This window comes from Arhodomonas aquaeolei DSM 8974, assembly GCF_000374645.1.
Taxonomy (GTDB): domain Bacteria; phylum Pseudomonadota; class Gammaproteobacteria; order Nitrococcales; family Nitrococcaceae; genus Arhodomonas; species Arhodomonas aquaeolei.
Window position 1 is genome coordinate 55,603 of record NZ_KB894801.1, and the last position, 54,170, is coordinate 109,772.

Sequence of the window (54,170 nt, forward strand, 5' to 3'; positions counted from 1 at the left end):
GAGCACCGCTTCGGCGTGCGCCAGAAGGAGCAGCTCAAGGGCCTGCGCGCCAGCGTCGACGTTCTCACCCTCACCGCGACGCCGATCCCGCGCACCCTGAACATGGCCCTGTCGGGCATGCGCGACCTGTCCATTATCGCCACGCCACCGGCACGGCGGCTGGCGGTAAAGACCTTCGTCAGCGAGTGGAACGACGCCCTGATCCAGGAGGCCTGCCTGCGTGAGCTCCACCGCGGCGGCCAGGTCTACTTCCTGCACAACGACGTGGACAGCATCGAGCGCGTGGCACGGGAGCTCACGGAGCTGCTGCCGGATGCGCGGGTGCGCATCGCCCACGGCCAGATGCCGGAGCGCGAGCTCGAGCGCGTGATGCTCGACTTCTATCACCAGCGCTTCAACATCCTGGTGTGCACCACCATCATCGAGAGCGGTATCGACGTACCCTCGGCGAACACCATCGTCATCAACCGCGCCGACCGCCTCGGCCTTGCCCAGCTCCATCAGCTCCGCGGCCGCGTCGGGCGTTCCCACCACCGGGCCTATGCCTACCTGCTCGCACCGCCGCGCCGGAGCATGACGGCGGATGCGTCCAAGCGCCTGGAGGCCATCGCGGCCCACGAGGACCTGGGTATCGGATTCACCCTGGCGAGCCACGACCTCGAGATCCGCGGCGCCGGCGAGCTCCTCGGCGAGGATCAGAGCGGGCAGATGCAGGAGGTCGGGTTCTCGCTGTACACGGAGCTGCTCGAGCGCGCGGTGCGCGACATCCGCGCCGGCCGCGAGCCGGCGCTGGACCGGCCGCTGAACCAGGGTACGGAGGTTGACCTGCGTATTGCTGCCCTGCTGCCGGAGGACTATCTGCCGGACGTGCACACCCGGCTGGTGCAGTACAAGCGCATCGCCAACGCCTCGGATACGGAACAGCTCCGCGAGCTGCAGGTGGAGATGATCGACCGCTTCGGCCTGCTGCCGCAGCCGGCGAAGAACCTCTTCCGGGTGACCGAGCTCAAGCTTGCTGCCGAGGGGCTGGGCATCCAGCGCATCGAGGCCGGTCCGGGCGGTGGCAAGATCGAGTTCGGCGACCGGCCGGCAGTCGACCCGGCGGCACTGGTGCGTCTGGTCCAGGAGCAGCCCGCCGTGTATCGTCTGGAGGGTCAGGAGCGGCTGCGCTTCAACCGCGAGACCGAGGACGCGGACAGCCGCATCCGCGAGGTGGAGGCGCTGCTTCAGACCCTCGGTGCCGGGAAGCCGTCCCCGTCGGACGACAGGGGCGCGGTGGAGCGCCCCGCCCGCGTGGAGTCGTAATGATCGTGGAGAACGCCATGCCGCGCCGGATCGCCGTCGCCGCGACCGCCGTCGTCCTCGCCCTCAGCGGGCTGGCCGTCAGCGGCGCCGCCCTCGCCCGGGACTATGCCGTGGAGGTCGTGGTCTTCCGCCAGTGGGAGGCGAGCGGCGCCGACGGCGAGAGCTGGCCGGACGTGCCGCCCGCGCTGCCGCAGGACGTGCGCGTCTCCCGCCCCGGCGGCGGCCCGTTCCGGCGCCTCGCGGCCAGCGCCTATCAGCTCTCGGGCATCCGTCAGCGCCTGGCGTCCGCGGACCAGTACGTGGTGCTCGGTCATTTCGGCTGGATCCAGCCGGATCTCGCCAAGGGGCGGAACCAGTGGGTGGCCGTCGGCGACGGTGTCCCGGCCGGCGAACGCATTCCGGAGACACCCGGGCTCTACGGGATGATGCGTGTCTACGTCAGCCGCTACCTCCATGCCCAGGTCGATCTGCGCTACCGCCGCGAGACCGGCGGTACCGTCTATCCCATGACCCAGAGCCGGCGCATGCGCAGCGACGAGATTCACTACCTCGACCATCCCTTGCTGGGTGTGATCGTCCAGGCGCGGCCCCTGGGGGACGGTGACGGCTAGCGCCGATGCGGCGGCACCCCTACCCGAACCGGTCCCGGTCGGGGGATGCCCGCCGGCGTGAGCCGCGCGTCATCCGACGATGAAGCCCGCCGCCCGCAGCCGGCTCTACGTGCCCGACTGGCGTCCCGGGGTTCACCTGCTCGACGCGACGGTCAGCGGTCAGCCCTTCGGCCGACACAGTCACGATGCCTTCGCTATCGGCGTGATCGAGCACGGTGTCGGCGGCTATCGCAGCCGGGGCACGCGCTACGTCTTCCCCCGGCGGACGCTGTCGCTGATGAATCCCGGTCAGCCGCATGACGGCTACGCTGTCGATGGTCGCATGGCATACCGCACGCTGTACGTGGGCGAGCAGGCGCTGGCGGAGATGCTGCCGTCGCGGCCGCGACGCGGTTTCCCCTCGCCGTATGCCCTGGATACCGGCCGATTCGTCAGCCGGCGTTTCGCGGCGCTCGCGCGGCGTATGGCGCTGCGGGGGCATGCGGGCTGGCGGCTGGCCGTCGATTCGCTGCTTCTGGACACCCTCGACGGCGTCTTCGTGCGACATGGGCGTGAGACGCCCACGACTCCCGGGCGGGAACCGGCGGCGGTGCGCCGCGTGCGGGACTACCTGGATACCCTCGCGCGTGATTACGCGGCGGCCGGACGAGCGCGGGAGCCGGAACGGTTGAGCCTGGGCGACCTCGCCACGCTCGTGGACCTGCATCCCCACTACCTCCTCGACGTCTTCCGCGAGGCGGTGGGTGTCCCGCCCTACGCCTACTGGCTGCAACGCCGCATCGGCGAGGCTGTGCCGCTGCTTGCCCGCGGTGATCAGCCCAGCGACGTCGCGCTCCGTCTCGGCTTCTACGATCAGCCGCACTTCGCGCGTTGCTTCCGACGCATCACCGGCGTGACGCCGGGCAGCGTCGAACCGGTCCGGCAGGTGTCCTGACCTCACTCCTGCGACCGGGGTGACCGGTAGCCCGTATATCGTGCAATCCATTCGCCCCGCGACGGGATACGCTCGCCCCGGAATGGTCACGGCCGCCGCCCGTGCCCTGCGCAGGCGTGTCGGTGGCTCGTGTCAACGGCGTGTTCCGAATAGCGAGGGCAAACAGTCATGAGCACGAAGAGCGTCATTATCGTGGACGGTTCGCTGCCGACCGGACTGAAAGCCAACACCGCGGCAGTGCTGGCCTTCAGTCTGGGCAAGGCTTGTCCGGAGCTCGTCGGTCCGCCCGTGCGCTGCGTGGACGGCACCGAGCTCCCCGGGATCACGACGACGCCCCTGCCGATCCTCGAGTCGGCGTCACCGGCGCTGGCGGCCCTCCATGGCGAGGCGGCCGCGGGCGGTCTGACGGTGTTCTGTTTCACGGACTCGGCACTGAATAGCCGGCATTACGACGACTACATCGCGACCTGTGCGGAGACGGCGAGCGCGGAAATGACGTTCCACGGCGTCCTCGTTCACGGCCCGAGGAAGGCGGTCAACCGCCTGTGCGGCGGCTTCCCTCTCCTGCGCTGACAAACCGGACGTCGGCGTGCCGCCCCGGATCCGCGTCAGGCGAGCGCGGCCGGCGGGTGTCCGGCGACGCGCTACGCGACGGTGCGGTCCGGGCTTCTAGGGCATGGCGGGGCGCTCAACGGGCATCAGGCGGTCCACGGCCTCCTGGACGAAGACGAAGGCGGCACGGGCGCCGGTGACGGCGCGATCCGCCTCCAGCGGTGTCAGTGCGATCGCGTCCAGGGTGGTCTTGAAGTCCCGCCAGTGCGGGGCGCGGCCGTCGGTGTGGGCGGCCATGTGCCGGGCGCCGTAGGTCTCGGAAAGCGCCAGCCCCTGACGTGCCTCCCGGAGCAGGACCGCGGCCCCCATGCGCGAGCCCTCGTGGGTGTAGATCCAGCCCAGGGCCTCGGGGCGGCCGGGGATGGTGACCGCCGCTGCCGCGCGGCGATCCCGCTCCAGGGCGTCCTCCGGGATGCCGAGGTCGATGCAGTCGGCCTTCACCGCCTCAAGGCGGTCGAGCGCCGCCAGCCCGGGCAGATCGGCCTGCAGCCGTGGATCGCGGTACAGCGGCGCGGTGACGTGGTGCAGCCGGAGCTGAACGCGCAGGAACCGGCTGTAACGTTGCCGGTCCGCGAACGGGGCGGCGCCGGTGATGCGCCGGTCGAGTGCCTCGTGGACGGCCTGGGTCCCGACCTTGAGCCGCCGGGACAGCAGGGATTCCGGATAGGCAGCCTCGGGCATGGGTCGGCTTCTCCCCGTCATTGCCGTGGTAGGCATGAACGCCGGCGTGGCGTAACCTGCCGCGTCACCCTGACGCAGCACTGGGGTCCCGGACGTACCGTGACCGGCACAGCATGCCACATGTGCCGGGGCTGCCCGTCGATCCGTCCCGGTGGATGCGGGCGCGACGGCGACCTGCCCCACCGCCGCGGGCACGACAGGGGGCCTTCCGCCGCAGGGCGGTGCCGTTGCACCGGGATCGGCGTCCGGCCCTAGCGCGTCGCCAGCCAGGCGCCCAGGAGGACGACGGGGATGGCGCAGAGGGTGGCGACGGAGAGGGTCTCGCCGATGATCAGCCAGGCGAGGACCGCAGTGGTCACGGGGATGAGGTAGTAAAGGCCCGCCGCCCGGCCCGCGCCGAGGGTGCTGATGGCCTTGTTCCAGCAGAAAAAGGCGACGATCGAGGCACCGACCCCCACGTACAGCAGTACCGCGTAACCCTGCCAGTCCAGACCGTAGAGATGAGCGGGGTCGGAGAGGGTCAGCCAAGCGGGGGCGAGCACGAATGCGCCGAGGATGATGGTGATGGCGAGATTGGCCTGCACCGGGATCTCCCGCGTGAGCAGCCGGACCGTCACCGCGTAGCCGGAGAAGCAGACGACGGCGCCGGCCATGAGCAGCAGGGCCGGGACGATGCGTGTCTCCCCGCCGCCCCCCTCACCGGCGTGTCCGAGCGTGATGACGGCGACGCCCGCGAGCGCGATCAGCCCGCCGGTACCGGCGTGCCTGGGCAGACGCTCACGCAGGAAGACAGCGGCGAGAAAGGCGATTACCAGGGGCGAGAGGGTGTTGAGCAGCGCCAGTACGGCGGCGCCCGCGTAATGGCCGGCGCCGTAGACGAGCGTGTTGAACGACGCGATGCCCAGCACCGCGCTCAGCACGACCATGGCGAAGCGGCGCCGGATCGCGGGCAGCTCGGCGACGATGGTGCGTCCGAACACCAGGGCCGCGATGACGGCGGCGATGCTCCAGCGGGCGAAGGACAGGTCGAGCGGCGTAAGGGTCGCCCCCATGCCGCGCGCGACCACGAAATTGCCAGACCACAGGGTGATCGCCAGCAACGCCCAGGCCGCCCCGGCCAGGAGGCTGCGGGTATCGTTTTCCGTGTTCACTGACAGCCGCTCTCGTCTCCGGTCCACCAGGTCCGGAGGTTACGGCAGCACCGCTGCCGTAACGTCTCTCAGAAGCCGTTGATCATCGATCCGAGCACGCAGCGGACATTGGCCATGCCCGTCTTGAGGATGCGCTCGATCTCGCTCATGGCGATCGGCGTGTCGCCGTGCACGCCGGCGGCCCAGTTGGCGACCACAGCGCAGGTCGTGTAGGGCAGCTCGAGCTCGCGGGCGAGTACCGCCTCGGGCATGCCGGTCATGCCAACCATGTCGCAGCCGTCGCGCTGCAGGCGCCGGATTTCCGCGGCGGTCTCCAGCCGTGGTCCCTGGGTGGCGCCGTAGCAGCCGCCGTCGACCATCGCCACGTCGCACTCGCCTGCCGCCGAGAGCAGCCGGCCCCGGAGGGTGGCATCGTAGGGCTGCGTGAAGTCCACGTGCGTGACGCGGTCGAGATCCTGCTCGAAGAAGGTATTCGCCCGTCCCCACGTGTAGTCGATGATCTGGTCCGGTGCTGCCAGCGTGCCGGGCGCGAGCTCGGCGCTGATGCCGCCCACCGCGGCCACCGCCAGCACGCAGGTTGCACCGGCCTGCTGCATCGCCCAGATGTTGGCGCGGTAATTGATGCCGTGGGGCGGGATGGTGTGCCCGTAGCCGTGGCGCGCGAGGAAGATCACGCGCTGCTCATTGAGGTGGCCGTGGGTCAGCGGCCCGGAGGGCTCGCCGAACGGCGTGTGCACCATCTCGCGGCGGTCGATCTCAAGGCCCGGCAGCGATGTCAGGCCGGTGCCGCCGATAATCGCCAGTGTCATACCCCTCCCCCTGGTTGATGGTCGGGAAGCGCCGTGTGTGGGGCGGCGGTTACTCGCCCTCGTGATCCGGGTGGACCGCGTAGACGCCGCCGAGGTTGCGGAAGTAGCCCTTGTAGTCCATGCCGGAGCCGAACACGTAGCGGTCGGTCACGGAGAGCCCGGTGAAGTCGGCCTGGAGGCCGTGGTAGCGCCGGTCGTGCTGTTTGTCGAACAGCATCGCCGTGTACACGGCCTTGGCGCCCTCGTCACGGCACTCGTCGATGATGCCCGCGAGGGTGTGGCCCTCGTCGAGGATGTCGTCGACGATGAGCACGGTGCGTCCCTTGAGCGGGGTCTGCGGGCGCGCGAGCCAGATCACGTCGCGGCCGACGGTGGAACCGTGGTAGCGCGTGGCATGGATGTAGTCGACCTCCAGGGGGAACTGCAGCCGCGGCAGCAGCCGGCCCAGGGGGACGATGGCCCCCGTCATGACGCCCAAGACGACGGGCATGGTACCGCCGAGGCGGGTCTCGATGCGCCGGGCCATGTCGTCCAGCGCGCTCTCCACGGCGGCCTCCGTGTGCAGGATCTCCGCGGTGCTCAGGATCTCGTCCAGCTGCTGTGGCGTCACCGGGTTGTAATCACTCATCGGCGGTCCCTTCTGTCTCCACCGGGTATTGGGGCGTCGAGGCGCGCGATTATAGGCGCCTCGGCGCTACGGGGCCACTCGGGGGCTCACCGCTCGAGCAGCGCGGCCGCCTCGCGGGCGCGGCGCCAGTCACGGCTGGCGTGCAGGTCCTTCAGCGCGGGGGCGTGCCGGCCGTGTAGCCGGGCACGGCGCAGTGCGGCAGCGGCATCGGCACCGCCGTGCCAGTCCGGGAGCACGGCGTCCACCGCCCTGCCCTCGTTACCGATGATGACCATGTCGCTGCCGGCGCCGAGGGCGGTGCGGACGCGCTCGCGCAGGCCGCCGGCGACCGCGGCGCCCGCCATGGAGAGGTCGTCGCTGATCACGGCGCCCTGAAAGCCGAGCCGGCCGCGCAGGATGGTGCCGATCCAGTGGCGCGAGAGGCTGGCGGGCAGGCGGTCCTCCGCGGGGAAGACGATGTGCGCCATCATCACCGCCTCCAGCCCGTTCATGATCAGCCGCCGGAACGGCACGAGGTCCGCGTCGTGCAGATCCCGGCTATCCCGCGGATCCTCCGGCAGGGCCTCGTGGGAGTCCAGGCGCACGCCGCCGTGACCGGGAAAGTGCTTTGCCACCGCGGCCATGCCGGCGCGGCGCATGCCCCGGACGAGTGCCGCGGACAGAGCGGTGACGGCCCGGGGGGTGTCCGCCAGGGCGCGATCGCCGATCACCGTGCTCATGCCGTGATCGATGTCGACCACCGGTCCGAGGCCGAGGTCCACGCCCACGCCGAGCAGCTCTGCCGCGCCGAGCCAGCCAAGCTGCTCGGCGATGGCCTCCGCCTCCGCGGGTTCGCGCTGCCATAGCCGGCCGAGGCCGCGCTGGGCCGGAAGCCGGGTGAAGCCGTCGGTGAAACGCTGCACCCGCCCGCCCTCGTGGTCCGTGGCGACGAGCAGCGGCGGCGCGCGCAGCGAGCGGATATCGGCGGTGAGCGCGGCGAGCTGGTCGGCGTCGGCGAAGTTGCGACGGAACAGGATCACACCGCCCACGGCGGGATCGCGCAGGCGGCGGCGCTCCTCGCCGGTGAGCGTGAGTCCCTCGATGCCGATCATCAGCGGTCCGAGCGACATGGGCTTACTCGATCACCACCGGCGTGCCCGCGGGCACGCGGTCGAACAGCTCCACCACCGCGTCCGGGTGCATGCGGATGCAGCCGTGGGAGACCGGTTGCCCGAGCGGGGACTCCGGCGGGCCGCCGTGGATGTAGATGAACCGGCGCATTGTGTCGCACCGGCCGAGGCGGTTGTGGCCCGGCTCGGTGCCGCTCAGCCAGAGGATGCGCCCGAGGATCCAGTCCCGCCCGGGATGGGCGTCGGCGAGCGCCCGGGTATAGCGCTCCCCCGTCGGACGCCGGCCCACGAATACCGCGTCCGCCGGCTCGCCGGCGCCGATGCGCGCACGCACGATGTGCCGGCCCCGCGGCGTGCAGCCGCTGCCGTCCAGCTCGCCGGCACCATTGGCGCCGGTAGCCACCGGCCAGTCCGCGAGGACGGCGCCGTCGCTGCCGTACAGGCGGAGCCGCTGCGCCGCGAGGTTCACATGGATCCAGGGGGTGTGCTCAGTCACCGGTGCGCTCCGCGGCGGTCCACTCGCTGTAGGGGTAACGCACCAGCGAGACGTTGTAGTAGCGCGGCAGGTGGGAGACTTCCCGTCCCGCCCATTCGGGCCTCGTGAAGGCCTCTTCGGCGCTCGCGAGCTCGACCTCCGCGACCACCAGCCCGGCGTTGTCGCCCTCGAAGACGTCCACCTCCCAGGTGTGACCGTCCACCGGGACGTGGTAGCGGGTCTTCTCGATCAGTGGCCGGTGGCAGAGGTGGTCGAGCATCTCCTGTGCCTCATCGGCGGGGATCGCGTACTCGTACTCGCGGCGCTGCACGCCGAGGGTTGCGCCCTTGATGTTGAGCCACGCGCGGGCACCGGCGAGGCGCACGCGCACGCTGGCGTGGATGTCGCGGCCGAGGTAGCCCTGGCGCATGGGCTGGCCGGCGTCCGCGGCGTCGCGCCAGGCGTCGCCGGTCACCAGGAATTTGCGTTCGATCTCTTCGGCCATGGCTGTATCCGGTCCGTCGTGCGGGCAATGGTATCCTACAGCGGTGTCTCACCCCAGGGAGATCCGCATGCTTACCGCCTCGGCGCTGCAGGCGCGGTTCAATAACCTGATCCCGCTGAGCCGGGCCATGGAGGTGCTGGTCACCCGGCTCGACGAGGCGGGACTCGAGCTCACCGCGCCGCTCTACGCCAACCACAACCATACGGGAACGGGCTTCGCGGGAAGCCTCTACAGTCTGGCCTGCCTAGCGGGCTGGGGGTGGCTCTACGCGCTCACCCGCGGCGCCGGCATCGAGCCGCAGCTGGTACTCGCGGACGGGCAGATTCACTACCACCGGCCCTGCGACGACGAGCTCCACGCCGTCCTCGACGTGCCGGCGGATCTGGCCGATACGGTGATGGCTACCCTGGGGCGGCGTCGTCGGGCCCGTGCGGAGCTCACGGTATACCTGCCCGGTGCCGAACGTCCGGCGGCGACCTTCAGCGGCCGGTTCGTCGCCCTGCCCTGATCGCGACCCCGGCTCTGGTACACTGCGCGGTCCCGGCGGCCGCGTTCCGCTGATCCGCGGTCGTCCGCCCAATCAGCCATGACACAGGGGGGAAAGCATGAAGCGTCTCGTGCTGCTGCGCCACGGGCAGAGCGTCTGGAACCTGGAGAACCGCTTTACCGGCTGGAAGGACGTCGACCTCAGCGAGCGCGGCCGCGATGAGGCGGCCGGCGCCGGCCGTCTGCTTCGCGAGCACGGCTACTCGTTCGACTACGCCTTCACCTCGGTGCTTACCCGGGCGATCCGCACGGGCTGGATGGTCCTCGACGAGCTCGACGAGCTCTGGATCCCGATGACCAAGGACTGGCGCCTCAACGAGCGCCACTACGGTGCGCTTACCGGCCTGAACAAGGCCGAGACCGCCGAGGAGTACGGCGACGAGCAGGTCCACGTGTGGCGGCGCAGCTACGCAACCCCGCCGCCGGCGCTGGCGGAGGACGACGAGCGTCATCCACGCTTCGATCCGCGCTACCGGCACCTGTCCGCGGGTACCCTGCCGGCGACGGAATCCCTGAAGAGCACCCTGGAGCGGGTGCTACCCTACTGGGAGAGCGACATCCTGCCGGTACTCCGCGAGGTGGAGACCATGCTGATCGCCGCCCACGGCAACAGCCTTAGGGCCCTGATCAAGCACCTCGACGGTGTCTCCGACGAGGCGATTACCGGCGTCGAGGTGCCCACCGGCAAACCGCTGGTCTACGAACTCGAGGACGACTGCAGCGTGCGCCGGAGCTTCTACCTGCACGAGCAGTGACCCTGGAGGGGCCATGAGCGAGCCCGAACGCGTAGCGTTAATCACCGGCGGCAACCGCGGTATCGGCTTCGAGACCGCACGGCAGCTCGCCCGCGCCGGGATCAAACCGGTGCTCACCAGCCGCGACGGCCTGCTGGGCAAGGCGGCGGCGGACAAGCTCCAGAGCGAGGGACTGGACGTCGCCTATCATCCCCTGGACGTGACTCGCGAGACGAGCATTCAGGGGCTGATGGACTTCATCGCCAATGCCTTCGACCGGGTCGACGTGCTGGTCAACAACGCCGGGATCTTCCCCGAGCATGCGCCCTCGGACGGCACCCCTGCGCCGGGGATCCTGGAGGTGGATCGCGCCACCCTGGACGAACACCTCGCCGTTAACGCGTACGGGCCGCTGCGTCTCGCCCAGGCCATCGTACCGATCATGCGCCGGCACGGTTACGGTCGCATCGTGAACGTCACCAGCGGCTACGCCCAGTTTTCGCGCATGGGCCGGGGCTACCCTGCATACCGCTTCTCGAAGTCCGGGCTCAACGCCATCACCCGGCTTCTTGCCGCCGAGACCGACGGCGAGAACATCCTCGTCAACGCCGTGGACCCGGGCTGGGTGCGTACGCGGATGGGCGGCGGCCAGGCCAACACCTCGCCCCAGGAGGCGGCGGCCCGGGTCGTCGAGGCGGCCTGCCTGCCGGACGGCTCGCCCACCGGCGCCCTGTTGCGTCACGGCGAGGCGGTGGCGTGGTAGCAGGCCATCACCCCGGTGCGTCCGCGCCGCGACGACGCGAAACGCGCCGTGTGACCGGCCTGTGCCGCGTTGCGCGGCACAGGCCCGGGGCCGGTGTGTCATGACCCGTTTTCTCGGAAAGGCGCTGCTGGTCCTGGTGGTGCTGGCGGTAATCGCCCCGGCGGCGGCGATCGTCTACAGCGGCGCACCGCTCACCGCCCCGCCAGGCATCGTCACGCGCGTGGTGTTCTACCTCACGGACAACCGCGTGAGCACCGTGTCCGGCTCCGCCTGGCCGGAGCGACAGCCCATGGAGGTGTCATCGCCGCCGGACCAGACGTTTGCCGCGGCGCGCCGGACCGTGCGTGCCCTCGGATGGCAGGTCATCTCGATGAGTCACGGCGGGCACCGACTGTCCGCCGTGGACCGCACACCGCTGCTCGGTTTCGAGGACGACGTGAGCCTCCGTGTGGAGGCGGAAGACGAATCCGGCCGGAGCGTCGTGCACCTGCGCTCGGCCTCGCGCGTCGGCCAGGCCGATTTCGGCCGCAATACCGCACGGATCGTCGCTTTTCGTCAGGCCCTCCGGAAGCGGCTGGACACCGGCGGCTGACCGTCACCAATGATGCGGGAACGCGCGGAACGTGCATGGAGCCGGCGTTTTAGTCGGGCACGATCGACGCGGAAGCCATTTCAGCAGCAGGTACCGCCCTGGCCCTGAACCTGCCAGAGGCAGATCGGGCGCCGCCGTCAGACCGTAAGTGGCATCCCGCGGGACCACGGGGACGTCGCGCACCGCACGGTGCACGACCTGCACGGGATCACGGAGTTCAGGGGCAGGTCGGCTGCTCCCGGCAGCCGACGTTGCCGGCACCGCAGGACGGGATGTTGGCTGCCAGGAGGGGCCAACCTTGGGGTGGCTCCATCCTGGATGACGGTTCCACAGGACCCGCCGGTCCCGGGAGCACCCCTCTCCCCCGGCCCCTCTCCCGCAAGGGGAGAGGGGGGCGCGGCCGCAGGTCGGCTGCTCTGGGCAGCCGACATCCTCGCCACACCGGAAATGGACCGGTCGCCCGACCGCAGCCGACATTCGCCGGACGTGGGGGTGCTTCCGCACCGTGGGACAGGCGCCGCAGTCGTGTGACCTCTCGCGCCATCTGCGACGGCATGTCGCACACGGGCCCACGACCGTGCACGACCGACCGGATGGTGTCGCGTCCGCTACTGTGCGGTCCAGCCGCCGTCCACCGGCATGGACGCGCCGGTGATCTGGGACGCCGCGTCGGTGCACAGGAACGCCGCCAGCGCCCCGATCTGCTCGGGCTGGACGAACTGCTTGGACGGCTGCTTGTGGCGGACAAGCTCGATCTTGGCGTCGTCGATGGACAGGCCCTGCTCGTCGGCGATCTTCTGGATCTGCGCCTGGATGAGCGGGGTCTCCACCCACCCGGGGCAGATCGCGTTGCAGGTGATGCCGCGGTCGGCGTTTTCCAGGGCGATGACCTTGGTCAGGCCGACGATGCCGTGCTTGGCGGAGACGTAGGCGGCCTTGTTGACCGAGGCCACCAGGCCGTGGGCGGAGGCGGTGTTGATGATGCGGCCCCAGCCCTGGCGCTGCATGTGCGGCAGCGCGGCGTGGGCGGCGTGAAAGGCCGAGGAAAGGTTGATCGCGATGATAGCGTCCCATTTCTCCCGGGGGAATTCCTCGGTGGGGGCGGTGAACTGGATGCCGGCGTTGTTGACCAGGACGTCGATGCGGCCGAAGGCCTCGACACAGTCGGCGATCAGCGCCTCGACCTCCTCCGGCCTGCTCATGTCCGCGGGGTTGTAGCGCACGGTCACGCCGTGCTCCGAGGCGATGGCATCGGCGATCGCCCCGCCCTCCTCCCGCGGTTCGATACCGTTGATGACGACGTTCGCCCCGGCACCCGCCAGGCTTTCTGCGACCGCGCGGCCGATGCCGCTGGTGGAACCGGTGACCACTGCTGCCTTGTCTTTCAGAGTCATGATCCAGATGCTCCCGTCGTCTGATGAGGTGGGGACCGGCGCCCGATCCGGTGCTCATTATCGCAGTCTCCGCGCGCGCACTTGCAAGCGCCGCCGCTCGCCGGCTCCGCAGGCCGGCCCCTCCACTCGCATCGCCCGATCGGTTACGATCCCGGGTCGAGGCAGGAGCCGCCGCGAGCGCGGCGGGAAGACAGACAGATCAAGGATCACAAGCAATGAGCGCCGACTTCCCCATCGTACGAGAGCCCTCCGACTACGAGCTCCATAACAGCAGCATGGCGCATTACATTCGCTGGCTGGAGGAGCGTGGTTACGGGCCGTTCCCGGACTATCACGCACTGCACCGCTGGTCGGTGGCGGACATCGAGGCCTTCTGGGCGACGATCTGGGAGTACACCGGGGTGATCGCCTCGGCACCGTACGAGCAGGTGCTCGGCGCCCGGGAGATGCCCGGCGCGGAGTGGTTCCCCGGGGCGCGGCTGAACTTCGCAGAGAACCTGCTCCGCGAGGCGTTGCACGGTGACCCGTCGAAGGTCGCGATCACGGAGATCTCGGAGACCCGGCCGCGCCAGCAGCTCACCTACGGCGAGCTCCTCGGCGAGGTCGCGGGCCTGCAGCGCTTCCTCCGCGAGCAGGGCGTCGGCCCCGGCGATCGGGTCGCGGGCATCGTCGCCAATACCTCCGAGGCGGTGATCGGGATGCTGGCCACCACCGCGCTCGGCGCGATCTGGTCCTCCGCCTCGCCGGACTTCGGCGCCAACGGCATCCACGACCGCTTCGGCCAGATCGAGCCCAAGGTACTGATCGCCGTCAACGGCTACGGCTATAACGGCAAGACCTTCTCGCGTCTGGAGCAGATCGCGGAGCTGCGCGAGCGTATCCCCTCGATCCAGTGCGCGGTGGTGATCTCCAACCTGCCAGAGGAGCCGATCCCGGATGACGCCGGCGTGGTCTCCTGGGACGCGGCGCTCAGCGAGGGCCGCGGCGGCGAGGTGCACTTCGAGCAGGTGCCTTTCGATCACCCCATCGTGATCGTCTATTCCTCCGGGACCACCGGCGCGCCGAAGTGCATCGTCCACGGCGGCGGTGGCGTGCTGCTCCAGCACAGCAAGGAGCTGATGCTCCACGGCGACGTCAAGCGTGACGACACGTTCTTCTACTTCACCACCACCGGCTGGATGATGTGGAACTGGCTGGTCTCCGGCCTGATCACCGGTGCCGAGGTGGTGTTCTTCGACGGCTCGCCGGGCTATCCCAACCTGGACGTCCTCTGGGAGATGGCCGAGCGCGAGGGGCTGACCCACTTCGGTACCAGCGCCAAGTTCCTCGGTGGCTGCCGCAACAAGGGCCTGCACCCGGGTGAGGACCACGACCTCTCCAACCTGCGGGTCGTCTTCTCCACGGGCTCGCCGCTGCTGCCGGAGGACTACGACTACGTCTACGAGCACATCAGCCCGGACGTCCTCCTCGGTTCCATCTCCGGCGGCACGGACATCCTTTCCTGCTTCGTCGGCGCCTGCCCGATCCTCCCGGTCCGCCGCGGCGAGATCCAGTGCGCGATGCTCGGCATGGACGTCAAGGCGTTCAACGAGGACGGCGAGGAGGTCATCGACGAGCGCGGCGAGCTGGTCTGCACCCAGCCGGCACCGAGTATGCCGGTACAGTTCTGGAACGACCCGGACTTCGCCCGCTACCGCGGTGCGTACTTCGAGACGTTCCCCGGTGTCTGGGCTCACGGTGACTTCATCAGCTTCAGCGAGACCGGCGGCTGCGTCATCCACGGCCGCTCGGACGCCACGCTCAACCCGGGCGGCGTGCGCATCGGCACCGCGGAGATCTACCGCCAGGTGGAGACCATCGACGAGATCGCGGACAGCATCGTCGTCGGCCAGCCGTGGAACGGCGATGTCCGCGTGGTGCTCATGGTGGTCATGAACGAGGGCGAGGCGCTCACCGACGAGCTCCGGCGCAAGATCCGCAGCCGTGTCCGCGAGGGGGCGAGCCCGCGTCATGTGCCGGCGAAGATCGTCGCCGTCGACCAGATCCCCTACACCCGCAGCGGCAAGAAGGTGGAGCTGGCGGTGACCAAGATCCTCCGCGGCGACACCGTCAACAACCGCGAGGCGCTGGCGAATCCGGAGTCCCTGGACGAGATCGCCGCGATCGACGAGCTCTTCGGCTGACGCCCGGACCACGGCAGACCGGGCGGCGCATCCCCCGCGCCGCCCGGCCCTTTTCCCCTTTCTCTCCCCGAACGTTTCACCGGCGAGGCGACCGCCGACCTCCCTCGCCGCCCCGCCTGACTTCCGCGTGGTCTAGGGCAGCGCGAAGTAGAGAGCGGCGGGGATGATGCCCAGCGACATCAGGTTGCCCAGCGCGACGATGGATGCCACCGCCTGCGGTTCCTGGTCGTAGTGCTCCGAGAGCATGTAGTTGAGCACCGCCGGCGGCAGCGCCCCGAAGACCAGCAACAGCCCGGCCACCGGCTGCGGGGGCTGGAAGATCAGCACCCACGGCACCGCGATGATCAGCCCGGTGACGGGGGCCATCAGCGCGCCACCGATGCCGATCCGCCAGTACGAGAGATCCACCTCCGTGAGGCGGATTCCCAGCGCGACCAGCATCAGCGGGATCGCCACGTTGCCGAGCATCTCCACGCCGGGCAGGACCAGTCCCGGCAGATGCCAGCCGAACGCCATGCACACGAGCCCGGCGGCGGTGGCCACCACCATCGGGTTGCCCGCGAGTTCGCGTGCGCCGATTCGCCGGGTGAGCAGCCACAGCCCGACGGTGAAGTGCAGTGAGTTCTCCACCACGAACATCACCACGGCAACGGGCAGTGCCTTCTCGCCGAAGCCGAAGACCGCCAGCGGCAGTCCGAAGTTGCCCGCGTTGTTGAACATCGCCGGCGGCACGACAGTGCGTACGTCCCAGCCGGTGCGCCGGGCAATGAGCCAGGCGATCGGTCCGGAGCCGAGGATCACCGCGGCGGCGCCGAGCGCCGCGCCGCCCAGAGACAGGTCGGCACTCATGCGCTCGGAGAGCACGTAGAAGATCAGCGCCGGCACGAAGACGTTGACGTTCAACCGGTTGGCGCTGGACATGTCCGCCGGGCGCAGTCGGCCGTAGACGTAGCCCACCAGCACCAGGCCGAAGACCGGGACGATGATCTCCAGGATACGGAGCAGCACCGCTTACGCCCCCGGTTCCGCCGTCATCTCCTCGAGCACCCGCCGGGCGTGGCGGAAACCCTCCATCCCCGCCGGCATGCCCGCGTAGACCGCCACCTGGAAGAGTACCTCGCGGATCTCCTCCACACTGCACCCCTGATTGACCGCACCGCGCACGTGCACGCGGAACTCGTCCATGCGGCCGAGGGCGGCCAGCATGCCCAGGTTGATCAGGCTGCGGGTCGGCGTGGCGAGGCCCTCGCGATTCCAGATATCACCCCAGGCCGTGCGCATCACGAACTCCTGGAACTCGCGGTCGAAGTCGCTGGCATTCGCCAGCGAGCGGTCGACGTGCGCATCGCCGAGCACACGGCGGCGCATCGCCTCGCCGCGCTGAAGGCGGTCGTCGGACATGGTGGGTTCCTCCGTCGGTGTTGCCCCGCCGGGGACGGCGGGTTAGCGTGCCGCAATACTACTAACCCGGTCATTGCCAATGCCAGCTCGCCGGGCATCGCCGTGCGTCACCGGGCGCAGGGCGGCCTTGCCGGCATGTCCGGCGATCGGGCGCAATACGGGTCGACGACAGACACGCATCCGCCTGGAAGGCGCCGGAACCAGTCATGAGCGAACTGACCCATATCAACGAGCGCGGCGAGGCCCACATGGTCGACGTCGGCGAGAAGGACCGCAGCCACCGGGTTGCCGTGGCCGAGGGGCGGATCCGAATGGACGCGGCGACCCTCGAGGCGCTGGTCGCCGGTGATCTGAAAAAGGGCGACGCCCTGGCCACCGCCCGCATCGCCGGGATCATGGCCGCGAAGCGCACCGCCGACGTGGTGCCGCTGTGTCATCCCCTCGCGCTGACCCATGTCGAGGTCAAGCTGACCCCCGAACCGGAGGCAGGGGCCGTGCACTGCAGCGTGCGGGCGGAGACCCGCGAGCGCACCGGCGTGGAGATGGAGGCGCTGAACGCGGTCCAGGCGGCGCTGCTCACGGTCTACGACATGTGCAAGGCGCTTGACCGCGGCATGACCATCGACGGCGTCGGGCTCGTCTACAAGGCCGGCGGGCGCTCCGGGGAGTGGCGCCGGCAATAGGCGAGCGGCGCCGGTCTCAGCCGCCGGCGCGCTCGCGGATGCGGTCACCGTCCGCCAGTGTGGCGTCCGGGTGGATCACCACGCGTTCGCCGGCCTCTAGCCCCGAGCGGATCTGCACCTGCAGCCCGCTGCGCCGGCCGGTCCCGACCTCGCGCAGATGCGCCCTGCCCCCGCTGGCGACGAACACGGCCTCACCGCCACCGTGGGGGAATACGGCGCTGTCGGGTACCTGGAGGACGCCCTCGCCGGACCAGAGCACGAACGCGCAGTCGACCCGGTAGCCGTCCCCCAGGCGGTTCCACTGCGCATGTGGCGAGGCCAGCTGCGAGGTGACCCAGACGCGCTGTTCGTCCACGCCCAGGGCCGAGACCTTGGTGAACGCCGCGGGCTCCACGCGGCTCACACGGGCTTCGAGCGTGGTGTCCCCGCCCCACCCCGTCAGGTCCACGCGCATGCCGGGATGGATGCGCACGGCGTCCACGGACAGCACATCGGTGCGCACCTCCAGCGAGGCCGGGTCGCCAATTTCCACCAGCGGCGCGCCCCGCTCCACCGGACCGGCGCTCTCGCGGGGCAGCGCGAGCACCCGGCCCGCCACCGGTGCGCGCACGGCGATGCCCTCGCTGCTTCTGTCGCCCTCGCCATAGTGCAGTACCGCGCGCGCCGAGGCGAGCTCGGCGGCGGCGACCTGGACGCGGAAGCGTGCCGAGCGCAGCGTGGCTTTGGCGCGGCGATCGGTGGCCCGGACGATATCCAGGTTCTGCGCCGGAGCGTAGCCCTGCTCGTGCAGCCGGCTCACCCGGGCCAGCTCGGTGGCGGCCCGCTCTGCCTCCGCCTCCGCCGCACCGACGTCGGCGGCGGCCGCGTGCAGGGCCGCCTCCGCGCTCGCCACGTCGGCCCGAGCCCGGGCCTCGTAGCGCGGATCGAGCAGCTCCGGCTCCTGGGGGTCGATCCGGGTGAGTACCGTGCCCGGGCCCACTGCGTCCCCCACGTCCAGGTCGATGCGGCGCAGGGCGCCGGATACCGGCGCGGCCACGACATAGCGGTCGCGCACCCGGGTCTGGCCTTCACGTTCGACGGTCACCGCCAGCGGTCCCCGGGCCACCACAGCCAGGCTGACCGGCGCCGGGGCCGGCAGGAACGCGTATACGAGGCCGCCGAGGACAGCCACCGCGAGCACGGCGCCGGCGATGCGTCTGGACCAGGTCACGTGTCTTACTCCCTTGTCTTGAGTGCGGCCACCAGGCTCAACCGGTTGAGGCGGAACAGGATGAGCACCGCCGACAGGGCCGCGGCGGCGAGTACCGTTGCCGCCGCGAGGCCGTACGTGACCGGCCCGATGACCAGCGGGATACGGTAGAGGTCCGAATTGAAGCCCCGCGCGAGCAGCCAGCACAGGCCCGCCCCCATCAGGAACCCCGGCGGGATGGCGGCGAGCGTCAGGACGATCAGCTCGGCGAGTATGATATAGGCCACTTCGCCGCGGCTGTAGCCGAGCACCCGCAGGCTCGCAAGCTCCCGGGACCGCTCGGACAGCGCGATCCGGGCGCTGTTGTAGACCACCCCGAAGGCAATGCTGCCGGCCAGTGCGGAGCTGATCAGGGTGAACACGGCCATGATCCGGCCCATGCTCTCGTCGAAGCTCTCGATACTGCGACGTCGGAGTCCGACACCGGCGACCCTCGGCATGAGCTGAAGTCTGCGGGCGAGTGCCGTCGCCGTCTCCGGACCGGTGGCCAGGTAGGCGCCGGAGACTGCCCGGCCCTCGTCGAGACGGCGGTTGAGCGCGTCCAGGCGCATGTAGCCCTGTGCACCTAGGTACTCGCGGGCGAATTCGGCCACTGGGATATCCAGTACCGGCCGGGCCCCTTCGAGCACCCGCACGCGCACGCTCCCACCGGTGCTCAGTGCGAGGTGCTCGCGCAGGTAGTCGGTGAGGATCACGCCGTCCCGGGGCAGCCGCAGGGGATGGAGCGTGTCGTCCAGCACGCGGTGCAGCCGGCTTCCCGGTGTCAGGCCCAGGATGCTGGTGCGATAACGGTGCCGGCCGTTGACCAGCTCCACGGATATCGCACGGAACGGCTCCACGAAGCCCACCGCCGGGTCCGCGGCGAGGCTGTAGAGGGCGTCGTGATCGGTGGGCTCGGTGAAGGTGGCGGTGACGTCCTCCCGCTGGGCGAGGCCGAACTGGATATCCAGCATGTAATCGATGGCGTCCGTGCCGAACCGGGAGAGCATCATGATGCCCACCGCCGCGGCGATACCGAGCACGGACAGCGCCGATTTGCCGCCGTTGCGCGCGAGGTGGCGCACCACCATGCGCGTGGGCTGATCAAGCAGCCGGCGCAGGCCGCTGCGCTCCAGCAGGCTTGCCCGATAGGTGGGGGGCGGTTCGGGACGCATCGCCTCGGCGGGCGGCAGGCGCGCGGCGGCGCGCACCGCGCCGAGGGCCCCCGCGAGCGCCGCACCCGCGGTGGCGGCAACGGCGATCACCGCGGTAGCCGGGTCGAGGCGGTGGATGAAGAACGGGAAGCGGAAGATACCCTGGTAGGCCGTGCTCATCCCGTGGCTCATCCAGCCGCCCAGGGCGATGCCGAGGGCCGCGGCCACCATCGCCACGGCCAGGATCATCGAGGCGTAGTGCATAGCGATGGTGACGTCGCGATAGCCGAAGGCCTTGAGGATGCCGATCTGCTCGCGCTGGTTCCGTACCAGCCGGTGAACGACGACGTTGAGCAGGAATGCCGCCACGGCGAGGAACACCAGCGGTATCGTGCGGGTGAGGACGCCGAGCTCGTGCATCTCGTTGGCGAGGTAGCGGTTGGAGATCTGGTCCGCACGGGGGTGGGCGCCCAGACCGCCGTATCGGTCCACAACGGCGTCGACCCGGTCCACCACGGCCGCGGCTTCGGCGCCGGCGGTCAGGGTGAACACGGCGCTGTTGAAGGCGCCGTCCATGTCGTAGGCGGTCGCGAGCGGTGTGCGGTTCATCCACATCACCGCGTAGCGCTCGAAGTCCGGGAGGATGTCGCCGGGGCGGATCTGGTAGATGTGCTCCGGCGAGAGACCGATGCCCACCACCCGGAGGCTCTGCCGGCGTCCATTGATGATGGCGCCGAGCGCCGCCCCCGGGGACAGGCCGTGCGCCTCGGCGAATGACTGCGAGACCACCACCTCGTCGGTGGCCGCGGTCCGCGGCAGCCGCCCCTGGCTCAGGTAGAGACGGTTCAGCCCGGGCCGGCGGCCGTCGGGGATGCTCACCAGCTGTGCGGTGGCCGGCTCCGGGAAACCGGGCACGTCCAGGTTGGCCCGGGCGACGACCCGTGTGCGTGCCGAGGCGACGCCGGGAATGGCGGCAAGGCGCGAGGTGGCCGTCTCCGGGGCCCGCTTGAGGGAGACGAACACGTCAGCGAACCGGTAGTCCCGGTAGAAGGCGTCCCGGGTGCGCTCCAGCCCGGTGTGGGTGGTGTTGAGCCCCACGTAGGCGGCAACCCCGCTGGCGAGGACGAGGGCGATCGCAAGCATCGGCCCGCGCAGGTTCCAGAGATCGCGCAGGGCCTTGCGCCGGAGTGCGGACGCCCCTCTCACCAGCTCAGGCTCTCCAGTGGCCGGCGCTCCGCGTTCACCTCCACGCCCGTGATGCGGCCGTCGCTCATGTGCACGACGCGGTCGGCGATCCCGGCGATGACCGCGTTATGGGTGATCACCGCGGTGGTGGCGCCGACCTCCTCGTTGGCGCGCAGCAGCACCTCCAGTACCCGGATCCCCGTCTGCGAGTCGAGCGCACCGGTAGGCTCGTCACACAGCAGCACCGCCGGGCGCTTCGCCACCGCCCGTGCGATGGCCACCCGTTGCTGCTCACCGCCGGAGAGCTGCGCGGGGAAATGATGGAGCCGGGCACTCAGGCCGACCAGTGCCAGCGCGTCCTCCGCGGGCATGGGGTCGTCGGCGATTTCGGTGACGACCTGGACGTTCTCGCGTGCCGTCAGGCTCGGGATGAGGTTGTAGAACTGAAAGACGAAGCCGACGTGATGGCGGCGGTAGGCGGTGAGCTCACGTTCACCGGCGTGGGTAATGTCGCGGCCGCGATACAGGACCCGGCCGCCGGAGGGGACGTCGAGGCCACCGAGGATATTGAGCAGCGTGGATTTGCCGCTGCCCGAGGCGCCGAGTATCACCGCGAACTCGCCGGCGTACAGCTGCGTTGTGACGCCGCGCAGGGCGACGACGTCGATCTCGCCCACCCGATAGGTCTTGGTGACCGATTCCGTGCGGAATACGGCCTCGCCCTGCTCCGTCGGCGCGTTGTTTCCGCCCTGCGGCATCGTCCCTGCTCCCCGCCGCGCCCCCGGCCGGCACGGCTGCAGAAAGTATACCGCAGTGTACGGGATCGCCAGCGCGTCTCCCGGGTCAGGACACTAAATCAGCCGATCGATCTTGGCGGCGAGGATGAAGTCGTTCTCATGCAGACCCTGGATCTTGTGCGTCCAGATCTCGACCTCCACGTGCCCCCAGCCGAAGTGGATCTCCGGGTGGTGCTGCTCCCCCTCGGCAAGCTCGCTGACCTGGTTGACGAACGCCAGCGCGGAGGCGAAGTCGCCGAACCGGAACGCGCGGATGATCCGCATGGGATCCTCTTCCAGCCGCCATTCCGGGAGCTGGCCGAGATGGCGTTCCGCCTCGTCGCGGGACATCGGCGGGGTGCCGCCGCGGCACGGGGTGCAGCTCTGCTCGCTGAGTGCCATGGTGCGTCCTCCCTGGTCACGGATGGAAAGCGGTAACCTGCGTTACCGTCGTCATGGACGACGTGGGGTGTTGGTGGCGTTTTTCAAACCGCCGCCGGCCGGTTGAGCTTTCGGGCCCCCGCGGGTAACGTGGTCAGACCAATAACGAAGGCCCCGGTTGTGACAACATGACTGAAGCGACGACAAGCGGCCAGCCCCGGGTCGGGCTGTTCGTCACCTGCCTCGTGGACCTGTTCCGCCCCCGCGTCGGTTTCGCCTCGGTCCGGCTGCTCGAGCAGGCCGGCTGCACCGTGGAGGTGCCCGAGGGCCAGACCTGCTGCGGCCAGCCGGCCTACAATAGCGGCGATCTCCCCGATACCCGGGCCCTTGCGCGCCAGACCATCGAGGCATTCGAAGAGTGCGACTACGTGGTTGGCCCCTCGGGCTCGTGCATCGGCCAGCTCCGCAAGTATCCCGAGCTCTTCGAGGACGGCGACCCATGGCGCGAGCGCGCGGAGGCGCTGGCGGCGCGCAGCTGGGAGCTGTTCGCGTTCCTCGTCGACGTGCGCGGCATGAGCCGGGTGACGGCGCGCTTTCCGGCGAACGCCACCTATCACGACAGCTGCTCCGGGCTGCGCCAGCTCGGTGTGAAGGCCCAGCCGCGGACGCTGCTCGGCAGCGTGGAGGGACTCACGATCACCGAGATGACGGACACCGAGGTCTGCTGCGGCTTCGGCGGGACGTTCTGCGTGAAATACCCGGAGATCTCCGAGCGCCTGGTGGACGACAAGAGCACGCGGATCGAGGAGAGCGGCGCGGAGACAGTGCTCGCCGGCGATCTCGGCTGCCTGATGAACATCGCCGGCCGGCTACGGCGGCGCGGTTCCGGCGTGCGCGCCTACCACGCCGCCGAGGTCCTCGCGGACATGGGCGACGCGCCGGCGATCGGCGAGGAGGACGCCTGATGGAGGCCCGGACCCACACGTTCAAGGCGAATGCGCGCGCGGCCCTCGCCGATGACAACCTGCGCACGGCGCTGGCCTCGGCCAAGGGCGGATTCGTCGCCAAGCGTGCCGGGGCGGTGGAGGCCTTCCCGGACTTCGAGGCGCTGCGCGAGCGCGGGGCGGCGATCAAGGACCACACCCTGGCCAACCTGGACCACTACCTCGCCCGCTTCACCGCGAACGTCAGCGAGCGCGGCGGCCAGGTGCACTACGCCGGCGACGACGCGGCGGCCCGTGAGATCATCCTCGGCATCTGCCGTGATGCCGGGGCGCGGCGGGTGATCAAGTCCAAGACCATGGCCGGCGAGGAGATCTCGCTCAACGAGGCCCTGGAGCGCGAGCACGAGCTGGTGGAGACGGACCTCGGCGAGTACATCATCCAGCTTGCCAAGGAGCCGCCGAGTCACATCATCGCACCGGCGGTGCACAAGACCCGCGCGGACATCACACGGCTGTTCGACGAGCATCACCACCACCGCATCGACGGTCCGCTGCGCCCTGCCCCGGAGCTGGTGGCCGAGGCGCGGCAGGTGCTGCGCGAACGTTTCCTGGAGGCGGACGTCGACATCAGCGGCGCAAACTTCCTGATCGCCGACACCGGCACGGTCACGCTGGTCACCAACGAGGGCAACGCCGATCTCGGCACCACCCTGCCCCGGGTGCACATTGTCATCGCGGGCATCGAGAAGCTCGTGCCCGGTACCGAGGAGGCATCGACGATGCTGCGCCTGCTCGGGCGCAGCGCCACCGGGCAGGACATGAGCGCGTATACCACCTTCCTCACGGGCGCACGACGCCCGGACGACCCCGACGGCCCGGACGAGTACCACGTGGTGCTGCTCGATAACGGCCGTACGGGCATGCTGGGTAACGAGTTCCGCTCCATGCTCCGCTGCATCCGCTGCGGCGCGTGCATGAACCACTGCCCGGTGTACGGCGCCGTGGGCGGGCACACCTACGGCTGGGTCTACCCCGGCCCCATGGGCCAGGTGCTCACGCCGATGTTCCGCGGCCTGGACGGCACTGTGGATCTGCCCAACGCCTGTACCCTGAACGGGCGCTGCGGCAGCGTCTGTCCGGTGAAGATCCCCCTGCCCGACCTCATCCGCCACCTGCGGGACTGGCAGTTCGACGCCCACCTGGGGCATCGCACGACCCGCTGGGCGCTGCATGCCTGGGGCTGGGTGGCCCGGCGTCCGCGCCTGTATCACCCCCTCGCGCGGATCGGCACCCGGGTGCTGCGCTGGATCGGCGGCCGCCGCGGCGGCGCGGCGCGGCGCATGCCCCTGGCCGGCGGCTGGACGGACGCGCGTGACCTGCCCCTGCCCTCGGGCACAACGTTCCAGGCGGCCTGGCGGGCGAAGCGCAAGGAGGACGCATGAGCGACACGGCACAGCGCTTCTTCAGCACCATCCGCCGCGCCCTCGGTCGCGAGGCCGCGCCAGACCCCGAGGCCATCGAGGCGGAGCGCCGGGCGCTGATGGCGGCGCCCGCGCCGCGCCCGAAATGGAGCGGCGACGACGTCACGCGGCTGCTCACGCGCCTGGAGGCCGCGGCTGCCACCTCGGAGCGGATCGCCTCCCGCGCAGATATCCCCGCGGCGGTGGCCCGGGTGCTGCTCGATGCCGGGGCCCCCGGCGGGCCGGTGCAGATCGGTGCCGATCCGCTCCTCGCCGGGCTGGAATGGACGCAGGAAGTGACCGTGGCCAAGGGGATCGATGGCGTGCGCACGGCACCGGCGTCGGTGACGGTGGCCGTGGCGGGCATCGCGGAGACCGGAACGCTGGTGCTCCGCTCCGGGCCGGATAACCCCACCAGCCTGAATTTCCTGCCCGAACACCACGTCGTGGTGCTACGGGCCGGCGACGTCGTGGACTACATGGAGACTGCCTGGGCGCGGCTGCACGCCGACGGCGATCTGCCCCGGACGGTGAACTTCATCACCGGGCCGTCGCGCACCGGGGATGTGGAGCAGACCATTGAGCTCGGGGCGCATGGACCACGGCGGCTGCACGTGCTGCTGCTGGAAGATCACGACCAGCTGTGACCTTCCGGCAGGTTGTTCACTCGCCACCTCCCCGGGAGAGCGGAGGGACAACCCGGACGACGCTGCCAGCAGGTCCGTGTGAACAACCCTGGACGTTGATCCTGGTCCGGGGGGCGGATGGACGTTCGGGCAGGTCGTGCACCGCAGGCGTGTGACATCCCGGACGGGTCCCGACAGCGTCGCACACGGCCCGCGGCCGTGTGCGACCTACCCGAGCTACTCCGGGATAGAGGATGGACGTTCGGGTAGCTCGTGCGCCATAAGGCGTGCGACATTCCGGGCCGGTCCCAGCGGCGTCGCACACGGCCTGCGGTCGTGCACGACCTACCCCCCCCCCGGTGCCCGTCCGCGACGATCTCGTCTGCCGGGCGCAGCCGATCTCGTATGTCTCGGGGTTGCACGGCCAGGCGACAGATCCCGTAGGTTGGCTGCTCCTGGCAGCCAACATCCCCTCCTGCGGTGCCGGCAATGTCGACTACCCCGGGCAGCGGCCGACCTTGCATTTCCCGGTGTTGAGGGGGTGAACGGCCAGACGGCTGCACCGCGGTTACGGCGTCGGCCGGATCAATCCCCGCCGGCGGCCGTCTTGTCCCGCGCCTTGGCCTGCTGGTAGGCGGCCTCCAGGGTGTCGAAATCGCACTCCCCCGGCTGCCGGCCCGTCTCGGCGAGCACGGTCTCCAGGCCCCGGAAACGGCGCTCGAACTTTCCGTTGGCGGCCCGCAGCGCCTGCTCAGGGTCGCTGCCGAGGTGGCGGCCGAGATTGGCGCAGGCGAACAGCAGATCACCGTATTCCTCGTGGATGTGGTCACCGTCGCCGCTCGCCATAGCGTCCTCCAGCTCCGCGAGCTCCTCGCGGAGCTTGGCAATCACCGGCCGTGGCTCGTTCCAGTCGAAGCCGACCCGCGCGGCACGTTTCTGGAGCTTGACGCTTCGACTGAGCGCCGGGAGCGTGCGCGGGACGTCGTCCAGCAGCCCCGGTTTACGGCCCTCGCCGTCGGCGCGCTGCGCGCGCTCCGCCGCCTTGATCGACTCCCAGGCGCGGGTCTGGCTTTCCGCGTCGCGTTCCTCCGCCTCGCCGAAGACGTGGGGGTGGCGGCGCACGATCTTGTCCGCGATGGCGTTGGCGACGTCGTGGAAATCGAAACGCCCCTCCTCCGCGGCGAAGCGGGCGTAGTAGACCACCTGGAAGAGCAGATCCCCGAGCTCGTCGCGGAGGTGATCGTAGTCGCCCCGCTCGATGGTGTCGGCCACCTCGTAGGCCTCCTCGAGGGTGTGCGGCACGATGCTCCGCCAGTCCTGTTCCAGATCCCACGGACAGCCGCCATCGGGGTTGCGCAGGGCGGCCATGATCTCGATCAAACGGTCTACGGGGTGTTGAGGCATTCTGATCTTCCTGCTCTGCGAGGGGCGAGTATGGACGCCCCCGGCCGCCAGCGCCAGAATACGGCCGGGGATGCCGGCTACGGATCATCCACGCGATGGACCGGCCGCCGGGGATATGACGCTACCGGCGCCGGCACCGAGGCAGGGCCGCCGCGCCCTGTCGGGGCGCGGGACGCCGCCCGACGGGCATCCCGCAGTCGGCCAGTGAGGCACAAGAAGGAGAGGCAGTTCGTGGCAAAACCGGTTACACCCGCCACCGCCCGAGGGGAGCGCACCCGCCAGAAGCTGCTCGATGCAGCGGAGGAGGAATTCGGCGAGAAGGGGTTTCACAGCGCCTCTATCAGCAATATCACCCGCCGCGCCGGTGTCGCCCAGGGCACGTTCTATATCTACTTCTCATCCAAGGAGGCCATCCTCCGGGCCCTGGTGGAGCACATGAGCCGCGAGCTCCGTCGCTCCCAGAGCGAGGCGGTGCGCGGCTGCAACGACCGTATCGAGGTCGAGCGCACCGGCTTCCGGCAGTTCCTGCGCTTCGCGCTTGCGCACAAGAACCTCTACCGCATCGTCATGCAGTCCCAGTTCGTGGACCCGGACGTGCATCAGCGCTACTACGAGACGCTGCTTGCCGGCTACGAGCGCGGCATCGCCGAGGCACAGGCACGCGGCGAGGTCCGCCAGGGCGACCCCCGCGCCCTCGCCTGGGCGCTGATCGGCATGACCTACTTCTTCGGTAAGCGCTACGCCACCTGGGAGGGCGAGATGCCGGAGGAGCCGGCGATCGAGACCGTCCTCGACTTCATCGAGGCAGGTCTGCGACCGCCGTCATCCGGCAGTGCCCCCTGAGGTGACCCGGCTCAGCGGCGCTGGTACTGCCCGGCACCGAAGAGCAGCCGTTTGGCCTCCTCGTCGAAACCGTTCTGGCGGGAATCGGCGAGCACGGACACGCCGCGCTGCACGGCCGGGCGGGCCTCTATGGTGTCGTACCAGCGCTTGAGATTCGGGTAGTCGGCGAGGTCCTGGCCCTGGTTCGCGTGAGGGCGGATCCAGGGGTAGGCGGCGATGTCGGCGATACTGTAGTCCCCGCCGGCCAGCCACTCGCACTCGCCCAGACGACGGTCCATGACCCGGTACAGCCGGGACGTCTCGTTGGTATAGCGGTCGTAGGCGTACTGGATGTGCTTGGGCGCGTAATTGCGGAAGTGGTGCGCCTGGCCGAGCATCGGGCCGAGCCCGCCCATCTGGAACATCAGCCACTCCATGACGCGGTAGCGGGCCTCGCCGTTCGCCGGCAGGAAGCGCCCGGTCTTCTCGGCGAGGTAGAACAGGATCGCGCCGGACTCGAAGACGCTGATCGGCCGGCCTTCCGGGCCGTCCTCGTCCACGATGGCCGGGATCTTGTTGTTCGGGCTGATGCGCAGGAACTCCGGCTCGAACTGGTCGCCCTTGCCGATGTTCACGCCGTGGACGCGATAGTCCAGGCCCATTTCCTCCAGTGCGATATGCACCTTGTGGCCGTTGGGCGTCGGCCAGCTGTAGCAGTCGATCATGGCTTGTCCTCGGTCTCAGTGCGTTGCGGACAGTGCCCGGCCCCCTGCCAGGTCTGCAGCCCCCGAAGGAGGCAGGCGGCGAGTGCCGTGGTTCGCTCGTCCCGTGCGGCATCCGCGGGCAGACCTGAATGCGCCTCGACGAGGGAGCGCCACGCGAGCCGGAGCTGCACCAGTCCCAGGTTGTGGCGGGCCCGGGCCATTGCCGGGTCGGCATCAAGCGCTTGGTAGAAGGCGGCCTCCGCCGCCCGGAGCCGGTCGAGCTCCACCCGCGCGTTACCGAGCCGGTACCAGGCATGCGGGTCTCTGGGTGCTGTTTCAAGGTAGCGCTCGTAACGCGTGGCGGCGAGCCGGTAGTGACCGGCCTCGTAGGCACGATCCGCCGCGGCCTTGTCGTCGCCCTGCCCCATGGGAAACGCCGCGCACCCGCTTGTCACGGCCGCGATGAGCACGAGGAGAACACCGAGTCGGTGTCCCGGCAGCGATTGCATGACGGAGGCGGACATAGCTAACGCCACTCTTCAGCTCCGGATGGTGTGCCCGTGGACACGAGGCGTGCAGTGTAGCAGCGCAGGCATGCCCGCCGTGCACCGACGGGCCCCGGTATCGCAGCCCCCTCGCCGTGTGGGCCGGCACCCCGCGCGCATCGCGTATCCGTTCGGGGAGAGGTGGTATTACCCGTAAGCGGGTTAGTATCATGAGCGGACTACACCCGCTGCATGCGTGAACACCCAGGTCCATGTCCGAATCCGTGATTAACCGGCGCCACAGCGTGCCCGTCGACGTCGGCGGCGTCACCGTCGGCGGCGATGCCCCCGTCGTCGTGCAGTCCATGACCAACACCGATACCGCCGACGAGGTCGGCACGGCGGTCCAGGTCGCGGACCTGGCGCGGGCCGGCTCGGAGCTGGTGCGCATCACCGTCAACAACGAGGCCGCGGCCGCGGCGGTGCCGGCGATCCGCCGCCGGCTCGACGACATGGGCGTGGACGTGCCCCTGGTCGGGGACTTCCACTTCAACGGTCACCGTCTGCTCACCGCCTACCCGGACTGCGCGGCGGCACTGGCGAAGCTGCGCATAAACCCCGGCAATGTGGGCAAGGGCCGCCGGCGCGACCCGCAGTTCGCGACCATGATCGACATCGCCCGGGACTTCGACAAACCGGTGCGTATCGGCGTGAACTGGGGCAGCCTGGACCAGGACCTGCTGGCCCGGATGATGGACGAGAACGCCCGCCTGTCCGAGCCCGCCCCACCGGCGAGCGTGATGAAGCAGGCAGTGGTGCGCTCGGCGCTGGACTCCGCCGAGAAGGCCGAGGCCCTGGGGCTGCCCCACGACCGCATCATCCTCTCCTGCAAGATGAGCGTGGTGCAGGACCTCATCACGGTCTACCGCGATCTCGCCACGCGCTGCGACTACCCGCTGCATCTCGGCCTGACCGAGGCGGGCATGGGCTCCAAGGGCATCGTGGCCTCGTCGGCGGCGCTGGCGGTGCTCCTGCAGGAGGGTATCGGCGACACCATCCGCATCTCGCTCACCCCGGAGCCCGGCGAGTCCCGGACCCGGGAGGTGGTGGTCGCCCAGGAGCTGCTCCAGACCATGGGCATGCGGGCATTCACGCCGCTGGTCACCGCCTGCCCCGGTTGCGGGCGGACCACGAGCACCTTCTTCCAGGAGCTCGCCGAGCAGATCCAGAATCACGTCCGCGAGCGCATGCCGGAGTGGCGGAACCACTACCCCGGTGTCGAGAATATGACCCTCGCGGTGATGGGCTGCGTGGTCAATGGCCCCGGCGAGAGCCGCAATGCCAATCTCGGTATCAGCCTGCCGGGCACCGGCGAGAAGCCCGTGGCCCCGGTCTACGAGGACGGCGAGAAGACCGTCACGCTCAAGGGCGAGCGCATCGGCGAGGAGTTCGTGGAGCTGGTCGAGGACTACGTCGCCCGGCGCTACGGGCGCGGTGCTCACTCCTCGAGCTGATCGAGCTTGGCGGTGACCGCCGCCCAGTCGTCGGCGTCCGCCGGCGGCGCCTTCATCGACGTGATCACCGGCCACTGTCCGGCGAGCCGGGCGTTGATCTCCAGGAAGTATTCCTGGCCTGCCGGCACGCGGTCGTCCGCATGGATCGCGTCCACCGGGCACTCGAACTCGCATAACGCGCAGTCGATGCACTCCTGCGGGTCGATCACGAGGAAGTTCGGCCCCTCGTGGAAGCAGTCCACGGGGCAGACCTCGACGCAGTCCGTGTACTTGCAGCGGATGCAGGGCTCGGTGACGACGTAGGTCACGCCCGGTGGCCCTCCGCCGCCGGCGCGCTGCGGTGCGCCAGCGCGCCGCAGACGTCGCAGCGCCAGTGCCCGCCGGCGTACTGCCGGGCCAGGGCCTCGCGGATCTGCGGGCGCTGGACGAAGTCGGCGAGGCGGATGTCGTCCAGGTAGGCGTCCAGGCGTCGGGAGAGGTTGTCCCACAGCGCGCGGGTGAGCGCACTGCCGCCGCGGGGGCCGCCGCGGCCGTCCGCCTCCATCACCCGGATGATCTCGCCGACGCCGAGCTCCGCCGGGTCGCGGGTCAGGCGGTAGCCGCCCCCGGGCCCGGGCACGCCCTGCACCAGGCCGGCGTGACGCAGGCGAGTGAAGATCTGGTCCACGTAGGACACGGAGATCCCCTGGCACACCGAGATCTCCGCCAGCGGCACCGGCGTGTCGCCGCCGTGGATCGCCAGGTGCATCAGCGCGCTCACCGCATAGCGGCTCTTGGTGGACAGCCGGATCATGCGCTCTTCCCGTCGAACTCCGAAACCGTGTGGATGTGGTTCACCGGCCCGTGCCCGCCGCCCAGAGGCGTCGCCGTGGCCAGCGCGCGCTGCAGGTAGCATCGCGCGCGCTCGGTGGCGCCCGCGAGCTCCATGCCCCGGGCGATCCCGGCGGCGATTGCGGAGGCCAGCGTGCAGCCGGTGCCGTGGGTGCACTCCGTCGCTATCCGCGGCTGGCGCAGGCACTCGGTGCCTGCCGGCGTCGCGAGGACGTCGGTGATGGTCTCGCCGGCGGCGTGGCCCCCCTTCACGAGCACGGCGCCGCAGCCGAGCGCCAGCAGGGCCTCGGCGGCGGCGATCTGGTCGGCTTCGTCGTGTATCCGCCGCTCGAGCAGCACCTCGGCCTCCGGGATGTTGGGCGTGACGAGGCTCGCTCGCGGTACCAGTCGCGTGCGCAGTGCCTCCACCGCCGCGGTCCGCAGCAGGCGGTCCCCGCTCTGGGCGACCATCACCGGGTCGACCACCAGGGGCACCGTCGGTGCCATCAATTCTAGCATCTCCGCTACTGTTTCTATTACCGGGGCGTCGTGGAGCATGCCCGTCTTGACGCAGTCGGCACCGATGTCGCCGAGCACGGAGCGCATCTGCTCGGCGATGAACGCCGGCGGTACCGGGAAGACGTCCTGGACGCCGAGAGTGTTCTGCGCCGTCAGTGCGGTGATCGCCGTCATGGCATACCCGCGCAGGGCGGTGACGGCCTTGATGTCGGCCTGGATGCCGGCGCCGCCGCCGGAGTCGGAACCGGCGACGATGAGTACGCGTGCGTGAGTCATGGTCCATCCGTCGGTTGTCGGCCCGCCATGGCGGGCGGTGAGGCGATCAGGCACCGCCGGTGCGGGCCAGGGCGTCGCGGTCGACTTTGCCCGCACCGGTGCGCGGCAGCGACTGTGCGCGGATATAGCGTCTCGGGTGCTTGAACCGGGCGAGCCTCGTGGACAGCCACTCCCCTAGTGACTCGGCGTCCGGCAGGTTCGCCCCTGCCGCGGGCACGAGCACCGCCACCGGTACCGCCCCCCAGTGCGGATCCGCGGCCGGAAAGACCCCCGCCTCCGCGATGGCCTCGTGGCCAAGGAGCACGGTCTCGATCTCCTCCGGGGCGATATTCTCGCCGCCGCTCACGAACACATTATCCACGCGGCCGACGATGCTGACACGCCCGCTCTCGTCCTCGCGGGCGAGATCGCCGGTGTGGACCCAGCCGTCGGCGTCGAGGACGGCGGCGGTACGCTCCGGATCGTCGACGTAGCCGTCGAAGGCATGGGGGCTGCGCAGCCACAGCTCCCCCGCCCCGCCCCGCGGCGCCGGGGCGCCGTCGTCGGCGACGATGCGGTAGTCGCAGTGCGGGAAGGCGGTGCCCACGCTCCCCGAGTGACGGACCAGCGCCGCCGGGTCGTCGCCGCGGCCGAGGTGGATGAAGTTCGACGGCCCGGCCTCGGTCTGGCCGTAGCTCTGGCCCACCGCAATCCCGCGCTCGCGGAACGGCACCATCGCCGCGTCGCTGCAGGGTGCCCCCGCGGTGGTGATTCCGGCCAGCGACGACAGATCGGTATCGGCGAACCCCGGTGCCGCGCTGATCGCGCGGAGCATCGCCTCCACGGCGCCGAAGTGGTTCACGCGGTGCGCCGCGACCGCGCCGAGCACCGCCACCGGATCGAAGCCAGGCAGCAGCACCACGCAGCCGCCGGCATGGAGGATCGGTGTCACCGTGTTCCAGCCGCCGATGTGATAGAGCGGGAACAGCAGGAGCTCGCGGCGCTCGCCCAGGCCGGCCGGGCTGGCGGCGATGAGCTCCAGGGTGTTCCAGGTCATCTGCCGGTGGGAGACGATGCAGAGCTTGGGCACGCCGGTGCTGCCCCCGGTGTGCACGTAGAGGAACGGCTCGTTGAGCGCGAGGGCGGTATTCCCGGAGGGCGACGCGGGCATGGCGTCCTGGGCCGCAATGGCGTCCGCGTCCAGCCGGTGCCAGTCGCCGGCGTCCGTGCCGACCCCGGCGACGGCGTCCTCCAGGGCCGGATCGACGAGCACTGTTCGGGCACCGCTGCGGTGGACGAGCGCCGCCATCTCAGCCGCGGCAAGGCGGTGGCTCAGGGGCACGAGCACGATGCCGGTGCGTCCGCAGGCGAGATAGACCCGCACGGCCTCCACCGTATTGCGGGTCACCAGCCCCAGGCGGTCGCCACGGCCGATACCGAGGGTATCCGTGAGCCAGTGCGCGGTGCGGGCCACGGCGGCGTCGAGCTCGTCGTAGCGCCAGTGCCGGCCGGTCTCCGCCTCAATCAGCGCGCACCGGTCCGGGGTGAGCGCGGCCCGCCGGCCGACATAGTCGCCGACCCAGTCCATGGGAATCGCGTTCCAGTCCAGCGGCTCGTTCATCGCTCCCTCCACAGGGGTGACACGGGCCGCGGCGACACCGCCGGTGCCGCCGCGTTACCATCCGGGCCATCATTTGAAACGGGAGCGCGCCATGGATCAACTCCGCCCCCTGGTGGACATCGGGGTCAACCTTACCCACCGACGCTTCGCCGCGGACCGCGATGCGGTGATGGAACGGGCCCGCGCCGCCGGGGTGGAGACCATGGTGCTGACCGGTGTCGACGTGGCGGGCTCGCAGTCCGCCGCGGCGCTGGCCGCGGACGCGGCGGACTGCGTGAATACCGCCGGCGTCCATCCCCATCACGCCTCGGACTGGGACGCGGACACCGCGGCAGCGGTCCGCGCCCTCGCCGGCCGGGCGAAGACCGTGGCCATCGGCGAGACCGGGCTCGACTTCAACCGGGACTTCTCGCCACGCCGGGCGCAGGAAAATGCCTTCGCCGCGCAGCTGGAGCTCGCCGCCGAGCTCGGGCTTCCGGTCTTCCTCCATCAGCGCGACGCGGCCGAGCGTTTCACTGCGATCCTTGCGGACTATCGTGACGCCCTCCCCGGGGCGGTGGTGCACTGCTTTACCGACGGCCGCGACGTGCTCCATCCCCTGCTCGACCTGGACTGCCACATCGGGGTCACCGGCTGGGTCTGCGACGAACGTCGCGGAAGCGCGCTGCGGGAATGCCTCGGCGATATCCCGGGGGACCGGCTGATGGTGGAGACGGATGCCCCTTTTCTGCCGCCCCGGGACATGCGGCCGAAACCGCCCCACGGACGCAACGAGCCGGCGTTTCTCGTCCACGTCGCCCGGCGCGTCGCCGATCTGCGCGGCGAGAGCGCGGAGGCGCTGGCCGAGGCGACGACGCGCAACGCCCGCGCGTTCTTCCGCCTCGAGGGCTGAATCAGGCAGCGGCGCCGGCGACGTGCTCCAGGGCGTCGGCGATCACGGCGGCGTCGGCGTCGCGCCGCGGCCCGTGTTCGCTGAGGTGGCGACGCCAGGCGCGGGCACCGGGCAGGCCCTGGAACAGCCCGACCAGGTGGCGGGTCATCCGCGAGAGGCGCTCACCCGCGGCGATCTCGCGGGCGACGTAGTCCATGTAGGCCTCGGCCACGGCGACCCGGTCCGGAACCGGCGTCGTCGCGCCGAAGACCCGGCGGTCCGCCTCGGCGAGCACGAAGGGGGTCTGGTAGGCGGCTCGGCCGATCATCACCCCGTCGAAGCGCGCCAGCAGTGCCTCGGCCTCGTCCAGGTCCATGACCCCGCCGTTCAGCACGACCTCCAGCCCCGGAAAGGCCGCGCGCAGCCGCTCGACCCGGTCATAGTCCAGCGGCGGGATATTGCGGTTTTCCTTGGGGCTGAGTCCGTTCAGCCAGGCCTTTCGGGCGTGGATCGTGAATGAGGTGCAGCCGGCGCCCGCAACGGTCTCGACGAAACGGGCCAGGAAGGCCTCGCTGTCCTGGTGGTCGATACCGATGCGTGTCTTCACCGTCACCGGCAGCCGCGTGGCCGCACGCATGGCCGCGACCATCTCGGCGACCAGTGCCGGCTCGGCCATCAGGCAGGCCCCGAAGCGCCCGGACTGGACGCGGTCGCTGGGGCAGCCGCAGTTGAGGTCGACCTGGTCGTAGCCCCACCGTTCGGCAAGCGCTGCGGCATGGGCGAGCTGCTCCGGGTCGGCACCGCCCACCTGCAGGGCGACCGGGTGCTCGCATGCGTCGAAGTGCAGGAAGCGCCCGGCGCGGCCGTGCCATAACGCCTGCGCCGGCACCATCTCGGTGTACAGGAGGGTCCGGCCGGTGATCAGCCGCATGAGGTAACGGTAATGCCGGTCAGTCCAGTCCATCATCGGCGCCACGGACAGGCGCCGGTCGGGATCCGGCCGGCGGCCCGTCGCCGCTGCGCTGCGGTGGGTATCGGTCTCGTGCTCGTTCGCCATCGGCTCCTGCGGGCTTCGCGGCTGGCGTGGCGGGCGATTGTACACCGGCCGGGCCTGTCGCTTCAGTAGGTGGCCTCCGTCGACGGCGCCGACGCAGTCCCGATCCCGTGGGCGCGGTTGCCGCGGTTATCGGCAGACGATGGTCCCCGCAGGCCGCCGGCTGTGGCAGACTGCGCCGCTAATCCGGCAAGAACCAGATCCATCATGTCCTTTACCGGTCCAGTCGAGTTCTATACCACCGAGGGATGCGGTCTCTGCGAGGAGGCCATGGAGATGCTGCATCCGATCGCGCAACGGCTCGCCATCGATATCCAGGTCCGTGAGATCCTCGACGATGACGACTGGGAGGCACGCTACGGTATCCGCATCCCGGTGTTGCGCCGTGGCGACACCGGCGCCGAGCTCGGCTGGCCGTTCGACGAGGCGGCGCTGTACCGGTTCCTCCTGTGAGCCCGCGCGGTGTGCTGCTCGCGCTGCTGTTCCTGGTGCTGGCGCCCGCGGCAGCGGCGGCCCCGTGGGTCCTCGTCGATACGGACCGTGACCTCGTGGAGGTGCGCGACGGCGGGCGTGTCGTCGATGTCTTCGAGGACATCTCCTGGGGCCGCGGCGGCGTCGCCGACCTCCACCTGAACGGTGACGACACCACGCCGACCGGGGATTACCGGGTCACGCGGATCGACCGTTCCAGCCGTTTCCACGTCTTCATCGGTCTTGATTATCCAACCCTGGAACACCTCTCGCGCGCCTATCAGCGCGGTGTGATTGATAATGCGCGCTACCGCGAGCTGCGCGAGATCGCCTACGATGGCCGTCCACTGCCCCAGGACACGGTGCTCGGCGGCTACATCGGGCTGCACGGTCTTGGCCGCGCCGACCCCGAGTGGCATGAGCGCTTCCACTGGACCGAAGGGTGCATTGCGCTTACCGACGCACAGATCGACCGCCTTCTGGGCTATATTCACGAAGGCAGCCGTGTCGTCATTCGCTGACGGTAGCGCCGACACGACTGCCGGCCGCGGACAGGCTTGCAACGGCCGCGGTGAACAGTGATGATTGGGCCACATAAACCGTCCGTCGGGCGGTTGAGCGACATTCGACCAAACCCTATGCACGACAAGGCAAGGAGTTGCTCCATGACTACCACGCTCAGCACTGCGCTCAAGATTTCCGCCGCTGCGGCCTCCATGGCCCTGCTCGTCGGCTGTGCCTCCCAGGCGCGTGAGGACATGAACGCGCGCATCGACGAGGCGATGATGACCGCCGAGGACGCCCAGTCCACCGCCAACGAGGCCCAGTCCACGGCCAACGCCGCCATGGCCGCCGCCGAGGATGCACAGGCGACCGCCGACGATGCCATGAGCGCAGCCCAGGCCGCGCAGTCGACGGCGGACCAGAACGCCCAGAAGATCGATCGCATGTTCAAGAAGGCGATGTACAAGTAAACACGCCTTCCCGGCCGATCCAGGACCCGCGCCCCTCTGGGCGCGGGTTTTTTCGTCCGGGCCGACGGTCTCGACGCACAGGAACGCCCCATGTCGCTGTTTCAACGCCTTCGCAACCGCTCCACCACGCGCCGCGCCGGTGGTACCGGATATCGCCGGGGGATCGGGCTGGTCGGCGCGCTGATCGTCGTCGCCATCCTGGCGGTGGCCGGCCTCGGCTGGTACTGGAGCCAGTCGCCGGCGGCCTTTGACGTGGTCGCGGCCACGGCGCAGCGCATGCCCGAGGGGCGCGATCCCCAGTCGGTACCCGGCAGCGTTACCACCGCCACGCTCATGAACGTCGCCGGCCGGCTGCTCGACAAGCCGGGCGGCTATATCGGCAACGACGTCATGCCCCCGGGCGTGATCATGGACAACATGCCGAACTGGGAATTCGGTGTAATCGTGCAGGTCCGCGATCTGGCCCAGGCCCTGCGCAACGACATGAGCCGTTCACGCTCGCAGTCCACCGAGGACACGGACCTCGCCATCGCCGAGCCGCAGTTCAATTTTCCCTCGGACTCCTGGTGGTTCCCCGCCTCGGAGAAGGAGTACCGCAAGGGCATCGACGCGGTGGACCGGTACTTCACGCGCCTCATCGACAAGGACAATGCGGACACCCAGTTCTACGCCCGTGCCGACAATCTCAACGCATGGCTGGGACTGGTCAACAAGCGTCTGGGCAGCCTCGCGCAGCGCCTGAGTGCCAGCGTCGGGGAATACCGCTACAACACCGATCTCGCCGGAGACCGGGCCGCCCGCCAGGCGACCCCGGGTCGCGGCGCTTCGGTGGTGGCGGAGACACCATGGCTGCAGATCGACGATGTCTTCTACGAGGCGCGGGGCAGCACCTGGGCGCTGATGCACTTTCTGCGCGCGGTACGCGTCGATTTCGCCGGGGTGCTCGAGGACAAGAACGCGGAGGCGAGCATGGATCAGATCATCCGCTCGCTGGAGCAGTCGCAGCGCCCGGTCTGGAGCCCGGTAGTGCTCAACGGCGATGGCTTCGGGCTGCTTGCCAACCATTCTCTCACTATGGCCTCCTACATCGCCCGGGCCAATGCAGCCATTATCGAGCTGCGCCGGCTCCTGAGCGAGGGCTGACGACAGGCCCTACCGGGTCACGCCACCGTGGCGGGGATGATGCAGCGGCAGCGGGGTGATCGCCCCGCGCGCCCCCGGCTCCACCCGCCGCGGCCGTCCTCCCTCGAAGACGATCATCTCCCCGGCCCGGATCGGGCTCCAGACCTCGTTGTCCGTGAGTGGCTGGGTCGCGATGACCGTCACCACATCGTCCGGCGTGGTGACCTCGGCGAAATCCACGCACACCTCGGCGTCCCGCAGCCGCGCCTCGCCGAACGGCGCGCAGCGCGTCAGCCAATGCAGATGTGTCGAGCAGTAGGTGTGGAGCACCTGGCCGTCCGAGAGCAGCATATTGAATGTGCCCTGCTCCTGCAGGCGTGCACACAGCTGGCGCAGGTAGCGCCAGGCCGTCTCCCGCCGCCGCGGCGGCCGCGGGAACCGCTCCCTGAGCTCGCCGAGCAGCCAGCAGAAGGCGTACTCGCTGTCCGTGTTGCCAATGGGCCGGTAGTGACGCATGGGCCAGCGACGCACGCCCCGCAGGCGCCCGTTGTGGGCGAATGCCCAGGGCCGGCCCCAGAGCTCACGCTGGAATGGATGGGTGTTCTCCAGCGTGACCGGGCCATGGGTGCCCTGGCGGATGTGGCAGATGACGTTGCGGCTCTTGATGGAGTAACGCTGGATCAGCCTCGCCACCTCGGAGTCCGCGCTCGGTGCCGGGTCGTGGAAGATGCGGCAGCCGCGATCCTCGTAAAAGGCGATCCCCCAGCCGTCCCGGTGGGGCCCGGTGAGGCCGCCACGCTGCATCAGTCCGGTGAAGCTGAAGCAGATATCGGTGGGGACGTTCGCGCTCATGCCCAGCAGCTCGCACATGGTATCGCGGCGCCTCAGGGGGTCTCGGGGGCTTCGGGGCAATCGGCAAGCAGGCGGTACAGGTCGCGGAGGATCGCCGCGGTCGCGCCCCAGATGTAGTAGTCCCGGTACGGGATCGCGCACAGGCGGTAGCGACGTCCGCCGTGGCTGACCGGGTGTGGGCGGTGGTTGGTCACGTCGAGCACATACTGGAGCGGCACCTCGAAGATCTCGTCCACCTCCACCGGGTCCGGTACCAGGTGCGCCTGCGGATCCACCAGTCCTACCCAGGGCTGGATGCGGAAACCGGTGCCGGTGGGATACTCGGGCAGCGATCCGAGCAGCTCGACCGACGTCTGCGACAGACCGATCTCTTCCTCCGCCTCGCGCAGGGCGGCGGCCAGACTGGACGGGTCGTGCGGTTCGATGCGTCCGCCCGGAAAACTGATCTGCCCCGCATGGGCACGGAGGTGGGGCGTGCGGCGTGTGAGGATCAGGTGCAGGCCCTCGGGGCGCTCGACCAGTGGCACGAGCACGGCGGCGGGATGCAGCGGGGCGTCCTCCGGGATCGCGGCGCGGACCGGCATGCGAGCCGCGGCGAAGCGCTCTCTCACCCAGCAGGACTGAACCGGAACGGTCATGGGTACCTTCATGCAAACGTAATACGAGGATTATAAGGCTTCGTCGCGCCGACGACAGGACCGTTCGCTCCCGTGGGGAGGACGTGCCTCGGGGGACAAATTCAGTCATAATGGGGTCGGATTCCGAGGACTAACGGCCCGGCCATGCGTTATCTCAACGGTATACTGGGGACATTGGCGATTCTGGCGGCTACCACCGGGCCGGCGGCGGCCGGTGACGTGTGGCACAGCCCCATGCGCCCGCAGCTCGAGCTCACCACCGAGCTGAGCGAGGCGCTGGATGTCCGTTTCGGAATCAGCACGGACACGGATCCAACGGTGGGCAGCGGCTGGCGGGGCTATGTCCCCACCGGGCGGCAGGGGCTCGGGGCATCGGCGATGGTGGACTGGGAATTCCCCGCCGCCTCCGGCGTACGCCTCACTGGCGGCGCCTTCTACGGCAATTCCGACTGGGGCTGGCAGGAGAGCCGCGCGCGCATGGACGACGGTCATGACGCGACCAGCTACGGATTCGACAGCAGCGGTGACTGGACGCCCTACCTCGGTCTGGGCTGGGACCAGCACTTCGGCGAGGACAGCCGGCTGGGGCTGCAGCTCGACATGGGCGTGAAGTTCGAGGGCGTCACGGACCTCGACCGCAACGATCAGCTCGATCGTATGCGCGAGGAGGCGGCACTGAGCACGCAGTTCGAAAGCTTCCGCTACGTCCCGATGTTCTCCGCCGGGGTCGAGTACCGGTTCTGATCGCGGGCGTCGTCAGCCGGCGACGCCCTCGCCCTCCTCCAGCATCGCGTTCACGTAACGGCCCAGCTCGCTGGCGTCGAACTTCGCCAGGAAGTCGTCCGCACCAACCTTCTCGACCATCGCCCGGTTGAATACGCCGGACAGCGAGCTGTGGAGCAGGATCTTCAGACCGCGCAGGCGTTCGTCGGATCGGATCCGGCTGGTCAGGGTGTAACCGTCCATGCGGGGCATCTCGATATCGGAGATCACGAGCGCGACCGAGGCCAGTGTTTCCTCGTCCGTGTCGTGCAGCCACTCCAGGGCCTCCTCGCCGTTCTTGGCCACGGTCACGTCCCAGCCCGAGGGCTCGAGCGTGCGCCGGATCTGGTTGCGGGCGACGCTGGAGTCGTCCACCACCAGCAAGCGGTTGCGCTGGGCGGGCGCGGTGCTGTGCTGGAAGTCCACATCCAGGGGCACCGGATCGCCCATGACCTCCGCCAGGACCTTTTCCACGTCGAGGATCTGCACGAGGACACCGTCGACGCGGGTTACCGCGGTAACGTAGCCGCGGTCGGCAATGTGCTGGGGAGGCGGGAGGACATCCTCCCAGCTGACGTTGACGATGCGGTCCACCTCGTCGACGAGGAAGCCCTGTACCGCCCGGTTGTACTCCGTGATCACCACCGAGCTGGCGTCCCCGTGCTCCGTGGAGCGGATCGCCTGGGCGAGATCGATGATCGGGATGGTCTGCCCCCGCAGGTGCGCGATACCGCGCACGCCTGGGCGGGAGTCCGGCATGACCGTCACGCGGGGTGAGCGTATCACCTCGCGGATCTTGAACACGTTGATCCCGAAGTGTCGCCGCCCGATCTTGAACAGCAGCATCTCGAAGCGGTTGTGTCCCGCCAGCTGAGTGCGCTGATCGATGCTGCCCATAGCCTTGGCCATATGATTGCCCCCGTCCCGTCCAGTTGATCCCCGACGACCATTATATCGGCCGTGGATCGATGGGCTATAGCCCTTCCGGCTCACGGAAGGCCGTATCCGGAAAGCCGCCCCCGCGGTGGCCGTCCACGAACGGACATAACCCGTGCCGCACACGCCGGGCGGTGTCACATGCCGTTTGCGTTCTCCAGCCGGGACCGGTACATGTGCAGTGAAGGGGGGTGGCGCACGGATATTCGCCACTCTGTGATACGCGCTGACGAAGCGCTTCGCTCCAGGGGTGCGAGTCCGTGAGCCTGAAGACCCGTTTCCTGCTCCTTGCCGCGACGCTGATCGCGCTGGCCTCCGTTGCCGCCTGGGTCGCCTTCCAGCGCATCGCCGAGGGCATTATCGAGCAGTGGGGACAGCGGACCGCCGAGCTCCAGGTTCAATACGACAGCGCCCGGCTCCTGCAGCCGCTGGAGCGTGAGATAGCCCTCGCCCGCCAGCTGGCCGACTCGCTGGTGCTGAGGCGCTGGGCGCTCCAGCCGGACGAGCCCGCACTCAAGGAACAGGCCCTCCAGGAGATGGAGAGCTTTCGCCGTAACTTCCGCAGCAACAGCTACTTCGTCGCGCTGCGGGACTCCGGGGCCTACTATCACAACAACGCCGCGAACGAATTCGAGGGGCGGGAGCTGCGCTACCACCTGGATCCGGACGATCCGTCGGACGCCTGGTTCTACCGGCTCATCAAGGAGGGGCGGGACTTCCACCTCAACGTCAATCCGGACGAGGAGCTCGGCGTCACCAAACTCTGGATCGACGTCCTGCTGCGCGCCGACGACGGGCGCATCCTCGGAATCGTGGGCACGGGCATGGAGCTCGAGGGCTTCCTGCGGGACATCGTGGATCTCAGTCAGCCGGGTATCACGACCCTGTTTGTCGACTACAACGGCGCGATCCAGCTCTATCGTGATCAACGTCTTATCGATTTCGCGAGCATCGTCAAGTCGGAGGGCCAGAAGAACACGATCGACCTGCTCCTCGACACCCCGGCGGACGAGGCACGCTTCGAGGACATGATGGCCTCCCTGCGTGAAGGGGACGGCGGGCCGACCGCGATCCGTACCGACTTCGTCTCGGTCAGCGGTGAGCGTCACCTCGCCGGGATCGCCTATCTGCCCTCCATAGGCTGGTACGAGGTCACGCTGCTGGACCTGGACACGCTGATGCCGGTGAGCCGATTCGCGCCCGTGGCGGTGGTGTTTGCCGTCGCCCTGCTGCTGAGCCTGCTCGTCTTCCACTTCGCCGTTCAGAAACAGATCCTGGGACCGATCGGCGCCCTGGAGAGCGCGATGAAGCGTGTGCGTCAGGGGGACCTGGCCCCGGGCCCGCTACCCTCCGGGCCGGGTGAGATCGGCCGGCTCATCCAGCACTTCGACGGCATGGCCGGGGCCATCCGGTCCCAGACCGAAGAGCTGGAGCGCAAGGTCGCGGCGCGCACGGAGGCCCTGCATAACCTCGCGCGCATCGACCCGCTCACCGATCTCATCAACCGCCGGGGCATGACGGAGCTCCTCATCGAGGAGGTCGCACGTAGTGCGCGCCAGCACAGTCATTTCGGGTTGATCTGGCTCGACCTCGACCATTTCAAGACCCTCAACGACAGCCTCGGTCACTCCGCCGGCGATCACGCGCTCACCGAGGTCGCGCGACTGCTGCGGGCGAGCCTGCGTGACTACGATCACGCCGCGCGCTGGGGCGGCGACGAGTTCCTCGTTCTACTCTCGCCCTGTGACGCCCGGGTGCTCGGTCAGATCGCGGAACGCATCCGCGCGAGCATCGAGTCGGATGCCCGCGCCATCGGGCAGCCGCTGACCGTCAGTGTCGGCGCCTATCTGGCCCGTCCGGGCGAGGACATGGAGCGAGTGCTCCGGCGTGCCGACGAGGCCCTGTACGCCGCCAAGGCCGCCGGCCGCAACGGCCTGCGTATCGCCGGTCGCGGAGGAACCGCAAGACCATCGGTGTAGTGGCCCTCCCGAACGGCGGCGCCCGGCGCGCCGCCGTTTGCGCTTCGCTACATCGCATCCCCGATGTCGTCTCCAGCCGGCGTCCCCTGGTGAAAGATCATTCGCCAGCATCCGGATTCCCTGAGCCAGACAGAGGAACGAAACGCGTGCCGGCTCAGACGGCCATCCGGCGATACGTGAGCCGCGCGGTAGGTCACCAGTACGGCGTCCGGCGCGATCCTCTGGTAACGGAAACCCTCGGCATGAACACCGGGCGGTTCCCGGTCGCTCAGGTTTGCAAGGATGGAGTCGCGGCTATGCTCCCGTCCGGAGTAGCCGATCTCGCGGAATTCCGGATGCAACAGCACAAGCAGCCGGTCGCGGAACTGCCGCCGTACGCACCGGTGCAGCTCCCGCTCCAGTGCCTCCAGCTCCTCCATCACCCCGCGGAACGCGTCGCGCCGAGATGCAGCGCGAGCTCGTCGAGGTGATCGACGATAAGGTCGGCCTCGAGCGCGAAACGGCCGTTGCGCTCGTTGCGCAGCAGGCAGGCATGGGCGCCGGCGGCGCGGGCGGTCTGCAGATCGTAGACGAAATCGCCGACGTAGATCATGCGCGCCGTGGGCACGCCCAGTTGCGCGGCAATCCGGTGCAGGCCGTCGGGATCGGGCTTGGGCTGGCAGTCCTCCCGGGTTAGCACCAGGTTCACCGGGATATCCAGCGCCCGGTGCATGTGCTCGGTGGTGATGCGGGCATTGCGGGTGAGAATGGCCGTCGGCACACCGGCCGAATGCAGGCCGGCGAGCAACTCGCGGGCACCGGGGATCCAGGTCGCGGCCTCGGCACCGGCCATTTCATGCCGCTCGATCACTGCCCACGCCCGTTCCACCGCGGCCGCGTCGCCCAGCGTCTCCATGTGCTCGATAAGGCCGATTCCCTCAGGGAAGCCGAGCTCCCGGCGCATGGCCGTGAAGTCGAGGCGGGAATCGACCAGGGTGCCGTCCAGGTCGAATGCCACGGCGTCGATGCCCGTGCGGTAGTCCATACGTCCTCCCGACGGTCCGGCACCGTCGCGTCGTGGTAAAGGCCCGAGGGTGACTCAGTCTACGCGAATGCCGCCCGTGCCACATACCGGCCGCAGCGGTGGACCGACGGTCATTGCCCGTGCGGGGATGCCGCGCGCTCCGGATCGACCCCCAGATACCGTTTCAGCGCCTGTCGTCCCGCCGGTGTGACCTGTATGACCCGCGGCTCGCGGGAACGCCGGAGCCATCCGCGGTCACACAGTGACTCGAGCAGCCGTCGGCCTAGAGGCCCCGCCAGGTGATGCTCGCGTTCGGTGGAGTCCAGACACTGACGGGCGATCCCGCGGCGCGTGGGCCGGAGCGTGTCGACGTCAATTCCAAGCGCAGAGAACCAGGTCGCTCCGCTCCGGCTCACCTCGAAACGCTTGTCCGCCACCGCGACGAGGAAGCCCTGGTACACCAGGGCACGTGTGACGAGCACGCCGACCCGGCCGGCCAGATGGTCGTAGCAGGTGCGGCAGTGGCGCAGCAGCCGGCCCTTCCGACCCACGACAGTGCGTGCCGGTTGCGGCAGCGGACGTATCGCGGCGAGCTGCTCGACCGCCTGGGCGACGTGATCCCCCGCCATGCGGTAGTAGCGGTGTCGTCCCTGTGTTTCCATCGCCAGGAGTCCGCCGGCATGCAGCCGTGCCAGATGGACGCTCGCGGTCTGCGGCGTAATACCCGCGGCGCGGGCAAGCTCTCCCGCGGGACGGGCACGGCCATCGGTCAGGGCCATGAGCATCATGGCCCGGGCCGGGTCGGCCATCAGCCAGGCGGCGTGGGCGAAGCCGGGTGACTCGGGCATCGGTGTTCCTCCCTCTGCAGGGGACAGCGTACCGCGTCACCGGAATCGATGCTTCGTCCCGCGGCGAACCATCACCGGCACCATCACCGCGACACTGTCCGCCTCCGTTCAACCGAGGTCAGCTGTTTATGGTGGACTCCATCGAAGCCCCGGGGCCGGGTGCTCATCCCGCCGTGCCGGTCCGGCGCCGGCGGGTGCTCGTCACACTCTGTCTGGCTGTGCTCGCGGCACAGGTCGACACGGCGGTGGTCAACCTGGCCGTCCGCCCTATCGGCGTGTATTTCTCGGCCGGGGTAGATACGTTGCAGTGGGTCGTCGACAGCTACAATGTCGTCTATGCGGCGCTACTGCTCTCCGGCGGTCTGCTCGGCGATCTCAAGGGGCGCCGGCGTATCTTCCTCGCGGGTGCCGTGGTTCTGACTGCGGCGTCTCTCGCCTGTGCCCTCGCCCCGTCCCTGGGCATCCTGATCGCCGCGCGCGCCACCGCCGGACTGGGGGCGGCGTTGCTCGTCCCGGCATCACTGGCGATCATCCGGGTGGTTTGGCCGGAGCCCGCCGGTCGGGCCCGTGCGCTCGGCATCTGGGCTGCCTGCAACGGGCTCGCCATGGCCCTGGGCCCCACCGCCGGCGGTGTCGTCATAGATAGCCTGGGCTGGCCGGCGGTCTTCATGGTGGTCGTACCGCTTACGGCGGCGTCTGTGCTCCTCGCCCTGCCCTCGCTGCCGGAGTTCGCCGATGCCGCCGGCCGGTCGCTCGACACCGCCGCCCAGGTTGCCGGCGCGTGTGGTCTGGCCGCACTGGTCTTCGCGACCGTCGAGGCGCAGGGGCGGCCCGCAGCCGCCGCCGTGTCGGCCGTCGGGGCCGTCGCCGCCCTGGCGATCTTCGTGCGCATCGAGCGCTCGCGCGGTCATGCCGCCATGGTGCCGCTGGACCTGTTCAGCAACGGAACCTTTAGCGGCGCCATGACGGCAACGGCCGGCATGACGTTCGGGATGTACGGTGTGCTCTTCCTGCTGCCGTTGACCTGGCAGAGCACCGGACGTCTGGATGCCGCCGCCGCGGGCATAGCGCTGATGCCGATGGCGCTGTTGTTCGTTCTGGTCTCACCACTGTCCGCGCGGGTGGTGCGGCGTATGGGGACGCGGCTTGCCATCAGCTCCGGGATCGCTCTCATCGCCGGGGCACTGCCCGGCATCGGATACGGTGCGCCCCTCGGCAACCTCGTTCCGGCCGAACTCGCCCTGGCCCTGACCGGCGTCGGCATGGGCCTTGCGACCGGACCACTGATGGGCGTCGCGGTCGGCGCGGTGACGTCGGCCCGCGCCGGTACGGCCGCCTCCCTGATCAACGTTGCACGAATGGTGGGTGCAACCACTGGCGTCGCTGTGCTGGGGGCGGTGTATGCCGCGGCCGGCGGCGGCAGCTACGGACTGGCCGCCGCCATGCTCGCGGGCGGCGTGGTCCAGGCGGGGTGCGCGGGCATCGCCTGGTTTTCACTCCCCGCTTTATGAGCCCCTTGATCCACACGCGCGCCAAGCCGCCGCGTACTCACGGGACGGCGGGTGCGGTGGCACGGACAGCGGACCATCGCGGCCAGTGACGCCCGGGACTGCGGCGCGGGCGTCTCCGGGCACCGCCGGTGCATGAAGCCGTCTCCGCCCTCTGCTACCGTTGCGTTCATCCATGGATCGTTCCGTGACCACCGCGGTCAGGCCTCGCCGGCAGGGACCACAATGAAGAACGCCTCGCTCTGCTACCGCTCGTTCGGGCCGCCGCTGGACAACCTGGAGCTCGTCGAGTCGGACGCGGTATCCCGCCCCGAAGGAGCCCTGCGTGTGGCCATGTCGCTCGTGCCGGTCAACCCCTCCGATCTGATCCCGGTCACCGGCGCGTACGCGCACCGGATCGCACTGCCCGCGGTCGCCGGCTACGAGGGGGTGGGCGTGGTGGTCGACGCGTCGCCGGCGTACTCCGGGCTGATCGGACGGCGCGTCCTGCCCTTGCGGGGGGCCGGGACCTGGCAGCGGTTCGTGGACTGCGATCCCCGGCTCGCGGTCCCGGTACCGGAGGACGTCGGCGACGTCGTCGCCGCGCGCGGCTACATCAATCCCTTGGCGGCAACCATGTTGTTGCGGCGCTGGCCGGTCCGGGGCAAACGCGTGCTGCTGACCGCTGCCGGATCGACGTGTGCCGGGCTTCTCGGCACCTGGGCCCGGCAGGACGGTGCCGCGGAGGTGAACGGTATCCTCCGCTCCCCCGGTGGCGCGGCCCGGCTGTCGGCCCTTGGGATCGCGCCCGTGTCCCAGAACGATAATCGCGCGATCGATCGTCTCGCGGACGGGGCCGACCTCACCTTCGATGCCCTCGGCGGCTCGCTCGCCACCCGGATACTGGCACGCATGAAGCCCGGCAGCTCGTTCGTCGGTTATGGACTGCTGAGCGGTCGGCCGGTCGTTCCCTCACGTTCAAACCGTGCCGGACTGTACCGGTTTCACCTCCGCGACGAGATCGCGCCGATGGCGCCGGCCGCATGGCAGCAGGCCTTTCGTGTGCTGTGGCCCCGTTTGCTGCGCACGGCACTGCCGGAGGTCGCCACCTTTCCGCTCGCGCAGTGGCGCGCCGCGATCAGGCATTTCTCGACACCGGGGACGGGGAAACCGTTGATTGGTTTCGGTGCCGCAGACAGGGGGTCGGCCATTTAGCCGGGCACGTCAGCGGGTGACACGCAGCACAGTCGCCGTGTATGACGGGCGACGGGGTTGTGTGCACGTGGTCTCATCTCACGGTCGTGCGTGGATGCGGTCAGGCCGGGCGGCGGGTGTGTACCGTCCACGTCGCTGGCCGTCGCGGGATCAGCTCGGCCCGTGCCCGTAACAGGTGGGGAGATGGCGGAGGAGGAGGGATTCGAACCCCCGGACCCTTGCGGGTCTGCGGTTTTCAAGACCGCCGCCTTCGACCGCTCGGCCACTCCTCCGTGAGCGCGCTATTCTCGCCCGGGGCGTGTCCCGACTCAAGCGTCGGGGACGAGGTCACCGCAGCAGCGCCGCTGTCTCCGCATAAGCGTTCTCGATCTCGTCTACGAGGCCCTCGCAGTTCTGGGGCGTCAGCCCCGCGAGCGCCCATGCCGGCGATGTCTCCGGTACGATCCCGCCAGCATCGGTGATACCCTCGCTGAAGCCGATGGACAGGCGGCTGCCGAGATGCACGATCGCCGCCGGGCCACCGTGGATCTCCGCCCCCTCGGGATGCACGTGCCAGCGCACGGCCGCCGAGACGGCCTCCGGGAGCCGCCACGACGTCAGCAGCTCACCCCCGACCACCGCCTCGTCGCTCTCCATGACCGCGCGCTCGATAGTAAGCAGCGGGTCGCTGCTGTCATGGAGCTCGTGGAGGAGTGCGCTGCGCGCCGCCTCGGGTAGCATCAGGCATACGACGATACTGCCGACGTCGTGCAGCAGCCCGCCGAGGAACGCCCGCGCCGGGTCCATGCGTGCGGTTGCGCGCACGGCGACGCGGGCGCAGGTCACCGCCGCGTGGGCCGAGCGCCGGAAAAAGTCGTCCATGTTGACCAGTTCCGGCGGCACGCCGCGGAAGCTCTCGACCACCGACGTGGCCAGCACGAGGCCGCGGACCTCCTCCGCACCGAGGAGCATCACGGCCTCCTCCACCGTGGCCACCTCGCGGCCGACGCCGTAGTACGGGCTGTTGACCATGCGCAGCACGCGAGCGGTCACGCCGGCGTCGACGCCGATGATCCGGGCGATGCGTGCCGGCGTCCATTCCGGCCGCTCGAGCTCGACGGTCAGCTGACCGTAGACCTCCGGCGGGGATGGCAACTCCCCGAGGGTGCGGACGAGGTCGTGTGCGGCAGGCCCCGCACTCATCCCGTCTCCCCCCGTCGCGCCCCGCTGCCCGGCGGCGCCGGCCGCTCTCCGGCGGTGTCCGGTGGCATGAGCCCGGCATAGCCCGGCAGCTCGACGCGGGCGATGGGGGTCTCGCGGGCCTCGCCGAGATAATGGCCCTGGACGTAATCGACGCCGAGCTTGCGCACGGCCTCGAATGCGGCCTCGGTCTCGACGAATTCGGCAATGGTTTCCTTACCGAGACTGCGCGCGATGGAGATCATGTGGCGCACCAGGGCCTGATCCACCGGATCGTTGGCCACATTAACGATGAAGCTGCCGTCGAGTTTCAGGTAGTCCACGGGGAAGTGCTTGATATAGTTGAAGGTACTGAACCCCGAGCCGAAGTCGTCGAGCGCGAAACGGCAACCCAGGGCCCGCAGCCGGGCGATCAGCTCGCGGCTGCGCGCCATGTTCTCGATCGCCGCGGTCTCGGTGATCTCGAAGAGCAGGCGGTCCGAAGGCACGCGGCTCATCTCCAGCCGCCGGGCCAGGAGGTCGAAGAGCTCGCGGTTGAGGAATGCGTGGGCGGAGAGGTTCACCGAGACACGGACGTCGCGTTCGCCGCGCGGCTGGGCGGCAAGAAAATCCAGCGCCCGGTCGACCACCCACATGTCGAGGCGGTGTATGAGGCCGGTGCGCTCCGCCACGGGGATGAACTCCCCGGGCATGCACACATTGCCGTCGCGGTCGCGCATGCGTAGCAGGCATTCGTAGTGCGTGATGCGCCCGTCGCGGGTACGCACGATCGGCTGGAAGCACAGGAACAGCCGGTCGCGCTCGATCGCCTCGCGGATCAGCGGTGCCCAGGTGTGGTCGCGCCGGAGGTAGTCCAGCTCGGGGTCACCCTCACTGTAGGCGTGCACGCGATTGCGGCCGTGCTGCTTGGCCACGAAACAGGCCTGATCGGCCCTTGCCATCAGCTCGCTGACCGTCGCCCCACCGCTGCCCGACTCGACCCCGGCGACACCGATACTCGCGCAGGTGCGGTACTGGCGACCGCCATGCTGGAAGCCATGGCCTTCAAGCTCGCCCCGTATGACCTCTGCCCGCTCGAGGGCCTGCTCGGCGGTGAGGTTCTCCAGGAGGACGGCAAACTCGTCGGAACCGATCCGGGCGACGGTATCGGTACGGCTTGCGTGCCGGCGCAGCAGACGCGAGACCTGGACGAGAAAGCGATCGCCGGCTTCATGCCCTTCCAGGTCATTGACCAGCTTGAACCGGTCCATGTCGATGAGCAACAGCGAGCACGGGCGATCGAGGCTGGTGGCGCGAAAGATCGCGAGCTCGATAGCCTCCTTGAGACGACGGCGGTTCCAGAGACCGGTGAGATCGTCGTGATAGACGAGGTGCTCGAGCCGCGACTCCATGACCCGCAGCTCCGAGACCTCGGACTCCAGTGCCCGTTCGCGCAGGCGCAACGCACGGTGTTCGGCCTGGGTCCAGAGCAGCAGCGAGAAACGGTGGGCCATGCCCTCCTGCGCCTCACCGGTGGTGAGCACGTCGAGAAGCCCCCGCTCCCGGGCAGCCGCCAGATCGCCGGGACGCACGCCGGCGCGGGAGCGGCGCAGCAGGACCAGGCCGACCCCCGCCTCCTGCGCCAGCGCCAGCAGATCCCGGCCTGGACGGCTGTCCGCCTCGCCCAGCAGTGTCTCGCCCACGACGGCGAGGAGCATGTTGCTACGGGGATCATTGATGCATGCCCGCAGATGCTCACGCACGCCCTCCAGACTGTGGACCACGCCACGGACGCTGAGACCGGCGGTCTGGAGGTTGCTGGATGTCGCCATGGCCACGGCGGGCTCGCCGTCGGCGATCAGAATCGAGCCCTCTCCGCCGTGCTCAACAGCAGCCATGAATTAGTGCCCCTTGGTTTCTTTTTTCAGGGCAGGATCACCCCGTTGGGGCCGTTAGTGGTCGGGGCCCCGTTTCGAGCGCATTCACGCTTTGTCCCCCAAGCAGCTGTTACTAAAGCATATCGGATGCGCTTTCACAAATGACGCCGTTATCGGCGACCCGCCACCGCCTTCGGAATCACGGGCGCCGCCCCCATACTGAACGCATCGTCCGCCAAGGAACCGGGATGCCCTCAATGACTGTGACCCTGCTGATCATCGGCGTGACCGTCGCCGTCTCCCTCGCCGCCTGGCAGCGCCCCACGCTGTTCGACGCGCTGATCTACTGGCCTCCGGGCGTGGCGCGGGGCGAGTGGTGGCGGCTGCTCACCCACGGCTTCATTCACGCCGACGGCGCTCACCTGCTGTTCAACATGGTGACGTTCTACTTTTTCGGCCGGGTCATGGAGCAGGTGCTGGTGCCCTACATCGGCGCGCCGGGCTACGCGCTGTTCTACCTCGCGGGGATCGTGGTCGCCATCGTGCCGACGCACATGCGTCACCGCCACGACCGCCTGTACCGCAGCCTGGGTGCCTCCGGTGCGGTATCCGCGGTCCTGTTCGCCTATATCCTGCTGCAGCCGTGGTCGACCCTGCTGGTGTTTTTCCTGCCGGTACCCGCGATCATCTTCGCCGTCGCGTATGTGGGCTACTCGGTCTGGGCCGACCGCCAGGCATCGGATAACATCAACCATGGTGCCCATCTCGCCGGGGCCGCTTGGGGCGTGGTGTTCATGCTCGTGCTGGAGCCGCGGCTGGCGGGCCACTTCCTCCATGCACTGCTGACCCCGCTGGGCTAGCCGGCCGCATCGGCCGTGACGCCGCCCTTTCATTGGTCGACCGGGGGCTCCTGCTGCGTTAGCTTTGTCGCAGAGGAACGGATTCAGTGACGAACCGACCATGTTCCATGCATGAGTGAACAGCGCCTCCCCTGGGACGACCTCCGGCTGGTCCTGGCGATTGCGCGTACGGGTTCCCTGTCCGGGGCGGCACGCCGGCTCCGGGTCAGTCACGCCACCGTCTATCGCCGCCTCGGTGACCTGGAGCGGCGTCTCGGCGTGCGCCTGTTCGAACGCCAGCGAAGCGGCTACACGCCGACGCCCGCCGGCGAGGAGGCCGCCGCGGCGGGCAAAAGGGTCGAGGACGAGGTCCTCGCGGTGGAGCGCCGGGTCGTCGGTCAGGACCTGCGGCCGTCCGGTACCGTTCGGGTGACCACCACGGACAGCCTGCTTCTCGGTCTGCTCTCGCCGCTGTTCGCCCGTTTCCGCCGCCTCGAACCCGACATCGCCCTGGAAGTCTCGGTGTCGGACGTGCTGTTCAGCCTGCCCCGGCGCGAGGCGGATGTCGCCCTGCGGGTGACCAGGCGGCCGCCGGAGCACCTCGTCGGCCAGTGTATCGGCACCCTGGCCCAGGCGGCGTATGTCTCGCGGGATCTCGTGACCGATCCGTCCTCGTCCCCGGATCCGGAAGAGCTGGACTGGATCGGGCCGGACGAGAGCTGGAGTCAGCGGGAGCTGATCCGGTGGATGGACGCGAGTGGCCACGATGGGCGCTGCCGGTTCCGGGCGGACACCCTGGTCGGCATGTACGCGGCGGTGCGGGAGGGGATCGGCGCGGGGGTGCTGCCCTGCTATCTCGGCGACGCCGAGCCGCGCCTCACTCGTCTGACTGCACCGGTGCCGGAGCTTGCCATGGACCTGTGGATCCTGATGCATCCGGATCTTCGCGGGGTGGCGCGCATCCGGGCCTTTGCCACGTTCATGCGCGAGGCGGTGCGCGCCCTGCAGGACCGTCTCTCCGGCCACGGCTGATCCGGCACCGCGGTTCGCCCCGGGATCATGGTTGTACGGGCATTACGATGCCCCGCCCGCCTGCACCGGCCACTCCCCTACGGAGTGCCGCGGCACCGCTGCGGTAAGGCCGCCGCCCCGCCGTCCCGGCGGCGGGCCCGCCGTCGGAGCGCGCGCGCGGCGCGAAACAAGGCCCGCAACGCTGCGCTGATCAGGTACAGCGTGACGGCACCGCGAGCGGCAGCCTGCATCTCCAGGCTCTGGTGCATCAACGTGCCGGTACGCAAATCGTTGTCAGGTGTGGGCACCTTCCGGTTTTCCGCATTCATGGCGACCTCCCTTGATGTCGCGATCCCGCGTCCGCCCGCTACCGATTGCCGGGTCGAACCGCACTACGCCGTGATCAGCGTGTTCCGGGAAGCGTAAGCCTGTTCCTGAATGCAAAAAATTCCATATAGGCGGGGATTGAGTTTGCATTAGTGCAAACTCTTGGGCGTGATCGTCGAGGGTGCGCAACGCGCACCGAGCGGACAAGGCAGCGGGTCGGGATCACCGGATGTCTTTACGCACGGCAGGCCCCCCACCGTGATCCGTGGGGGTGGGAAGTGTCCTGCCGCTACGTCTCGGCCGGCGACGGTCGCAGCGACTCGTCCCGGAGCGCCCTGGCGCACTCGCCAATCAGGCCCGGCCCCCGGTAAATCAGGCCGGTATAGAGCTGGATCAGCGCCGCCCCGGCCCGGCGCCGTGCCGCCGCGTCATCGTCGCAGGTGATACCCCCGACACCGATCAGCGGGACCCGGCCATCGAGCGCCCCGGCGAGTTGCGTGAGCGTGCGGCCGGCGCGGTCACGCAGCGGGGCGCCGCTCAGTCCCCCGGTCTCGGCGGCCATGCGGCTATCGGTAAGGCCGTCCCGGGACAGCGTGGTGTTGGTCGCGGTAACGCCGTCGATGCCGCAGGCGAGCACGCGCTCGGCCATGACCGCGACCTCGCCCGCGGCCATGTCGGGCGAAATCTTGATCACCAGCGGGACGCGTCGGCCGTGCCGGCCGGTGAGACGTTCCCGGGTCTCGCACACCGCCTCGAGCAGCGCGCCCAGGTGATCGCCGCCCTGGAGCTCGCGCAGGCCGGGGGTGTTCGGTGACGACACGTTCACCACGACGTAGTCCGCGTGGGCGTAGACCCGTTCCAGGCAGTGCCGGTAGTCGTCCACCGCGGCGGTCAGCGGGGTGTCCCGGTTTTTGCCGATGTTGACCCCCACGACGCCCTCGAACCGCCGTGCCTGGAGGCGCCCGACCAGATGGTCCACGCCTTTGTTGTTGAAGCCGAAACGGTTGATCAGGGCGGTATCGCCGGGCAGGCGGAACAGTCGTGGGCGCGGGTTCCCCGGCTGCGGGCGCGGCGTCACCGTGCCCACCTCGACGAAGCCGAAGCCCAGCGCACCCAGGGCGTCGACGTGGTCGCCGTTTTTGTCGAGGCCGGCCGCCAGTCCCACCGGGTTGGGGAAACGCAGGCCCATGACCGTGACCGGGTCACCGGCGGGCGGCCGCGCGGCCAGCCCGTTCAGCCCCAGGGCATGGAGCCGGTCGAGGCCGGCAAGGGTCAGCTCGTGGGCACGTTCGGCATCCAGTGAGAACAGCAGCGGACGGATCAGGCGGTACAACGGCGCACTCCAGGCCGGCGGTGGCCGCCCCGGCGGCGTGCGGGGCGGGTTGAGGGCGATCAGTCGTCGCGGCGCAGGCGGCCGCTGACGCGGAAGCGGTTGCCGGGGCGGACGTCGACCTGTTCCACCTCCATGACCGCTTCCAGCGGATGGGGCTCGTCGGGGCGCTCCGGCACGCGCAGGCGCAGGCCCGCGCCGGGGACCACGGCGGCGTCCGTCTCGAAGGTGACCCGCTCGGCGGCGATCTGCAGGTCGGCCCCCTGCTGGATCCGCCGGCTGCCCTGCTCGCGGAAGGTTACCTCCGCCGCGGAGAATTCACTGCGGAAGCGGTTACGCGGTTCGGTATCGGTGGATATGCTCATCGTCGTCACCCCCAGCTCGGAAAACGGCGCGGGATTATCCCATCCCG

Annotated in this window: 59 protein-coding genes and 1 tRNA gene (1 of these 60 running past the window's edge); 26 read left to right on the top strand and 34 right to left on the bottom strand. The window is 69.6% G+C overall.

Annotation, left to right across the window (positions count from 1 at the left end; all coding sequences use genetic code 11):
- The 4 genes from mfd to C516_RS0102550 form a co-directional block, all read left to right on the top strand.
- Positions 1-1,305: the final stretch of a transcription-repair coupling factor gene (gene mfd, locus C516_RS0102535; RefSeq protein ID WP_018716790.1), read on the top strand. Its footprint begins 2,214 nt before the window's first position; 1,305 of the gene's 3,519 nt are visible here — the last part of the coding sequence; its start codon lies off the left edge, out of view; it ends in the stop codon at positions 1,303-1,305.
- A complete protein-coding gene (locus tag C516_RS0102540; protein ID WP_018716791.1) occupies positions 1,305-1,916 on the top strand; it encodes a CsiV family protein in 612 nt (203 codons plus the stop codon). The genes mfd and C516_RS0102540 overlap by 1 nt, the downstream gene beginning before the upstream one ends.
- Positions 1,917-1,995: 79 nt before the next feature.
- Complete coding sequence (locus tag C516_RS0102545) at positions 1,996-2,850, top strand: helix-turn-helix domain-containing protein (protein WP_018716792.1); 855 nt, start codon at positions 1,996-1,998, stop codon at positions 2,848-2,850.
- Between the two features lie 168 nt (positions 2,851-3,018).
- A complete protein-coding gene (locus tag C516_RS0102550; RefSeq protein WP_018716793.1) occupies positions 3,019-3,423 on the top strand; it encodes a DUF2000 domain-containing protein in 405 nt (134 codons plus the stop codon).
- Between the two features lie 96 nt (positions 3,424-3,519).
- Here C516_RS0102550 and C516_RS0102555 read toward each other — a convergent pair whose 3' ends face one another.
- The 7 genes from C516_RS0102555 to C516_RS0102585 form a co-directional block, all read right to left on the bottom strand.
- Positions 3,520-4,143, bottom strand: a complete 624-nt coding sequence (locus C516_RS0102555; protein ID WP_018716794.1) for a biliverdin-producing heme oxygenase — start codon at positions 4,141-4,143, stop codon at positions 3,520-3,522.
- 251 nt (positions 4,144-4,394) lie between these two features.
- Complete coding sequence (locus C516_RS0102560) at positions 4,395-5,294, bottom strand: DMT family transporter (RefSeq protein ID WP_018716795.1); 900 nt, start codon at positions 5,292-5,294, stop codon at positions 4,395-4,397.
- 68 nt (positions 5,295-5,362) lie between these two features.
- Positions 5,363-6,103 carry an S-methyl-5'-thioinosine phosphorylase gene (locus C516_RS0102565; protein ID WP_018716796.1) on the bottom strand — a complete coding sequence of 247 codons (741 nt, stop codon included), beginning with the start codon at positions 6,101-6,103 and terminating at the stop codon, positions 5,363-5,365.
- 49 nt (positions 6,104-6,152) lie between these two features.
- The gene (locus tag C516_RS0102570; protein ID WP_018716797.1) at positions 6,153-6,731 is read right to left on the bottom strand and encodes a hypoxanthine-guanine phosphoribosyltransferase; all 579 of its coding nucleotides are present in this window, start codon (positions 6,729-6,731) and stop codon (positions 6,153-6,155) included.
- An 86-nt stretch (positions 6,732-6,817) separates the two neighbouring features.
- Positions 6,818-7,840 carry a beta-N-acetylhexosaminidase gene (nagZ, locus tag C516_RS0102575; protein WP_018716798.1) on the bottom strand — a complete coding sequence of 341 codons (1,023 nt, stop codon included), beginning with the start codon at positions 7,838-7,840 and terminating at the stop codon, positions 6,818-6,820.
- Between the two features lie 4 nt (positions 7,841-7,844).
- Positions 7,845-8,336 carry a L,D-transpeptidase gene (locus tag C516_RS0102580; RefSeq protein ID WP_018716799.1) on the bottom strand — a complete coding sequence of 164 codons (492 nt, stop codon included), beginning with the start codon at positions 8,334-8,336 and terminating at the stop codon, positions 7,845-7,847.
- Entirely contained in the window at positions 8,329-8,820 is a 492-nt protein-coding gene (locus C516_RS0102585) for a CYTH domain-containing protein (RefSeq protein ID WP_018716800.1), read from the bottom strand. The genes C516_RS0102580 and C516_RS0102585 overlap by 8 nt, the downstream gene beginning before the upstream one ends.
- A 67-nt stretch (positions 8,821-8,887) precedes the next feature.
- Between C516_RS0102585 and C516_RS0102590 the strand changes: the two genes are divergently transcribed.
- From C516_RS0102590 to C516_RS18325, 4 genes are all read left to right on the top strand, one after another.
- Entirely contained in the window at positions 8,888-9,328 is a 441-nt protein-coding gene (locus tag C516_RS0102590; RefSeq protein WP_018716801.1) for a YiiD C-terminal domain-containing protein, read from the top strand.
- A 97-nt stretch (positions 9,329-9,425) separates the two neighbouring features.
- Positions 9,426-10,121 (top strand): 2,3-diphosphoglycerate-dependent phosphoglycerate mutase, encoded by a 696-nt coding sequence (gene gpmA, locus C516_RS0102595; RefSeq protein ID WP_018716802.1) that lies wholly within the window; start codon positions 9,426-9,428, stop codon positions 10,119-10,121.
- A 13-nt stretch (positions 10,122-10,134) separates the two neighbouring features.
- The gene (locus tag C516_RS0102600; RefSeq protein WP_018716803.1) at positions 10,135-10,863 is read left to right on the top strand and encodes an SDR family NAD(P)-dependent oxidoreductase; all 729 of its coding nucleotides are present in this window, start codon (positions 10,135-10,137) and stop codon (positions 10,861-10,863) included.
- Between the two features lie 100 nt (positions 10,864-10,963).
- Complete coding sequence (locus C516_RS18325) at positions 10,964-11,455, top strand: DUF1499 domain-containing protein (RefSeq protein WP_018716804.1); 492 nt, start codon at positions 10,964-10,966, stop codon at positions 11,453-11,455.
- Between the two features lie 608 nt (positions 11,456-12,063).
- Here C516_RS18325 and C516_RS0102610 read toward each other — a convergent pair.
- Entirely contained in the window at positions 12,064-12,849 is a 786-nt protein-coding gene (locus C516_RS0102610; RefSeq protein ID WP_040409164.1) for a 3-hydroxybutyrate dehydrogenase, read from the bottom strand.
- Positions 12,850-13,064: 215 nt separating this feature from the next.
- On the opposite strand from C516_RS0102610, the gene C516_RS0102615 reads away from it, so the two are divergent.
- The gene (locus C516_RS0102615) at positions 13,065-15,032 is read left to right on the top strand and encodes an acetoacetate--CoA ligase (RefSeq protein ID WP_018716806.1); all 1,968 of its coding nucleotides are present in this window, start codon (positions 13,065-13,067) and stop codon (positions 15,030-15,032) included.
- A 132-nt stretch (positions 15,033-15,164) separates the two neighbouring features.
- Here C516_RS0102615 and C516_RS0102620 read toward each other — a convergent pair whose 3' ends face one another.
- Positions 15,165-16,040: an AEC family transporter gene (locus tag C516_RS0102620; RefSeq protein WP_018716807.1), complete on the bottom strand. Its 876-nt coding sequence runs from the start codon at positions 16,038-16,040 to the stop codon at positions 15,165-15,167.
- A 3-nt stretch (positions 16,041-16,043) separates the two neighbouring features.
- Positions 16,044-16,433: a carboxymuconolactone decarboxylase family protein gene (locus tag C516_RS0102625; RefSeq protein WP_018716808.1), complete on the bottom strand. Its 390-nt coding sequence runs from the start codon at positions 16,431-16,433 to the stop codon at positions 16,044-16,046.
- A gap of 206 nt (positions 16,434-16,639) precedes the next feature.
- Between C516_RS0102625 and moaC the strand changes: the two genes are divergently transcribed.
- On the top strand, positions 16,640-17,116 hold the full coding sequence (gene moaC / locus C516_RS0102630) for a cyclic pyranopterin monophosphate synthase MoaC (protein ID WP_018716809.1): 477 nt from the start codon (positions 16,640-16,642) through the stop codon (positions 17,114-17,116).
- A gap of 16 nt (positions 17,117-17,132) precedes the next feature.
- Here moaC and C516_RS0102635 read toward each other — a convergent pair whose 3' ends face one another.
- The 4 genes from C516_RS0102635 to C516_RS0102650 all read right to left on the bottom strand — a co-directional run bounded on the left by C516_RS0102635 (position 17,133) and on the right by C516_RS0102650 (position 21,861).
- A complete protein-coding gene (locus C516_RS0102635; protein WP_018716810.1) occupies positions 17,133-18,326 on the bottom strand; it encodes an efflux RND transporter periplasmic adaptor subunit in 1,194 nt (397 codons plus the stop codon).
- A gap of 5 nt (positions 18,327-18,331) precedes the next feature.
- Entirely contained in the window at positions 18,332-20,704 is a 2,373-nt protein-coding gene (locus C516_RS0102640) for an ABC transporter permease (protein ID WP_018716811.1), read from the bottom strand.
- Entirely contained in the window at positions 20,701-21,441 is a 741-nt protein-coding gene (locus tag C516_RS0102645) for an ABC transporter ATP-binding protein (RefSeq protein ID WP_018716812.1), read from the bottom strand. Before C516_RS0102645 ends, C516_RS0102640 begins: the two co-directional genes overlap by 4 nt.
- 93 nt (positions 21,442-21,534) lie before the next feature.
- On the bottom strand, positions 21,535-21,861 hold the full coding sequence (locus tag C516_RS0102650; protein ID WP_018716813.1) for a 4a-hydroxytetrahydrobiopterin dehydratase: 327 nt from the start codon (positions 21,859-21,861) through the stop codon (positions 21,535-21,537).
- Positions 21,862-22,028: 167 nt separating this feature from the next.
- On the opposite strand from C516_RS0102650, the gene C516_RS0102655 reads away from it, so the two are divergent.
- From C516_RS0102655 to C516_RS0102665, 3 genes are read left to right on the top strand one after another with little or no spacing between them, the layout of a single operon-like run.
- Positions 22,029-22,805: a (Fe-S)-binding protein gene (locus C516_RS0102655; protein ID WP_018716814.1), complete on the top strand. Its 777-nt coding sequence runs from the start codon at positions 22,029-22,031 to the stop codon at positions 22,803-22,805.
- On the top strand, positions 22,805-24,226 hold the full coding sequence (locus C516_RS18330; protein WP_018716815.1) for a lactate utilization protein B: 1,422 nt from the start codon (positions 22,805-22,807) through the stop codon (positions 24,224-24,226). Before C516_RS0102655 ends, C516_RS18330 begins: the two co-directional genes overlap by 1 nt.
- The gene (locus tag C516_RS0102665; RefSeq protein WP_018716816.1) at positions 24,223-24,891 is read left to right on the top strand and encodes a LutC/YkgG family protein; all 669 of its coding nucleotides are present in this window, start codon (positions 24,223-24,225) and stop codon (positions 24,889-24,891) included. Before C516_RS18330 ends, C516_RS0102665 begins: the two co-directional genes overlap by 4 nt.
- Positions 24,892-25,455: 564 nt before the next feature.
- On the opposite strand, the gene mazG is transcribed toward C516_RS0102665, so the two are convergent.
- Positions 25,456-26,274 carry a nucleoside triphosphate pyrophosphohydrolase gene (gene mazG, locus C516_RS0102670; protein WP_040409165.1) on the bottom strand — a complete coding sequence of 273 codons (819 nt, stop codon included), beginning with the start codon at positions 26,272-26,274 and terminating at the stop codon, positions 25,456-25,458.
- Positions 26,275-26,505: 231 nt separating this feature from the next.
- Here mazG and C516_RS0102675 point away from each other — a divergent pair, with 231 nt between their 5' ends.
- Positions 26,506-27,117 (top strand): TetR/AcrR family transcriptional regulator, encoded by a 612-nt coding sequence (locus C516_RS0102675; protein WP_018716818.1) that lies wholly within the window; start codon positions 26,506-26,508, stop codon positions 27,115-27,117.
- A gap of 11 nt (positions 27,118-27,128) precedes the next feature.
- Here C516_RS0102675 and C516_RS0102680 read toward each other — a convergent pair whose 3' ends face one another.
- Together C516_RS0102680 and C516_RS0102685 are read right to left on the bottom strand one after the other, a co-directional pair.
- The gene (locus C516_RS0102680) at positions 27,129-27,821 is read right to left on the bottom strand and encodes a glutathione binding-like protein (RefSeq protein ID WP_018716819.1); all 693 of its coding nucleotides are present in this window, start codon (positions 27,819-27,821) and stop codon (positions 27,129-27,131) included.
- A complete protein-coding gene (locus C516_RS0102685) occupies positions 27,818-28,228 on the bottom strand; it encodes a tetratricopeptide repeat protein (protein WP_163140250.1) in 411 nt (136 codons plus the stop codon). Before C516_RS0102685 ends, C516_RS0102680 begins: the two co-directional genes overlap by 4 nt.
- 329 nt (positions 28,229-28,557) lie before the next feature.
- Between C516_RS0102685 and ispG the strand changes: the two genes are divergently transcribed.
- Positions 28,558-29,799, top strand: a complete 1,242-nt coding sequence (gene ispG / locus C516_RS0102690; protein WP_018716821.1) for a flavodoxin-dependent (E)-4-hydroxy-3-methylbut-2-enyl-diphosphate synthase — start codon at positions 28,558-28,560, stop codon at positions 29,797-29,799.
- On the opposite strand, the gene fdxA is transcribed toward ispG, so the two are convergent.
- The 4 genes from fdxA to C516_RS0102710 are packed head-to-tail and all read right to left on the bottom strand — an operon-like array spanning position 29,784 to position 33,004.
- Positions 29,784-30,107 (bottom strand): ferredoxin FdxA, encoded by a 324-nt coding sequence (fdxA, locus tag C516_RS0102695; RefSeq protein ID WP_018716822.1) that lies wholly within the window; start codon positions 30,105-30,107, stop codon positions 29,784-29,786. The two genes, ispG and fdxA, sit on opposite strands and share 16 nt — an antisense overlap.
- A complete protein-coding gene (locus C516_RS18335; protein WP_371807617.1) occupies positions 30,104-30,589 on the bottom strand; it encodes an Rrf2 family transcriptional regulator in 486 nt (161 codons plus the stop codon). Before C516_RS18335 ends, fdxA begins: the two co-directional genes overlap by 4 nt.
- Positions 30,589-31,404, bottom strand: a complete 816-nt coding sequence (gene thiD, locus C516_RS0102705; protein ID WP_018716824.1) for a bifunctional hydroxymethylpyrimidine kinase/phosphomethylpyrimidine kinase — start codon at positions 31,402-31,404, stop codon at positions 30,589-30,591. The genes C516_RS18335 and thiD overlap by 1 nt, the downstream gene beginning before the upstream one ends.
- Before the next feature lie 46 nt (positions 31,405-31,450).
- Positions 31,451-33,004 (bottom strand): AMP-binding protein, encoded by a 1,554-nt coding sequence (locus tag C516_RS0102710; RefSeq protein ID WP_018716825.1) that lies wholly within the window; start codon positions 33,002-33,004, stop codon positions 31,451-31,453.
- Between the two features lie 91 nt (positions 33,005-33,095).
- Here C516_RS0102710 and C516_RS0102715 point away from each other — a divergent pair, with 91 nt between their 5' ends.
- Positions 33,096-33,896 (top strand): TatD family hydrolase, encoded by an 801-nt coding sequence (locus C516_RS0102715; RefSeq protein ID WP_018716826.1) that lies wholly within the window; start codon positions 33,096-33,098, stop codon positions 33,894-33,896.
- A 1-nt stretch (position 33,897) separates the two neighbouring features.
- Here C516_RS0102715 and dusA read toward each other — a convergent pair whose 3' ends face one another.
- The gene (gene dusA / locus C516_RS0102720; protein WP_018716827.1) at positions 33,898-34,932 is read right to left on the bottom strand and encodes a tRNA dihydrouridine(20/20a) synthase DusA; all 1,035 of its coding nucleotides are present in this window, start codon (positions 34,930-34,932) and stop codon (positions 33,898-33,900) included.
- 204 nt (positions 34,933-35,136) lie between these two features.
- On the opposite strand from dusA, the gene C516_RS0102725 reads away from it, so the two are divergent.
- The 4 genes from C516_RS0102725 (at position 35,137) to C516_RS0102740 (ending at position 37,517) form a co-directional block, all read left to right on the top strand.
- Positions 35,137-35,382, top strand: coding sequence for a glutaredoxin family protein (locus C516_RS0102725; RefSeq protein WP_026320888.1), 246 nt, complete (start codon positions 35,137-35,139; stop codon positions 35,380-35,382).
- Positions 35,379-35,921 (top strand): L,D-transpeptidase family protein, encoded by a 543-nt coding sequence (locus C516_RS0102730; protein ID WP_018716829.1) that lies wholly within the window; start codon positions 35,379-35,381, stop codon positions 35,919-35,921. The genes C516_RS0102725 and C516_RS0102730 overlap by 4 nt, the downstream gene beginning before the upstream one ends.
- A 144-nt stretch (positions 35,922-36,065) precedes the next feature.
- Entirely contained in the window at positions 36,066-36,374 is a 309-nt protein-coding gene (locus C516_RS0102735) for an Lpp/OprI family alanine-zipper lipoprotein (protein ID WP_018716830.1), read from the top strand.
- Between the two features lie 90 nt (positions 36,375-36,464).
- On the top strand, positions 36,465-37,517 hold the full coding sequence (locus tag C516_RS0102740; RefSeq protein WP_018716831.1) for a DUF2333 family protein: 1,053 nt from the start codon (positions 36,465-36,467) through the stop codon (positions 37,515-37,517).
- A 9-nt stretch (positions 37,518-37,526) separates the two neighbouring features.
- Here the strand turns inward: C516_RS0102740 and C516_RS0102745 are convergent, their stop codons facing one another.
- Positions 37,527-38,366, bottom strand: coding sequence for a class II glutamine amidotransferase (locus C516_RS0102745; protein ID WP_018716832.1), 840 nt, complete (start codon positions 38,364-38,366; stop codon positions 37,527-37,529).
- A 14-nt stretch (positions 38,367-38,380) separates the two neighbouring features.
- Complete coding sequence (locus tag C516_RS18340) at positions 38,381-38,986, bottom strand: CoA pyrophosphatase (protein ID WP_018716833.1); 606 nt, start codon at positions 38,984-38,986, stop codon at positions 38,381-38,383.
- Between the two features lie 144 nt (positions 38,987-39,130).
- On the opposite strand from C516_RS18340, the gene C516_RS0102755 reads away from it, so the two are divergent.
- Entirely contained in the window at positions 39,131-39,730 is a 600-nt protein-coding gene (locus tag C516_RS0102755; protein WP_018716834.1) for a hypothetical protein, read from the top strand.
- Between the two features lie 12 nt (positions 39,731-39,742).
- Here C516_RS0102755 and C516_RS0102760 read toward each other — a convergent pair whose 3' ends face one another.
- Positions 39,743-40,657 (bottom strand): chemotaxis protein, encoded by a 915-nt coding sequence (locus C516_RS0102760; RefSeq protein WP_018716835.1) that lies wholly within the window; start codon positions 40,655-40,657, stop codon positions 39,743-39,745.
- 287 nt (positions 40,658-40,944) lie between these two features.
- Between C516_RS0102760 and C516_RS0102765 the strand changes: the two genes are divergently transcribed.
- Positions 40,945-42,663 carry a GGDEF domain-containing protein gene (locus C516_RS0102765; RefSeq protein WP_018716836.1) on the top strand — a complete coding sequence of 573 codons (1,719 nt, stop codon included), beginning with the start codon at positions 40,945-40,947 and terminating at the stop codon, positions 42,661-42,663.
- A gap of 47 nt (positions 42,664-42,710) precedes the next feature.
- Here C516_RS0102765 and C516_RS18345 read toward each other — a convergent pair whose 3' ends face one another.
- The 3 genes from C516_RS18345 to C516_RS0102780 form a co-directional block, all read right to left on the bottom strand.
- Positions 42,711-43,082, bottom strand: a complete 372-nt coding sequence (locus C516_RS18345) for a nuclear transport factor 2 family protein (protein ID WP_018716837.1) — start codon at positions 43,080-43,082, stop codon at positions 42,711-42,713.
- Positions 43,082-43,687, bottom strand: coding sequence for an HAD family hydrolase (locus C516_RS0102775; RefSeq protein ID WP_018716838.1), 606 nt, complete (start codon positions 43,685-43,687; stop codon positions 43,082-43,084). Before C516_RS0102775 ends, C516_RS18345 begins: the two co-directional genes overlap by 1 nt.
- A 110-nt stretch (positions 43,688-43,797) precedes the next feature.
- Positions 43,798-44,514, bottom strand: coding sequence for an ArsR/SmtB family transcription factor (locus tag C516_RS0102780; protein WP_018716839.1), 717 nt, complete (start codon positions 44,512-44,514; stop codon positions 43,798-43,800).
- 128 nt (positions 44,515-44,642) lie between these two features.
- Here C516_RS0102780 and C516_RS0102785 point away from each other — a divergent pair, with 128 nt between their 5' ends.
- Positions 44,643-46,025, top strand: a complete 1,383-nt coding sequence (locus C516_RS0102785) for an MFS transporter (RefSeq protein WP_018716840.1) — start codon at positions 44,643-44,645, stop codon at positions 46,023-46,025.
- 222 nt (positions 46,026-46,247) lie between these two features.
- Entirely contained in the window at positions 46,248-47,216 is a 969-nt protein-coding gene (locus C516_RS0102790) for a zinc-dependent alcohol dehydrogenase family protein (RefSeq protein ID WP_018716841.1), read from the top strand.
- A gap of 184 nt (positions 47,217-47,400) precedes the next feature.
- Here the strand turns inward: C516_RS0102790 and C516_RS0102795 are convergent.
- The 3 genes from C516_RS0102795 to C516_RS18350 all read right to left on the bottom strand — a co-directional run bounded on the left by C516_RS0102795 (position 47,401) and on the right by C516_RS18350 (position 50,272).
- Positions 47,401-47,488: transfer RNA gene (locus C516_RS0102795), tRNA-Ser, on the bottom strand.
- Positions 47,489-47,543: 55 nt separating this feature from the next.
- On the bottom strand, positions 47,544-48,398 hold the full coding sequence (locus C516_RS0102800) for an HDOD domain-containing protein (protein ID WP_018716842.1): 855 nt from the start codon (positions 48,396-48,398) through the stop codon (positions 47,544-47,546).
- On the bottom strand, positions 48,395-50,272 hold the full coding sequence (locus C516_RS18350) for a putative bifunctional diguanylate cyclase/phosphodiesterase (protein ID WP_018716843.1): 1,878 nt from the start codon (positions 50,270-50,272) through the stop codon (positions 48,395-48,397). The genes C516_RS0102800 and C516_RS18350 overlap by 4 nt, the downstream gene beginning before the upstream one ends.
- Positions 50,273-50,508: 236 nt before the next feature.
- Between C516_RS18350 and C516_RS0102810 the strand changes: the two genes are divergently transcribed.
- The gene (locus C516_RS0102810) at positions 50,509-51,111 is read left to right on the top strand and encodes a rhomboid family intramembrane serine protease (RefSeq protein ID WP_018716844.1); all 603 of its coding nucleotides are present in this window, start codon (positions 50,509-50,511) and stop codon (positions 51,109-51,111) included.
- 111 nt (positions 51,112-51,222) lie between these two features.
- Positions 51,223-52,122 carry a LysR family transcriptional regulator gene (locus C516_RS0102815; RefSeq protein WP_018716845.1) on the top strand — a complete coding sequence of 300 codons (900 nt, stop codon included), beginning with the start codon at positions 51,223-51,225 and terminating at the stop codon, positions 52,120-52,122.
- Between the two features lie 77 nt (positions 52,123-52,199).
- Here the strand turns inward: C516_RS0102815 and C516_RS0102820 are convergent, their stop codons facing one another.
- The 3 genes from C516_RS0102820 to C516_RS0102830 form a co-directional block, all read right to left on the bottom strand.
- Complete coding sequence (locus C516_RS0102820) at positions 52,200-52,430, bottom strand: hypothetical protein (protein WP_018716846.1); 231 nt, start codon at positions 52,428-52,430, stop codon at positions 52,200-52,202.
- A gap of 287 nt (positions 52,431-52,717) precedes the next feature.
- Positions 52,718-53,761, bottom strand: coding sequence for a quinone-dependent dihydroorotate dehydrogenase (locus tag C516_RS0102825; RefSeq protein WP_018716847.1), 1,044 nt, complete (start codon positions 53,759-53,761; stop codon positions 52,718-52,720).
- 59 nt (positions 53,762-53,820) lie between these two features.
- On the bottom strand, positions 53,821-54,123 hold the full coding sequence (locus tag C516_RS0102830) for a hypothetical protein (protein ID WP_018716848.1): 303 nt from the start codon (positions 54,121-54,123) through the stop codon (positions 53,821-53,823).
- Positions 54,124-54,170 lie beyond the last annotated feature (47 nt).

Excerpts from the sequence above, each read along its gene's own strand:
- C516_RS0102755 (WP_018716834.1), top strand. The coding sequence starts at position 39,131 with ATGCGTTATCTCAACGGTATACTGGGGACATTGGCGATTCTGGCGGCT.
- mazG (WP_040409165.1), bottom strand. The coding sequence starts at position 26,274 with ATGCCTCAACACCCCGTAGACCGTTTGATCGAGATCATGGCCGCCCTG.
- nagZ (WP_018716798.1), bottom strand. The coding sequence starts at position 7,840 with ATGTCGCTCGGACCGCTGATGATCGGCATCGAGGGACTCACGCTCACC.
- C516_RS0102655 (WP_018716814.1), top strand. The coding sequence starts at position 22,029 with ATGACTGAAGCGACGACAAGCGGCCAGCCCCGGGTCGGGCTGTTCGTC.
- C516_RS0102585 (WP_018716800.1), bottom strand. The coding sequence starts at position 8,820 with ATGGCCGAAGAGATCGAACGCAAATTCCTGGTGACCGGCGACGCCTGG.
- C516_RS0102760 (WP_018716835.1), bottom strand. The coding sequence starts at position 40,657 with ATGGCCAAGGCTATGGGCAGCATCGATCAGCGCACTCAGCTGGCGGGA.
- C516_RS0102830 (WP_018716848.1), bottom strand. The coding sequence starts at position 54,123 with ATGAGCATATCCACCGATACCGAACCGCGTAACCGCTTCCGCAGTGAA.
- C516_RS0102735 (WP_018716830.1), top strand. The coding sequence starts at position 36,066 with ATGACTACCACGCTCAGCACTGCGCTCAAGATTTCCGCCGCTGCGGCC.
- C516_RS0102615 (WP_018716806.1), top strand. The coding sequence starts at position 13,065 with ATGAGCGCCGACTTCCCCATCGTACGAGAGCCCTCCGACTACGAGCTC.
- C516_RS18325 (WP_018716804.1), top strand. The coding sequence starts at position 10,964 with ATGACCCGTTTTCTCGGAAAGGCGCTGCTGGTCCTGGTGGTGCTGGCG.
- C516_RS0102790 (WP_018716841.1), top strand. The coding sequence starts at position 46,248 with ATGAAGAACGCCTCGCTCTGCTACCGCTCGTTCGGGCCGCCGCTGGAC.
- C516_RS18345 (WP_018716837.1), bottom strand. The coding sequence starts at position 43,082 with ATGGAGGAGCTGGAGGCACTGGAGCGGGAGCTGCACCGGTGCGTACGG.
- C516_RS0102775 (WP_018716838.1), bottom strand. The coding sequence starts at position 43,687 with ATGGACTACCGCACGGGCATCGACGCCGTGGCATTCGACCTGGACGGC.
- thiD (WP_018716824.1), bottom strand. The coding sequence starts at position 31,404 with ATGACTCACGCACGCGTACTCATCGTCGCCGGTTCCGACTCCGGCGGC.
- C516_RS0102550 (WP_018716793.1), top strand. The coding sequence starts at position 3,019 with ATGAGCACGAAGAGCGTCATTATCGTGGACGGTTCGCTGCCGACCGGA.
- C516_RS0102590 (WP_018716801.1), top strand. The coding sequence starts at position 8,888 with ATGCTTACCGCCTCGGCGCTGCAGGCGCGGTTCAATAACCTGATCCCG.
- C516_RS0102600 (WP_018716803.1), top strand. The coding sequence starts at position 10,135 with ATGAGCGAGCCCGAACGCGTAGCGTTAATCACCGGCGGCAACCGCGGT.
- gpmA (WP_018716802.1), top strand. The coding sequence starts at position 9,426 with ATGAAGCGTCTCGTGCTGCTGCGCCACGGGCAGAGCGTCTGGAACCTG.
- C516_RS0102540 (WP_018716791.1), top strand. The coding sequence starts at position 1,305 with ATGATCGTGGAGAACGCCATGCCGCGCCGGATCGCCGTCGCCGCGACC.
- C516_RS0102665 (WP_018716816.1), top strand. The coding sequence starts at position 24,223 with ATGAGCGACACGGCACAGCGCTTCTTCAGCACCATCCGCCGCGCCCTC.
- C516_RS0102800 (WP_018716842.1), bottom strand. The coding sequence starts at position 48,398 with ATGAGTGCGGGGCCTGCCGCACACGACCTCGTCCGCACCCTCGGGGAG.
- C516_RS0102555 (WP_018716794.1), bottom strand. The coding sequence starts at position 4,143 with ATGCCCGAGGCTGCCTATCCGGAATCCCTGCTGTCCCGGCGGCTCAAG.
- C516_RS0102570 (WP_018716797.1), bottom strand. The coding sequence starts at position 6,731 with ATGAGTGATTACAACCCGGTGACGCCACAGCAGCTGGACGAGATCCTG.
- C516_RS18350 (WP_018716843.1), bottom strand. The coding sequence starts at position 50,272 with ATGGCTGCTGTTGAGCACGGCGGAGAGGGCTCGATTCTGATCGCCGAC.
- C516_RS0102715 (WP_018716826.1), top strand. The coding sequence starts at position 33,096 with ATGGATCAACTCCGCCCCCTGGTGGACATCGGGGTCAACCTTACCCAC.
- C516_RS0102650 (WP_018716813.1), bottom strand. The coding sequence starts at position 21,861 with ATGGCACTCAGCGAGCAGAGCTGCACCCCGTGCCGCGGCGGCACCCCG.
- C516_RS18330 (WP_018716815.1), top strand. The coding sequence starts at position 22,805 with ATGGAGGCCCGGACCCACACGTTCAAGGCGAATGCGCGCGCGGCCCTC.
- C516_RS0102545 (WP_018716792.1), top strand. The coding sequence starts at position 1,996 with ATGAAGCCCGCCGCCCGCAGCCGGCTCTACGTGCCCGACTGGCGTCCC.
- C516_RS0102645 (WP_018716812.1), bottom strand. The coding sequence starts at position 21,441 with ATGCCGCAGGGCGGAAACAACGCGCCGACGGAGCAGGGCGAGGCCGTA.
- C516_RS0102810 (WP_018716844.1), top strand. The coding sequence starts at position 50,509 with ATGACTGTGACCCTGCTGATCATCGGCGTGACCGTCGCCGTCTCCCTC.
- C516_RS0102745 (WP_018716832.1), bottom strand. The coding sequence starts at position 38,366 with ATGTGCGAGCTGCTGGGCATGAGCGCGAACGTCCCCACCGATATCTGC.
- C516_RS0102820 (WP_018716846.1), bottom strand. The coding sequence starts at position 52,430 with ATGAATGCGGAAAACCGGAAGGTGCCCACACCTGACAACGATTTGCGT.
- C516_RS0102780 (WP_018716839.1), bottom strand. The coding sequence starts at position 44,514 with ATGCCCGAGTCACCCGGCTTCGCCCACGCCGCCTGGCTGATGGCCGAC.
- C516_RS0102785 (WP_018716840.1), top strand. The coding sequence starts at position 44,643 with ATGGTGGACTCCATCGAAGCCCCGGGGCCGGGTGCTCATCCCGCCGTG.
- C516_RS0102610 (WP_040409164.1), bottom strand. The coding sequence starts at position 12,849 with ATGACTCTGAAAGACAAGGCAGCAGTGGTCACCGGTTCCACCAGCGGC.
- dusA (WP_018716827.1), bottom strand. The coding sequence starts at position 34,932 with ATGGCGAACGAGCACGAGACCGATACCCACCGCAGCGCAGCGGCGACG.
- C516_RS0102565 (WP_018716796.1), bottom strand. The coding sequence starts at position 6,103 with ATGACACTGGCGATTATCGGCGGCACCGGCCTGACATCGCTGCCGGGC.
- C516_RS0102685 (WP_163140250.1), bottom strand. The coding sequence starts at position 28,228 with ATGGGGCAGGGCGACGACAAGGCCGCGGCGGATCGTGCCTACGAGGCC.
- C516_RS0102680 (WP_018716819.1), bottom strand. The coding sequence starts at position 27,821 with ATGATCGACTGCTACAGCTGGCCGACGCCCAACGGCCACAAGGTGCAT.
- C516_RS0102740 (WP_018716831.1), top strand. The coding sequence starts at position 36,465 with ATGTCGCTGTTTCAACGCCTTCGCAACCGCTCCACCACGCGCCGCGCC.
- ispG (WP_018716821.1), top strand. The coding sequence starts at position 28,558 with ATGTCCGAATCCGTGATTAACCGGCGCCACAGCGTGCCCGTCGACGTC.
- C516_RS0102625 (WP_018716808.1), bottom strand. The coding sequence starts at position 16,433 with ATGTCCGACGACCGCCTTCAGCGCGGCGAGGCGATGCGCCGCCGTGTG.
- C516_RS18340 (WP_018716833.1), bottom strand. The coding sequence starts at position 38,986 with ATGACCGTTCCGGTTCAGTCCTGCTGGGTGAGAGAGCGCTTCGCCGCG.
- C516_RS0102725 (WP_026320888.1), top strand. The coding sequence starts at position 35,137 with ATGTCCTTTACCGGTCCAGTCGAGTTCTATACCACCGAGGGATGCGGT.
- C516_RS0102815 (WP_018716845.1), top strand. The coding sequence starts at position 51,223 with ATGAGTGAACAGCGCCTCCCCTGGGACGACCTCCGGCTGGTCCTGGCG.
- C516_RS0102710 (WP_018716825.1), bottom strand. The coding sequence starts at position 33,004 with ATGAACGAGCCGCTGGACTGGAACGCGATTCCCATGGACTGGGTCGGC.
- moaC (WP_018716809.1), top strand. The coding sequence starts at position 16,640 with ATGAGCGAACTGACCCATATCAACGAGCGCGGCGAGGCCCACATGGTC.